This window comes from Rheinheimera oceanensis, assembly GCF_018831085.1.
In the GTDB taxonomy this organism is placed as follows: Bacteria; Pseudomonadota; Gammaproteobacteria; order Enterobacterales; family Alteromonadaceae; genus Alishewanella; species Alishewanella oceanensis.
This window is the reverse complement of record NZ_JAGPNM010000004.1, coordinates 173,015-230,685: the sequence shown is the minus strand read 5'-3', so window position 1 is coordinate 230,685 and position 57,671 is coordinate 173,015. Positions and strand designations below refer to the sequence as shown.

General features: G+C 47.9%; 53 protein-coding genes and 2 tRNA genes (2 of these 55 running past the window's edge). 17 read left to right on the top strand and 38 right to left on the bottom strand.

What is annotated here, in order from left to right:
* A protein-coding gene (locus tag J3B89_RS11205; RefSeq protein WP_215397654.1) for a potassium/proton antiporter crosses the window boundary here: on the top strand, positions 1-529 show its final stretch. 1,196 nt of this gene lie to the left of the window's left edge; 529 of the gene's 1,725 nt are visible here — the last part of the coding sequence; its start codon lies off the left edge, out of view; it ends in the stop codon at positions 527-529.
* Positions 530-534: 5 nt separating this feature from the next.
* On the opposite strand, the gene J3B89_RS11200 is transcribed toward J3B89_RS11205, so the two are convergent.
* Complete coding sequence (locus tag J3B89_RS11200; protein ID WP_215397653.1) at positions 535-801, bottom strand: hypothetical protein; 267 nt, start codon at positions 799-801, stop codon at positions 535-537.
* Positions 802-1,017: 216 nt separating this feature from the next.
* Complete coding sequence (locus J3B89_RS11195) at positions 1,018-1,716, bottom strand: hypothetical protein (RefSeq protein ID WP_215397652.1); 699 nt, start codon at positions 1,714-1,716, stop codon at positions 1,018-1,020.
* 205 nt (positions 1,717-1,921) lie between these two features.
* Here J3B89_RS11195 and J3B89_RS11190 point away from each other — a divergent pair, with 205 nt between their 5' ends.
* From J3B89_RS11190 to J3B89_RS11175, 4 genes are all read left to right on the top strand, one after another.
* Complete coding sequence (locus J3B89_RS11190; protein WP_215397651.1) at positions 1,922-2,059, top strand: hypothetical protein; 138 nt, start codon at positions 1,922-1,924, stop codon at positions 2,057-2,059.
* A gap of 14 nt (positions 2,060-2,073) precedes the next feature.
* A complete protein-coding gene (locus J3B89_RS11185; RefSeq protein ID WP_215397650.1) occupies positions 2,074-2,373 on the top strand; it encodes a DUF4236 domain-containing protein in 300 nt (99 codons plus the stop codon).
* A 227-nt stretch (positions 2,374-2,600) separates the two neighbouring features.
* Positions 2,601-3,242 carry a TonB-dependent receptor gene (locus J3B89_RS11180; RefSeq protein ID WP_215397649.1) on the top strand — a complete coding sequence of 214 codons (642 nt, stop codon included), beginning with the start codon at positions 2,601-2,603 and terminating at the stop codon, positions 3,240-3,242.
* A gap of 14 nt (positions 3,243-3,256) precedes the next feature.
* Positions 3,257-3,862: a DUF938 domain-containing protein gene (locus J3B89_RS11175; protein WP_215397648.1), complete on the top strand. Its 606-nt coding sequence runs from the start codon at positions 3,257-3,259 to the stop codon at positions 3,860-3,862.
* Here J3B89_RS11175 and J3B89_RS11170 read toward each other — a convergent pair.
* A complete protein-coding gene (locus J3B89_RS11170; RefSeq protein ID WP_215397647.1) occupies positions 3,833-5,029 on the bottom strand; it encodes a GNAT family N-acetyltransferase in 1,197 nt (398 codons plus the stop codon). The genes J3B89_RS11175 and J3B89_RS11170 overlap by 30 nt on opposite strands.
* 147 nt (positions 5,030-5,176) lie before the next feature.
* On the opposite strand from J3B89_RS11170, the gene yghU reads away from it, so the two are divergent.
* Complete coding sequence (gene yghU / locus J3B89_RS11165; protein ID WP_215397646.1) at positions 5,177-6,016, top strand: glutathione-dependent disulfide-bond oxidoreductase; 840 nt, start codon at positions 5,177-5,179, stop codon at positions 6,014-6,016.
* A gap of 57 nt (positions 6,017-6,073) precedes the next feature.
* On the opposite strand, the gene J3B89_RS11160 is transcribed toward yghU, so the two are convergent.
* The 12 genes from J3B89_RS11160 to zwf form a co-directional block, all read right to left on the bottom strand.
* Positions 6,074-6,895 carry a MipA/OmpV family protein gene (locus J3B89_RS11160; protein ID WP_215397645.1) on the bottom strand — a complete coding sequence of 274 codons (822 nt, stop codon included), beginning with the start codon at positions 6,893-6,895 and terminating at the stop codon, positions 6,074-6,076.
* Positions 6,896-6,963: 68 nt separating this feature from the next.
* The gene (locus J3B89_RS11155; RefSeq protein ID WP_349814213.1) at positions 6,964-8,310 is read right to left on the bottom strand and encodes a ribonuclease J; all 1,347 of its coding nucleotides are present in this window, start codon (positions 8,308-8,310) and stop codon (positions 6,964-6,966) included.
* Between the two features lie 149 nt (positions 8,311-8,459).
* On the bottom strand, positions 8,460-10,325 hold the full coding sequence (locus J3B89_RS11150; RefSeq protein ID WP_215397644.1) for a DUF885 domain-containing protein: 1,866 nt from the start codon (positions 10,323-10,325) through the stop codon (positions 8,460-8,462).
* A gap of 95 nt (positions 10,326-10,420) precedes the next feature.
* Entirely contained in the window at positions 10,421-12,115 is a 1,695-nt protein-coding gene (locus tag J3B89_RS11145) for an NAD-dependent malic enzyme (RefSeq protein WP_215397643.1), read from the bottom strand.
* 56 nt (positions 12,116-12,171) lie between these two features.
* Positions 12,172-13,017 carry an HDOD domain-containing protein gene (locus J3B89_RS11140; protein WP_215397642.1) on the bottom strand — a complete coding sequence of 282 codons (846 nt, stop codon included), beginning with the start codon at positions 13,015-13,017 and terminating at the stop codon, positions 12,172-12,174.
* A gap of 191 nt (positions 13,018-13,208) precedes the next feature.
* On the bottom strand, positions 13,209-13,676 hold the full coding sequence (locus J3B89_RS11135; protein WP_215397641.1) for a Dps family protein: 468 nt from the start codon (positions 13,674-13,676) through the stop codon (positions 13,209-13,211).
* A gap of 189 nt (positions 13,677-13,865) precedes the next feature.
* Positions 13,866-15,458 carry an ABC-F family ATPase gene (locus J3B89_RS11130; protein ID WP_215397640.1) on the bottom strand — a complete coding sequence of 531 codons (1,593 nt, stop codon included), beginning with the start codon at positions 15,456-15,458 and terminating at the stop codon, positions 13,866-13,868.
* 159 nt (positions 15,459-15,617) lie between these two features.
* Positions 15,618-16,265 carry a bifunctional 4-hydroxy-2-oxoglutarate aldolase/2-dehydro-3-deoxy-phosphogluconate aldolase gene (locus J3B89_RS11125; protein ID WP_215397639.1) on the bottom strand — a complete coding sequence of 216 codons (648 nt, stop codon included), beginning with the start codon at positions 16,263-16,265 and terminating at the stop codon, positions 15,618-15,620.
* A 1-nt stretch (position 16,266) separates the two neighbouring features.
* Positions 16,267-17,241: a glucokinase gene (locus J3B89_RS11120; protein ID WP_215397638.1), complete on the bottom strand. Its 975-nt coding sequence runs from the start codon at positions 17,239-17,241 to the stop codon at positions 16,267-16,269.
* The gene (edd, locus tag J3B89_RS11115; protein ID WP_215397637.1) at positions 17,234-19,066 is read right to left on the bottom strand and encodes a phosphogluconate dehydratase; all 1,833 of its coding nucleotides are present in this window, start codon (positions 19,064-19,066) and stop codon (positions 17,234-17,236) included. Before edd ends, J3B89_RS11120 begins: the two co-directional genes overlap by 8 nt.
* Before the next feature lie 9 nt (positions 19,067-19,075).
* Entirely contained in the window at positions 19,076-19,768 is a 693-nt protein-coding gene (pgl, locus tag J3B89_RS11110) for a 6-phosphogluconolactonase (RefSeq protein ID WP_215397636.1), read from the bottom strand.
* Positions 19,769-19,771: 3 nt separating this feature from the next.
* Positions 19,772-21,241 carry a glucose-6-phosphate dehydrogenase gene (zwf, locus tag J3B89_RS11105; RefSeq protein ID WP_215397635.1) on the bottom strand — a complete coding sequence of 490 codons (1,470 nt, stop codon included), beginning with the start codon at positions 21,239-21,241 and terminating at the stop codon, positions 19,772-19,774.
* Positions 21,242-21,495: 254 nt separating this feature from the next.
* On the opposite strand from zwf, the gene J3B89_RS11100 reads away from it, so the two are divergent.
* Entirely contained in the window at positions 21,496-22,353 is an 858-nt protein-coding gene (locus J3B89_RS11100; RefSeq protein WP_068238042.1) for a MurR/RpiR family transcriptional regulator, read from the top strand.
* Between the two features lie 134 nt (positions 22,354-22,487).
* Positions 22,488-23,924 carry a pyruvate kinase gene (gene pyk, locus J3B89_RS11095; RefSeq protein ID WP_215397634.1) on the top strand — a complete coding sequence of 479 codons (1,437 nt, stop codon included), beginning with the start codon at positions 22,488-22,490 and terminating at the stop codon, positions 23,922-23,924.
* Positions 23,925-23,985: 61 nt separating this feature from the next.
* Here the strand turns inward: pyk and J3B89_RS11090 are convergent, their stop codons facing one another.
* Positions 23,986-24,957, bottom strand: coding sequence for a DMT family transporter (locus J3B89_RS11090; protein WP_215397633.1), 972 nt, complete (start codon positions 24,955-24,957; stop codon positions 23,986-23,988).
* A 210-nt stretch (positions 24,958-25,167) separates the two neighbouring features.
* Here J3B89_RS11090 and J3B89_RS11085 point away from each other — a divergent pair, with 210 nt between their 5' ends.
* Positions 25,168-26,157, top strand: a complete 990-nt coding sequence (locus tag J3B89_RS11085) for a 6-phosphofructokinase (protein WP_215397632.1) — start codon at positions 25,168-25,170, stop codon at positions 26,155-26,157.
* A 20-nt stretch (positions 26,158-26,177) separates the two neighbouring features.
* On the opposite strand, the gene J3B89_RS11080 is transcribed toward J3B89_RS11085, so the two are convergent.
* The 4 genes from J3B89_RS11080 to J3B89_RS11065 form a co-directional block, all read right to left on the bottom strand.
* Positions 26,178-26,996, bottom strand: coding sequence for a LytR/AlgR family response regulator transcription factor (locus J3B89_RS11080; RefSeq protein WP_215397631.1), 819 nt, complete (start codon positions 26,994-26,996; stop codon positions 26,178-26,180).
* A complete protein-coding gene (locus J3B89_RS11075; protein ID WP_215397630.1) occupies positions 26,989-28,071 on the bottom strand; it encodes a sensor histidine kinase in 1,083 nt (360 codons plus the stop codon). The genes J3B89_RS11080 and J3B89_RS11075 overlap by 8 nt, the downstream gene beginning before the upstream one ends.
* Before the next feature lie 112 nt (positions 28,072-28,183).
* On the bottom strand, positions 28,184-28,582 hold the full coding sequence (locus J3B89_RS11070) for an acyl-CoA thioesterase (RefSeq protein WP_215397629.1): 399 nt from the start codon (positions 28,580-28,582) through the stop codon (positions 28,184-28,186).
* Between the two features lie 98 nt (positions 28,583-28,680).
* Positions 28,681-29,031, bottom strand: coding sequence for an HIT domain-containing protein (locus J3B89_RS11065; RefSeq protein WP_215397628.1), 351 nt, complete (start codon positions 29,029-29,031; stop codon positions 28,681-28,683).
* Between the two features lie 100 nt (positions 29,032-29,131).
* Between J3B89_RS11065 and J3B89_RS11060 the strand changes: the two genes are divergently transcribed.
* Positions 29,132-30,910 carry a M61 family metallopeptidase gene (locus tag J3B89_RS11060; RefSeq protein WP_215397627.1) on the top strand — a complete coding sequence of 593 codons (1,779 nt, stop codon included), beginning with the start codon at positions 29,132-29,134 and terminating at the stop codon, positions 30,908-30,910.
* On the opposite strand, the gene J3B89_RS11055 is transcribed toward J3B89_RS11060, so the two are convergent.
* The 3 genes from J3B89_RS11055 to J3B89_RS11045 form a co-directional block, all read right to left on the bottom strand.
* Complete coding sequence (locus tag J3B89_RS11055; RefSeq protein WP_215397626.1) at positions 30,907-31,719, bottom strand: M23 family metallopeptidase; 813 nt, start codon at positions 31,717-31,719, stop codon at positions 30,907-30,909. The two genes, J3B89_RS11060 and J3B89_RS11055, sit on opposite strands and share 4 nt — an antisense overlap.
* Positions 31,682-32,539 carry a 6-carboxytetrahydropterin synthase gene (locus J3B89_RS11050; protein WP_215397625.1) on the bottom strand — a complete coding sequence of 286 codons (858 nt, stop codon included), beginning with the start codon at positions 32,537-32,539 and terminating at the stop codon, positions 31,682-31,684. Before J3B89_RS11050 ends, J3B89_RS11055 begins: the two co-directional genes overlap by 38 nt.
* Before the next feature lie 83 nt (positions 32,540-32,622).
* Positions 32,623-32,880, bottom strand: coding sequence for a hypothetical protein (locus J3B89_RS11045; protein ID WP_092792933.1), 258 nt, complete (start codon positions 32,878-32,880; stop codon positions 32,623-32,625).
* A 145-nt stretch (positions 32,881-33,025) separates the two neighbouring features.
* On the opposite strand from J3B89_RS11045, the gene fabA reads away from it, so the two are divergent.
* Positions 33,026-33,538 (top strand): bifunctional 3-hydroxydecanoyl-ACP dehydratase/trans-2-decenoyl-ACP isomerase, encoded by a 513-nt coding sequence (gene fabA, locus J3B89_RS11040; RefSeq protein ID WP_215397624.1) that lies wholly within the window; start codon positions 33,026-33,028, stop codon positions 33,536-33,538.
* A gap of 82 nt (positions 33,539-33,620) precedes the next feature.
* Here fabA and rmf read toward each other — a convergent pair whose 3' ends face one another.
* The 5 genes from rmf to rlmKL all read right to left on the bottom strand — a co-directional run bounded on the left by rmf (position 33,621) and on the right by rlmKL (position 40,093).
* Positions 33,621-33,803, bottom strand: coding sequence for a ribosome modulation factor (rmf, locus tag J3B89_RS11035; RefSeq protein ID WP_068238104.1), 183 nt, complete (start codon positions 33,801-33,803; stop codon positions 33,621-33,623).
* Positions 33,804-34,071: 268 nt separating this feature from the next.
* On the bottom strand, positions 34,072-35,811 hold the full coding sequence (locus tag J3B89_RS11030; RefSeq protein WP_215397623.1) for a DUF3466 family protein: 1,740 nt from the start codon (positions 35,809-35,811) through the stop codon (positions 34,072-34,074).
* Positions 35,812-35,837: 26 nt separating this feature from the next.
* Positions 35,838-37,739: an ATP-binding cassette ATPase Uup gene (gene uup, locus J3B89_RS11025; RefSeq protein WP_215397622.1), complete on the bottom strand. Its 1,902-nt coding sequence runs from the start codon at positions 37,737-37,739 to the stop codon at positions 35,838-35,840.
* Entirely contained in the window at positions 37,739-37,975 is a 237-nt protein-coding gene (locus J3B89_RS11020; protein WP_215397621.1) for a glutaredoxin family protein, read from the bottom strand. The genes uup and J3B89_RS11020 overlap by 1 nt, the downstream gene beginning before the upstream one ends.
* A gap of 3 nt (positions 37,976-37,978) precedes the next feature.
* Entirely contained in the window at positions 37,979-40,093 is a 2,115-nt protein-coding gene (rlmKL, locus tag J3B89_RS11015; protein ID WP_215397620.1) for a bifunctional 23S rRNA (guanine(2069)-N(7))-methyltransferase RlmK/23S rRNA (guanine(2445)-N(2))-methyltransferase RlmL, read from the bottom strand.
* A 205-nt stretch (positions 40,094-40,298) separates the two neighbouring features.
* Here rlmKL and J3B89_RS11010 point away from each other — a divergent pair.
* Together J3B89_RS11010 and J3B89_RS11005 are read left to right on the top strand one after the other, a co-directional pair.
* Positions 40,299-40,375, top strand: a tRNA-Met gene (locus J3B89_RS11010).
* Between the two features lie 154 nt (positions 40,376-40,529).
* A tRNA-Met gene (locus J3B89_RS11005) sits at positions 40,530-40,606 on the top strand.
* A 296-nt stretch (positions 40,607-40,902) separates the two neighbouring features.
* Here the strand turns inward: J3B89_RS11005 and J3B89_RS11000 are convergent.
* The 8 genes from J3B89_RS11000 to J3B89_RS10965 are packed head-to-tail and all read right to left on the bottom strand — an operon-like array spanning position 40,903 to position 47,743.
* Entirely contained in the window at positions 40,903-42,429 is a 1,527-nt protein-coding gene (locus tag J3B89_RS11000) for a complex I subunit 5 family protein (RefSeq protein ID WP_215397619.1), read from the bottom strand.
* On the bottom strand, positions 42,422-43,930 hold the full coding sequence (locus J3B89_RS10995) for a complex I subunit 5 family protein (RefSeq protein WP_215397618.1): 1,509 nt from the start codon (positions 43,928-43,930) through the stop codon (positions 42,422-42,424). Before J3B89_RS10995 ends, J3B89_RS11000 begins: the two co-directional genes overlap by 8 nt.
* The gene (locus J3B89_RS10990; protein WP_215397617.1) at positions 43,927-45,345 is read right to left on the bottom strand and encodes a complex I subunit 5 family protein; all 1,419 of its coding nucleotides are present in this window, start codon (positions 45,343-45,345) and stop codon (positions 43,927-43,929) included. Before J3B89_RS10990 ends, J3B89_RS10995 begins: the two co-directional genes overlap by 4 nt.
* Positions 45,342-45,695: an NADH-quinone oxidoreductase subunit K gene (locus J3B89_RS10985; protein ID WP_215397616.1), complete on the bottom strand. Its 354-nt coding sequence runs from the start codon at positions 45,693-45,695 to the stop codon at positions 45,342-45,344. Before J3B89_RS10985 ends, J3B89_RS10990 begins: the two co-directional genes overlap by 4 nt.
* Positions 45,692-46,636, bottom strand: a complete 945-nt coding sequence (locus tag J3B89_RS10980) for a Na(+)/H(+) antiporter subunit B (protein WP_215397615.1) — start codon at positions 46,634-46,636, stop codon at positions 45,692-45,694. Before J3B89_RS10980 ends, J3B89_RS10985 begins: the two co-directional genes overlap by 4 nt.
* On the bottom strand, positions 46,633-46,956 hold the full coding sequence (locus J3B89_RS10975) for a cation:proton antiporter (protein ID WP_215397614.1): 324 nt from the start codon (positions 46,954-46,956) through the stop codon (positions 46,633-46,635). Before J3B89_RS10975 ends, J3B89_RS10980 begins: the two co-directional genes overlap by 4 nt.
* The gene (locus J3B89_RS10970) at positions 46,956-47,234 is read right to left on the bottom strand and encodes an MrpF/PhaF family protein (protein ID WP_215397613.1); all 279 of its coding nucleotides are present in this window, start codon (positions 47,232-47,234) and stop codon (positions 46,956-46,958) included. The genes J3B89_RS10975 and J3B89_RS10970 overlap by 1 nt, the downstream gene beginning before the upstream one ends.
* Entirely contained in the window at positions 47,231-47,743 is a 513-nt protein-coding gene (locus tag J3B89_RS10965) for a Na+/H+ antiporter subunit E (protein ID WP_215397612.1), read from the bottom strand. Before J3B89_RS10965 ends, J3B89_RS10970 begins: the two co-directional genes overlap by 4 nt.
* 143 nt (positions 47,744-47,886) lie before the next feature.
* Between J3B89_RS10965 and J3B89_RS10960 the strand changes: the two genes are divergently transcribed.
* Positions 47,887-49,356 (top strand): protein adenylyltransferase SelO, encoded by a 1,470-nt coding sequence (locus tag J3B89_RS10960; RefSeq protein WP_215397611.1) that lies wholly within the window; start codon positions 47,887-47,889, stop codon positions 49,354-49,356.
* An 85-nt stretch (positions 49,357-49,441) separates the two neighbouring features.
* The gene (locus tag J3B89_RS10955; RefSeq protein WP_215397610.1) at positions 49,442-49,966 is read left to right on the top strand and encodes a YgjV family protein; all 525 of its coding nucleotides are present in this window, start codon (positions 49,442-49,444) and stop codon (positions 49,964-49,966) included.
* A gap of 4 nt (positions 49,967-49,970) precedes the next feature.
* Here J3B89_RS10955 and J3B89_RS10950 read toward each other — a convergent pair whose 3' ends face one another.
* Complete coding sequence (locus J3B89_RS10950; protein ID WP_215397609.1) at positions 49,971-52,652, bottom strand: M14 family metallopeptidase; 2,682 nt, start codon at positions 52,650-52,652, stop codon at positions 49,971-49,973.
* A gap of 164 nt (positions 52,653-52,816) precedes the next feature.
* Here J3B89_RS10950 and J3B89_RS10945 point away from each other — a divergent pair, with 164 nt between their 5' ends.
* A complete protein-coding gene (locus tag J3B89_RS10945) occupies positions 52,817-53,635 on the top strand; it encodes a CLCA_X family protein (protein WP_215397608.1) in 819 nt (272 codons plus the stop codon).
* An 87-nt stretch (positions 53,636-53,722) separates the two neighbouring features.
* Here J3B89_RS10945 and J3B89_RS10940 read toward each other — a convergent pair whose 3' ends face one another.
* Positions 53,723-56,941: a TonB-dependent receptor gene (locus J3B89_RS10940; protein WP_215397607.1), complete on the bottom strand. Its 3,219-nt coding sequence runs from the start codon at positions 56,939-56,941 to the stop codon at positions 53,723-53,725.
* Between the two features lie 270 nt (positions 56,942-57,211).
* Here J3B89_RS10940 and J3B89_RS10935 point away from each other — a divergent pair, with 270 nt between their 5' ends.
* Positions 57,212-57,671 carry the 5' end (the start) of a family 20 glycosylhydrolase gene (locus tag J3B89_RS10935; protein ID WP_215397606.1) on the top strand. 2,723 nt of this gene lie beyond the right edge of the window, so 460 of the gene's 3,183 nt are visible here — the first part of the coding sequence; it begins with the start codon at positions 57,212-57,214; its stop codon lies beyond the right edge, outside the window.

Below are 57,671 nucleotides of genomic sequence, written 5' to 3'. Positions count from 1 at the left end.
TCAAGTGATGCCACTGGATGCAGTACCCAGTAATGACGTAATGGAAGTGCTGGCATTTAAAGTAACAGACAACTCGCCGGTACTCGCTTCAAGTTGGCCAGATTTACAGTTTAAACAACCAGTGCAATTTTTAGGTGTAGTGCGCAATGGCGAATGGATATTACCGGAGAAGAAGCCGGTATTTAATGCCAAAGACACCATAATGGTGCTAACCAAACTTAAACATGCCCGGCAAATAAGCGAAGTTCTGGCCAAAGATGCAGAGAAGTCAGTACTAAACCAAAGCAGCTTCTTTGGTGATTTTGTGCTTAATGGCAGCATCAGCCTTAGTGATTTAGATGCGTTTTACACGATAAACTTTGCAGATCAGGATCCGCAGCAAACCCTGGCTGGCTATATCACACAACGTTTTCACCGTCGGGTAGTTATTGGTGACCAGGTACAGCTGGATAAATTGTTATTAACCGTTCGCCAGGTTAATGACGCCGGCGAAGCAACTCAGGTGGGTATTAAACCCGTAGCTGATTAACGCAGTTAATCCTGAGCTTTGGCGTCATTTTGCAGCATGCGTTCCAGCTTGGTTTTCGACATAACATACATGGTTACGGTGTCTTTTAGCTCGGCATGCGCATTTAGTAGTGCGTTATGCTTTTTTTCCAGCTCATCAAAGTCTTTTTTCAGCTGCACATATTCAGCAAGGCCTTTAAAGATAGCTTTAGAGTAAGTAAGCTCGGCTGTCATACGCTGCGCTTTGGCTAAAATAGCCAGTTGTTCGTCATTAGGACGAATGGTAATTGCCATAGATAAACCTGAACAGAAATACAGAATGACAGCATTTTACAGCGTTGAGTTAAAATAGAAAGCTTATTGGAAGCATAATGAAGGTAATGAGAAGCGATGCACGGATTTTATGGTTTCAATAGGTGCTTTACCAACTATGGCTTTATATCCCATAATGTATATTATGTTAAATTGATAATTATAACCAATAAAGCATGCTAGCCTTTTACGTGGTTTCTATTTATCTGTGTTACTACCAACCTCATCCACTAATTGATAAGTTGGTGTATAAACCCCCTTCGTCTTAACTTCTGCATCAGGGTTTGCAAGCTGGTTTTCTGTTTTCAGCCTGCACCAGACAAAGTATAAGGTTTTATACCGCTGAAAGTCTGAACCAACAAACCAGATAAGTGATAGCGCCACGCCAAACATTGTTATAGCAAACAAAGCATGAAGCAAGCTTGGTTCTGCTATTAGCGGCACGATACCACTGAAGCCCAAAATGAATAAAATTATCGACGCCCAAAAAGAATAAAACGTTTGGCTCTTATCAAACCAGCCAAATTCAATGGCAATTTTGCCGTTTACTGGTTTGACGTACTTTGCAATGCGCTTTAACTGTCTACTGGTGAGAAAGTTTTTCAAATATAACTCCCGCAGCATGTCTGCATCTTCGATTGACGCTCGAATGCCAGATGCCAACACAAAAGCTTCTTCTTCAATGCGTTTATCAATATACTCCGCGACCTTTGAACCTACAGAAATATTGGCTTTAACTTCGGCAAGCCGTTTTAGATCACGTTTTAAATACAGTTCGTCGTGAGTATCAATGACGGCTCTGATAACTTTAATCAGCCCTGATACCAATGAAATGCTGATAACTACCGCAGCAATTAGCCAATGTGTGTTAACTAAGTCTGATGTTAGCTGTTCCAAACTAAATACCTGTTAATGTTGAAAACTGAGTTAAACACTTCAATTGCATACAGAAAAATCGACATTAGCACGTCCTTGGAGCTTGTGAGTTGTTGTTAATTCGCGTAGAACATAACTCGCAGTCAGCTAACAGCGCAAGTATTTAACATATTTTAAGCATTAACGGCAACCACCCTCACCTACTTGCTATGGTCTGGCGCTATAAGTGGACAGCAGAACAGTCAGCCAAGCAGCTGGGGAAAAGCTAAAAGACATCACCAGCGGCACAAAATACAAAATGTTGTTGCATACTGCTGATTATCTTAATAGGCTGGTTAAAGACTTCACTGAAGAAATACTTTAAACCGAAGGACTGTTATGTTTAAAAGAAGACGCAGTATCAAATTAGCTAAAGGTGTTAAGCTGAATCTTGGCAAATCTGGTATCTCAAGTATTTCTGTAGGTGGTAAAGGTCTGACTTTGAACGGCAGCCGAAAAGGACTTAAAGCCACCGCCAGCATTAAAGGCACTGGTTTATCATCAAGTTCATACTTGATAAAAAACTCTTCACAAAATACTAATTCAACTGATAGACCACAGCATGAACCTAGCAAATTTGAGCGTTGGCTACTGTTTATTGTTTTTTGTGTCTTTATTTATTGGCTTATCTGGTTGTAAAGGTGTTTTATTTTTTACAAGTTTATTAACCAAAGATGTCTCTAACTTCGTCAATGTCATCTTCGGATTGTTCTGTCATGGCAAATCTCTTATACAGATAAACTTCAGATCATCAGGCTTGTTGCTTAATGTTGATACTACAATACTTTATTGAATAATTTCACTTATTTGCTGCAAAGATGCTACTCTGTTTGCGTTTATTTCCCTTAGATCACAACAGAGGTTTTATGAAGTCAATTATTGCTGGCCTGGCACTTACTGCTTTAGGCTGCTCTGCTTTTACTACACAAGCCAATACGCCAAACACTGGCTGGAAGCAGGCAACGAAGTCTGATATTAACTGGAATTACATAGGTGCTGGTTATGCCAAAGCAACGATTAAAAATATAAGCCCTGACGACATTGATCTTGATGGTTATCAGCTAAACGCCCGTTATCTATTGTCTGATAACTTGTACCTACATGCTTCTTACTATGATGTATCAGGTGATATTGTCCTTGATGATATTGTGGGGCTTGAGCTGGAAGCGTCTGAATTAGTAGTAGGTTTGGGCCTGCGCCAGGCAGTGACTAAGAACATCGATTCTTTTATTGAAGCTGGCTATGTGCGCTCAGAAATGGGAGTGGTTAATTTTGAAAAACAAACGTTTAACGGTTTTCAGGCCAGTGCTGGTTTTCGTTATCTTGTGATCCACAATCTGGAACTGTCAGCAGCGCTGCGTTATAACGACAGCTCAGGCAGTGACAGCAGTACTTTTGGCGATATCTCGGCGCGTTATCGCGTTACGCCAATGATAGATTTATACATTAACTACCAGTTTGATAGTGATGCTTCTTTGCTGGGTACTGGTATCTCACTGAATTTCTAGCAGGTAGCTTAGCGATGCAAAGCGATCTGCCCTTCTCCCAGGCTTGTGAAAATAACAAAGCGCCTATTTTAGCGGTGCTGCAACAGGCGTTTGCCAATTGCAGTAAGGTGCTGGAAGTAGGCAGCGGTACCGGCCAGCATGCGGTGCATTTTGCTGGTGCTTTGCCACATTTGTGCTGGCAGGCGTCGGATCAGGCGATGTATTTGCCTGATTTAACCGAGAGGCTGCGCCGCGTAGCCTTGCCCAACCTGCCCTTGCCATTGCAACTGGACATCAGTACCGATGCATTGCCAGAGCAGCAGTTTGACGCACTATTTAGCGCCAATACGCTGCATATTATGCCGTGGCCTGTGGTTAAGCAGTTTTTCAGCCGCTTAACCGCTTTAACTACACAGCAAGCAACGCTTTGTATTTACGGCCCTTTTAACTATAACGGCCGCTTTACCAGTGATAGTAATAAAGCCTTTGATCTGTCACTTAAAAGCCGCGATCCGGCGATGGGTATCCGCGATGTAGCTGCGGTTGTTGCTTTGGCCGCTGCCGCCGGTTTTACCCTACAGCACGATCACAGTATGCCGGCAAATAACCGTTTACTGCAGTTTTTCCGAACTGGCGCTTAGCTTTTTATAGGGTAAAGCCTGCATTGCTGCCGCACTATAGGCTTTAAGGTGTTCAGTTTCCTGCTGAAAATATGCTGTTATCGCGCCACTTAACGGCGTGTCAGCAAACAGGTAACTGCCATTGCGCATTACCGGTTCAAAGCCGCGCTTAAGCTTATGCTCGCCCTGAGCGCCGGCATCAAAGTAGCTCAGGCCATACTTAATGCAATACTCAATACCCTGGTAATAACACAGTTCAAAATGCAAATGCTCGGCATCAACAAGTGTGCCCCAATATCGGCCGTACAGAGTATCTGCGCTTTTAAAACACAGAGCAGCGGCAATAATGTCTTGTTCTGTTTCACCGCTAAAAGCCGCAAATACTACTATGCTATCGGCCATGGTTTCAGCCAAAGCAATAAAGCTTTGCGGGCTGATATAGCCATGATGGCCGGAGCGTTTTAAGTAGGTCGCCTGATAGCAACGAATAACCGCCTGCCAGTGTGCAGCACTAAGCTCATTGCCATGCAGCGTTTTAATGCTAAAACCGTTGGTTTGGTTACGCTCATGACGGATCTGCTTGCGCTTACGGGCGTTAAGCTGCTGTAAGAAATCATCAAATTGGTTATAACCGCTGTTTTGCCATAAAAACTGCACGTCATGTCGCGCTAAAAAGCCCTGTTCTGTCAGCTTGTGTTGTAACTGTGCTGTGGTATATAGCCATTGCGCGCTGCAAAAGTCGTTAGCGGCTACTCGCTGCTTAATTGCTGCACAAACCAGTGGCATCAGGCTTTCAGCAAGATCAGCATTTAGCAGGCCAAGCCTGGGCCCTGTTGCCGGTGTAAAGGGAATAGCTGCTATCCATTTCGGATAATAAGCCAGTTTGTGCTGCCGGTACACTTCAGCAATTTGCCAGTCGAACAGGTATTCGCCATAGGAGTGGCTTTTAATATAGCCGGGTACTGCAGCCAGCAAAATGTTGTCCTGCCATAATGTCAAATGTTGGCTATACCAGCCGCTGTTATGCTTACTGGTGCGGTTGGCACTATCTACACTATCGCCCTGCTCCAGCGCCAGTAAAAAAGCATGCCGGCAAAAAGGGTAAGCGTGCGGTTTATCATTGATAAACAACGCATCCCACTGCTGTGCGGTTACCTGAGTTAATGAACTAAGCCATTTAAGCTGCATAACGATTAGTCGGTTTGGTTATCAGGTAGAATAAAGTGGTATGCATGTTGTCTATCAGCCCCTTGAGATGTTTTACCTGCGTAACTATATCTTGTGTAAGCCTGTTCGTTGTAAAACTATTTTACCCATCCAGCTTAAGGAGACATGATGAGCCAACAGTATACCCCACCCAAAGTCTGGCAGTGGAACGCAGAAAATGGCGGCCAGTTTGCCAGTATTAACCGCCCTGTTTCCGGTGCTACCCACGATAAAGCGTTGCCCAAAGGTAAACACCCTTTGCAACTATACTCACTGGCCACCCCAAACGGCGTTAAAGTAAACATTATGCTCGAAGAGCTGTTGGCCGCTGGCCACAGCGGCGCTGAATATGATGCCTGGCTTATCAGTATTAAAGATGGCGACCAGTTTGGCAGCGGTTTTGTTGGCGTAAATCCTAATTCAAAAATTCCGGCATTACTGGATACCACTAACGGTGTGCGGGTGTTTGAATCAGGCTCTATTTTGCTGTACCTGGCAGAGAAATTTGGTGCTTTTTTACCGAAAGACATCGCCAGGCGCACTGAGGTGCTGAACTGGCTATTCTGGCAAATGGGCAGTGCGCCTTTTGTCGGTGGCGGTTTTGGCCATTTTTATGCTTATGCACCAGAAAAATACGAGTACCCTATAAATCGCTATGCGATGGAAACCAAACGCCAGTTAGATGTACTGGACAAACAGCTGGCACAGCATGAATTTGTCGCGGGTAATGAATACAGCGTTGCTGACATGGCAATATGGCCCTGGTACGGCGGCATAGCACTAAACCGGGCTTATAATGCCGCAGAATTTTTAGATACCCAAAGCTATAAACACCTGATGCGCTGGGCAAAACAGATTGATGAGCGCCCTGCTGTTAAACGCGGTTATATTGTTAACCGTAACTTTGGCGATGGCCCGCTGTTGCCAGAGCGCCACAGCAGCGAAGATTTCGCTCAGTTTAATCTCTGATATCTCTGATCATAGGCTGATGGCCTGCTGAATACCGGCAGGCCGCTTAGGATCTGTTTAATCTGTTACTTTACGTGCCGATTCTGCCCAAATATAGGTAATACCAACACCAAACGACCAGCCTCCCGTTTGCACCAGCAGCGGGCTGTTAGCATTTTTAGCGCCTTGCGTCCATTCATAGCGGGCAAAACCGAAACCGCGCCATTTATCAGAAAACTTTTTACCAAAACTGGCCGAGCCTCTGAGGGCAATTAAACCGGCTTGCGCATCGTAAAATGGCCGCAGCGCAGTAACATCAGCTTCTGATACCTGATAAAAATAATCGTTTAATCTTTCATTGCCAAACAGTGCGCTTACGCCAAAAGAGTAAAACGTTTGTGCTGCGGTGATAAGATCGGCATTTAGCCCTGGTTCAAAGCTCACACCGCTGTATCGCAGGCTGTCGTCCAGATCAAACACCGCCCGCAGCGGAAAATCTGCCCGTACTCTGGCACCAAAAAAATCTTCGCTTAACGTCCAGCGCAGCCGTGGCCCGGCTTCTACTAAAATGCCTAAGTCGTCCATACCTTCACGTACGGTAATATCATCATCGGACGAGCCCAGCGAGCCGGCAAAGCCCATATCCAGCTCAAGAGAGTCGGTTTTAAATGCACGCAAGCCTACATTGTTACGGTCTGCGCGCAATATATCGCCGCGATAAATCAAATACGGCAATACAAAGTTGCGCCGAACCAGCTGATCTGAACCCGGATATGCCAACTGATTGACATTAATACCAATTAAACCGGCTTCCCACAGCGGTAACGCTGGTTGGTCAGCCAGCACCGGGCTGGCTAAAAGCATGCTATATATCAAAATAGGAGAAAACTTAACTGTCATTTATACCTCACGGCTTTTTTCTGGTAGCCCAGCTACGCTGGCTTTATTTAAGCTACTGTGCTCAATCTTTAACGTACCAGAGCAATACGCCCGGCTTTAGTAAACCCGGGCCATAAGCGTGGTACCGGTGCCAATACAAACAAATCGCCGTTTAATCCGGTAAGTTGTTGTGGCACACCTGCGGCTTTGGCAACATCAGCATTAGCGGCTAAATGCGCGGCTTCGCCATGCACTGGCACGGCAATTTGCGGCTGCACCCAACGGTAGAGCAAATCCAGCTCCCCCCTGTTTGGATGACCGGACACATGAATGGGCAGTCCGGTATCATGGCTTTGCAATGTTTGAATATTCCGGGCATTAAATTTTTCAACCAAACGACCAATCAGCATTTCATTACCGGGAATAATGATAGAGCTGAAAATCACCAGATCGCCCTGCTCCAGCAGCAACAGCGGATGATTATCATCAGCAAGGCGGCTAAGGGCTGCACGAGGTTCTCCCTGTGAACCGGTAGCAATAACCAGCACCTCTTCCTTTGGCAGATAACCAATATGGCCGGCGTCCACTACGGTTAACTCATCAGGCCAATAACCGGTAGCCCGGGCTGCCCCTACCATATTGTTCAGCGAACGGCCAAGCAGCGCCAGATAACGACCGGTTTTGGCGGCTATACGGGCCAGTGAAATCAGCCTGCCTACGTTAGAGCTAAACCCCGTTACCACTACCCGGCCTGATGCAGCTTTAATTACCTGTAACAAGGCATTATGGCAGTCAGTTTCAGACAGAGAAAATCCCTCACGCAAGGCGTTGGTAGAATCGCACACCATTGCTGTAATGTTGTGCTGCGCCAGGCGCTTAAATATCGCGCTTTTAAATGCGCGGCCGGTGATCGGGCTGGCGTCTATTTTCCAGTCAGCGGTATGAAATACAGTACCGGCAATGGTTTTGATCACCAAAGCATGGGGCTCAGGAATAGAATGGGTAATAGCCAGCCAGTGCAGACAAAACGGGCCTATATTTATAGTGGCACCGCTTAATACTTCAATAACCGGTACTTTGTCAGCTAAACCAAGCCCACTTAACTTACGCCGCAGAATTTCAGCGGTAAAGGGCGTGGTGTATACCGGGCAATTAAAACGCTGCCACAATTGTGGCAAAGCACCAATGTGATCTTCATGGGCGTGGGTAATAACAATGCCGCACAAATTTTCTTTTTGCTGGCTGATAAAGGTTGGATCGGCTGCCAGTACTTCGGCATTTTGCGGGTTGCCAGCATCACTATATTGCGGTGATAAAGGGTTGTTAAAGGTTACACCACAATCTACCATCAACCACTGGCCTGCATGGCCATACAGGTTAAGGTTCATGCCAATTTCACCGGTGCCACCCAGTGGTAGAAACCATAAATCAGCCACACCGGGTATTTGCGATCTAATAGCTATTTCCTCGTACCAGATAATTGTTTAAAGGGTACCAGATATTGCTACCGGTTATACAGATTGCTATGTGCTTAAATGTAAAAAGGCCGCATGATCGCGGCCTTGTCTTAAACTGCATGAATTTATTACACGGTTTTTGCTTTTACACTGGCTATCCAGTTATTAACCCGCTTTTCCAGTACGCTAAGTGGCAAGGCACCACCGCCAAGTACGGTATCGTGAAAAGCGCGGATATCAAATTTATCCCCAAGTTCTTTCTGTGCATTGCTACGCAGTTCAAGAATTTTGATCATGCCGATTTTATATGCTGTCGCCTGGCCGGGCCAAACAATATAACGACGTACTTCAGAGATCACCGCTCCCTGGGCGATCGGTGTTTTTTCCAGGAAGTAATCTATCGCCTGTTGCTCATTCCAACCTTTACTGTGCAGGCCGGTGTCTACCACTAAGCGCACTGCACGCCACATTTCAGTAATCAGGCGGCCAAAATCTGAATATGGGTTCTGATAGGCGCCCATCTCTTTCGCTAACAGCTCTGAATACAGTGCCCAGCCTTCTGAATAGGCTGTAAACCCGGCCTGAGTGCGGAATGTGGGTACTGTGGTTAACTCTTGTGCGATAGAAATCTGCATATGATGGCCCGGGTTGCCTTCGTGGTAAGCAATGGCTTCCATCTCATTTTTTGGCATAGAACGCATGTCTGATAAATGCGCATAGTAAATGCCTGGCCGGGCGCCATCCGGGGTGCCGGGGAAATAATGCTGTGCAGCGCCGGGCTGTTCACGAAATGGCTCTACCCGTTTCACTGTCAGCTCTGCTTTGGGTAAAATGCCGAAGTATTCTGGCAGTTTTTCATTAATGAACGCCAGATACTGTCTTGAATCTTCCAGATAACCTTCACGGCCTTCATCGGTATCCGGATAGTAGAACTGATCATCATCTTTGATAAACTTAAAGAACGCCTGTAAATCGCCCTGAAAGCCAACCTTGTCTTTAATTGCAATCATCTCTTTGGTTAAACGATCAACTTCATCCAGGCCAATCTGATGGATTTGATCTGCGGTTAAATCAGTAGTGGTAGCTGCTTTTAACCGGTAGTTATAAAAGGCGGTACCATTTGGTTGCTTACCTACGCCGGTAGCAATTTCATCAGTAAACTGAATATCCTTTTGTAACCATTGCTTAAGCGCAGTATATGCCGGTAAAAAATGCGTTTGCAGGGCCGTTTTTGTGTCGTCGGCTAATTGTTTAGCCTGCTCATCGGTAAGTTTATCGGCTGCAACCAATGCATCAATTTTGCCTTTAGCATCGGCCCACAGTGGTATGTCTTGCTCGGCTTCGGTAAATGGCGCACCGCTGATCAGATTATTAATTTGCTCTATAACGCCATCATAAGCAAAGCGTGGCGGGCGTACATCATGCTCTGCATTTGCCTGAGCCCGCTCCAGTAGTTGTGTCAGAGCACGACTGATACCTTCAATACGCTTGATGTAGGCTTGCATATCTTCTGCGGTATCAACTTTATGAAAGTTGATCATAATTTGCGGCAACATGGCGTGAATGCCATGCATCTGGGTAAACACATAGCCATTTTTACGAAAAGCTACGCCCTCTTTGGCCTGCTCATACTGATAAACCCAGATGTCATAAGAGGTTTGCGCTTCAAGATCAAGCTTGTTGTAATCGAAGCTGGTTTTAAGCTCTTCTACCGTTGCTGCCAGCCAGGCTAGCTGCTCATCTTCTGCAGCAATTGAGGTGTCGTCTACTTGATCGTACTTATCTTTGCGGCCAAGAAAAGTCATTTGCAGCGGACTTTGTTGCAGTTTTTGCTCGTATTTAACTTCAAACCACTGATTTAACCGCTCAGTTTCTGACTGCTGCTTTTGCTCTGCAACAACGTCAGGTGTAGAGCTGGATGTATTGTTTTGTGGTGCCGGGCCGCAGCCGGCAAGAATACCGGCCACAGCAAGGGCAATAACAGACTTATGCATTAGAGGGTTCCTTTATAGTTTTGGTTATACCAAAACACAGCCTACCCTCAAGCTAATAATTAGTCTAAAACTAATTGTAAGCAGCTTTGTCAGACTCAGGCACTTACCCGCTTATACTGGCGGTATTGCGGCAGCCAGAAATTGTCTTCAATTTTTTGCAGCAACATGGTGTCGTCCAGCTCAAGCGCAAGTCCCTGCTGCATTGCCACTTTGGCTACGTTAAACGCTATTTGCTTACTCAGCGCTGACAATTCGGTAAAAGCTGGCAGTAAAGCGCCCTCGCCGCTATTTGCTTTTGGCGACGCAGAAGCCAGTGTTTTGCTTGCTTCACGCAACATTTCATCACTGATAAGCCGGGCTTTACTGGCAATAACGCCAAGGCCGATACCAGGGAAAATGTAGCTGTTATTACATTGGGCTATCGGGTAAAGCCTGCCGTTATACGCCACAGGTGCAAAGGGGCTGCCGGTGGCGATAATAACGTCGCCTTCGGTCCAGTTAATCACCTGTTCTGGTGTGGCTTCTACCTGACGTGACGGGTTGCTAAGCGGGAAAATAATCGGCGTGGCGCAGCCTTTTTTCATCGCCCGTACTACCGGCTCGGTAAATAAACCAGCCTGGCCTGATACACCAATTAAAATACCAGGTTGGGCGCAGTTCATTACATCCAGCAAGCTTGGAAATTCACTGCTGTAGCTCCAATCTGTTATTGCTGTTGATGACTGCGCCAAAGCTTGCTGAAAATCACGCAAGCCAGGTGTGGTGTCAGTAAGTAAGCCAAAGCGGTCAACCATATAAATTTGGCTGCGCGCCTGTGCTTCGCTTATGCCTTCAGCTACCATCTGGCTGATCACCTGCTCAGCAATACCGCAACCTGCTGACCCTGCACCAACAAACACCACTTTTTGCTCAGACAATTTTGCATTTTTACTGCGGCACGCCGCCAGTAAAGTACCCACCGTCACTGCAGCGGTCCCCTGGATATCGTCGTTAAAGCAGCATATTTTGTCGCGGTAACGCTGTAATAAAGGCATGGCATTGGGTTGGGCAAAGTCTTCAAACTGAATAATGGCCTCTGGCCAGCGCCTTTTTACCGCCTGAATAAATAGGTCTACAAACTCATCATACTCTGCCTGGCCAACCCGCTTTTGCCGCAAGCCCATATACATTGGGTCGTTCAGCAGTTTTTCGTTGTTGGTGCCGACATCCAGCATTACCGGTAAGGCATAAGCCGGGCTGATACCACCGCAGGCGGTATACAACGATAACTTGCCGATAGAAATCCCCATACCGCCAATACCCTGATCGCCAAGGCCCAGCACCCGCTCGCCATCGGTGACAACAATTACTTTTACCTTACGCTTGGTGGCGTTGCGTAATACATCGTCCAGTTGATGGCGGTCCTGATAACTGATAAATAAACCACGGGCACTGCGGTAAATATCCGAAAATTGCTCGCAGGCATCACCGACAGTTGGCGTATAGATGATAGGGATCATCTCCTCCAGGTGTTGTTGTAACAGGCGGTAGAATAACGTTTCGTTATTGTCCTGAATCGCGCGCAGATAGATATGCTTGTTAATCGCAGTATCAAAACTCTTATATTGCATATAAGCGCGGCTTACCTGCTCTTCTATTGTTTCATAACGTGGTGGTAATAAACCGGCAAGGTTAAACGCCAGCCGTTCATCTGCAGTGAAAGCACTGCCTTTATTGAGTAACGGTGTTTCCAACAATGCTGAGCCTGAGTAGGCGGTATACAACGGAGATTTCTTGCTTGAACTGCTCATGAACGGCTTCCAGATAACTGTTCCGGCAAACCTGAGGTTATGCCGGACAGAAAATATTAATAAATAGTGCTGATCCTGGGGTTTAATACGGACAAAATAAACAGGCCTTCAGTGTTACAGAAGTCGATGGCGCGAATAATGTCTGGCTGAGTTAAGTTTAATAACTCCAGTACAAAAGGGTCAACAAGTTGCTTAGTGGAATACATCTCGGGATGTTGATTTGCCAATGCTAAACGCACGGCAAGATAAATAATCAGCTGGGCTTTGTTTTTTTGATCAAAGCGGGTGCTGTGTTGCAGTGCAACCGGCTCGACAATGCTGTCAGGTAAATGCCACAAATGCAGTAACTCTGCACCGCAATCTGCGTAAGTAAACCCCAGTGTAGTTTGCTGAAGCTGCCAGGGGCGTTGTTCTGCATTATATTCCTGGCAGCTGTATGCCTGACCGGCATCGTTCTGTAATACCGCCAGCTCGCCGATATTGTGCAGTAAACCTGCAACGTAAAAGCGATCTGTTGGTTTAACCTCGCAGCACTGCGCCAGATATTTGGCTATAAGCGCAGCATTAATGCTTTGCTCCCAGAACCGCTCAAGATCAATGGCTGAGGTGTCAACTTTACTACAGGCTGACGCAATGCCAATACTCAGCACCAGATTATATACCTGGGTTTTACCCAGCACTAATAACGCTTTACTGACACTTTCTACCTGATAAGGCAAACTGTAAATTGCGCTGTTAGCCAGTTTAAGCAATTTTGAAGTGAGTACCGGGTCGAGTAAAATGACATCCGCCACTTCATCCAGACCGGCGGTGTCAGAGTCCATCAGTTCTTTAACCCTCAGATAGCCTTCAGGCAGGGCAAATAGATCGGATACATTCTGGGCATACTGCAACGCTTTCATTGGGTGACTCTCCTCCAGCTGACACCGACGTACTACAGCCAGCTATAAGTGTTACTGCTGCCAGCGATTTTACAAGCTTTGGCCAGAAAATCTTAGTTTTTTTTACCAGGAGGATTAGTTTCTGTACCAGATAGTGCAGAAATCAGCCAAATAAGACACTGGCCCGATCAGCTCGGGCCAATGTACTTGCATCAGGCTACCAGACTACGCAACATCCAGGCAGTCTTTTCATGCACTGTCATACGCTGAGTCAGCAGATCAAGGGTTACCTCGTCAGAAGCTTCATCAGCCACCGGTACTATAGAACGTGCCGTTTTAGCAATAGCTTCCTGTCCTTTTACCAGATCTTTAATCATCTCTTCGGCAGATGGAATACCGTCAGCTTCTTTAATGCTGGTTAGCTTGGCGTATTCTTTGTAAGAGCCCGGGGCAAACTCACCAAGAGCCCGGATACGTTCAGCAATATCATCCACTGCCAGTGACAATTCGTTGTACTGTGTTTCAAACAACGTATGCAGCGTCTGAAACATTGGCCCGGTTACGTTCCAGTGGTAGTTGTGCGTTTTTAAGTAAAGAGTATAAGTATCGGCCAGCAGTACAGATAACCCACCGGCAATAGCTTTACGTTGTTCTTCGTTAATACCAATATTAATTTTCATAGCGCTTCCTCTTAAATGAGCACGGAGACTGCCTTAACATAGCATAAAAATGCTGGCTTACTTCACAAGCCTTGCCAATTAAAACAGTATCTTACCGGGCGTGAATGAATATACCTTTAAAAGACATGGGGATAAGTGACAAAAAAATCAAGGTATAAAAAAGCCGGTCAATATAACCGGCTTTTAGCATTACTGCGCAGCTTGCGCTGCCAGATATTCTTCATAGGTGCCGACGAAGTTACGAATGTCTTTGTCGGTAATTTCGATAATACGGCTGGCGAGGCTGGATACAAACTCGCGATCGTGGCTGACAAACAGCAAGGTGCCTTTGTAATGCTCCAATGCCAGATTAAGTGACTCGATAGATTCCATATCCAGGTGGTTTGTGGGCTCATCCATCACCAGTATATTTGGTCGTTGCAGCATTAATTTGCCAAACAACATGCGACCTTTTTCACCACCGGAAAGCACTTTAACCGATTTTTTTATCTCGTCTTGTGAAAACAGCAAACGCCCCAGAATACCACGTATTGCCTGCTCGTCATCTGATGGCTGCTTCCACTGGCTCATCCAGTCAAACAAAGTCATCGCTTCATTAAATTCGTGGGCATGATCTTGCGCATAGTAACCAATTTTGGCATTTTCAGACCATTTCACCATACCAGACTCTGGCGTTAAATCACCCACCAGACATTTAAGTAAGGTGGTTTTACCAATGCCGTTAGCACCTAAAATGGCAACTTTCTCGCCTACTTCAATGGTCAGGCCTAAGTTTTTCAGCAAAGACAGCTCGCCAAAACTCTTGTTCAGCCCCTCTACTTCTAATGCCAGCCGGTATAACTGCTTTTGTTGCTCAAAACGGATAAAAGGATTAACCCGGCTGGAGGCTTTAACTTCTTCCAGCTGAATTTTATCTATTTGCTTAGCGCGTGATGTTGCCTGCTTGGCTTTTGAAGCATTAGCAGAAAAACGGCTAACGAAGGTTTGCAGCTCAGCTATCTGGGCTTTCTTTTTTGCGTTATCTGATAATAAACGTTCGCGGGCCTGAGTGGCGGCAAACATGTACTCATCGTAATTACCCGGATACAAGCGCAGCTCGCCGTAGTCTAAATCGGCCATGTGGGTACAAACGCTGTTTAGAAAGTGGCGGTCGTGCGAAATAATAACCATGGTGCTGTTACGTTCGGCCAGAATGTTTTCCAGCCAGCGAATAGTATTGATGTCCAGGTTGTTGGTTGGTTCGTCCAGCAGCATAATTTCCGGATCGGCAAACAACACCTGTGCCAGTAATACCCGCAATTTAAAGCCCGGCGCTATTGCCGACATCGGGCCAAAATGTTGTTCAACCGGAATGCCCACACCAATTAACAGTTCTCCGGCGCGTGATTCCGCTGTGTAGCCATCCATTTCGCCAAAGGCAACTTCCAGATCGGCCACTTTCATACCGTCTTCTTCGCTCATTTCGGCACTGCTATAGATGCGATCACGTTCTTCCTTTACCGCCCACAGCTCAGCATGCCCCATAATAACGGTATCAATAACCGAATATTGTTCAAAAGCAAACTGATCCTGATGTAACTTGGCTACACGGTGGTTTGGTTCAACAAATACATTACCGGCGCTGGGCTCAAGCTCACGGCTTAAAATCTTCATAAATGTTGATTTACCGCAACCGTTAGCACCGATTAAACCATAGCGATTACCTTCACCAAACTTAATCGATATATTTTCAAACAACGGCTTAGCGCCAAATTGCATTGTAATGTTAGCAGTTGATATCACAGTGTGTTCCAGAACAAGTTAAGACAAATAGCCAAAAGCGGCTAAGGGTAACAGACGACTAAGAATAAAAGTGCGCCACTATACGCGTTTTTACCGTTAAACTCAAAAACAAACGCCCGGTATTTACCGGGCGTAAGTGAAGCCTTGCATAAATACTTCTTAGCGGCGGGCTTGTTCTACTGCTGCCTTACATAGCTGTGTAATACGCGGCCAGTCTTTAGCGGCTACCGCATCATCAGGTACTATCCAGGAGCCACCAACACATTTTACATTTGGCAGGGCCAGATACTCGAGGAAGTTTTTCTCGTTAATGCCACCGGTTGGGCAAAAGCGGATGTCAGCAAAAGGGCCGTGAATCGACTTTAATGTCTTGACACCACCAGCGGCTTCAGCCGGAAAAAACTTAAAGTGGCTGTAACCTAAACCGGTACCTTCCATTAGTTCAGAAATACTGGCAATGCCGGGGATCAGCGGAATTGCAGCGTCTTTACCGGCCTGCAGCAGTTCACGCGTTAAACCCGGACTAATGGCAAACTTAGCACCGGCTTCCACTACCTGTTGTAGTTGTGCTGCGGTAGTAACAGTACCTGCGCCAACAATAGCATCAGGCACTTCTGCCGCCAGTAAGCGAATGGCATCAAGCGCTACCGGTGTACGCAGAGTGACTTCAAGCACCTTAATACCACCGGCCAACAAGGCTTTTGCCATAGGCACAGCATCAGACAGATCTTTAATCACAATTACAGGTACAACAGGCCCCTGATCAAACAAAACGCCAGGTTGCAACTGCCAGTTTTCAAATGCCATATTAATTACTCGCCAAAAATTGTTTCAGGTACACTGCGGCGCCAACCAAACCTGGTTGCTCTGCAGTAACGACATAGGTGGCGATCTGGCGATTAAAAGCGCTAAACCGGCCTTTTGCTTCAAAACGGGCTCTGAACTCACTATCAGCAAGCAGAGGTAATAATTTCGGGGCTATACCACCGGCTATATAAACACCACCAAAGGTACTGAGTGTCAGCGACAGATCGCCGGCAACGCTGCCAAGGCTGGCAAAAAACTGCAGCACGGTATCACGGGCTAACGTACATTCGCCTGTCAGAGCGTGTTTGGCAATCTCAGACGCACTAAGTGGCTCGGCAACCTGTTGGCGATACAAAGCCAGTGCTTTATAAATGGCTTCCAGCCCGGGGCCGGATAACAATCGTTCAGGTGACACATGGCCATATTCTTTGGCCAGCATTTGCTGAATAAACCATTCCTGCTCGGTTTGAGCAGCCCAATCTACATGACCTCCCTCACCCGGCAACGCAATAAACTGATCATTTACCGGCAGCAAATGTGCAACACCCAGGCCGGTACCTGCACCAAGCACAGCCATAGGTTTGCCATGCTGAACTTCGCCGGGGCCTACTTTCACTTTTTGTGCCGCTGTTAACGCCGGTAAAGACATAGCAACAGCGGTAAAGTCGTTCATTACCTGCAGTGCTTCAAGGCCCAGTTGCTGTTGCATGGCTTTAACCGAAAAACGCCAGTGAAAATTGGTCATGCTGATCTGATCACTGGTTACCGGACAAGCTATAGCAATAGCCACATGCTTAATGTCAGTTAATTCTTGTTGCTGCTGATAATGTACTAATGCATCAGCTAAAGTGGCAAATTCTGCACAGGGGTAAACCGCAACCTTGTCCAGCGCCAGGCTGGCCAACTCAACCCGGCTAAAACGGGCGTTGGTGCCACCAATATCGGCTACAATAGCGTAGGCAGGCAACTTAACCATGCAGATGCTCCTCTGTAGTAAACAGGCTGCAAGCTCCCTGCTCAGCGCCGGTTAACTGGCCGCGCAGTGCGCCAAACATTTCCCGGCCCATGCCGTAGTAACTTTCTGCCATATCTGCAGTAGCAATGTCACGTGCAGCCAGCTCAGCATCAGATACCAGCACTTCTAGCCGGCCGGTATTGCCGTCTACCAACATCATATCGCCGGTTTTAATCCGGGCGATATTACCGCCATCAATGGCCTCAGGCGTAACATGAATAGCTGCTGGCACTTTACCTGATGCGCCTGACATACGGCCATCAGTTACCAATGCCACTTTAAAACCACGATCCTGTAACACACCCAGTGGCGGTGTCAGCTTATGCAGCTCTGGCATGCCGCAGGCTTTAGGCCCCTGAAACCGTACAACGACTACACAATCTTTGTTTAGCTCCCCGGCTTTAAATGCTGCATCCAGCTCGTGCTGGCTGGAAAATACCACCGCCGGGGCTTTAACAACTTCGGTGCCTTCACGCAGTGCTGAGGTTTTAATCACGCCTCGGCCAACATTGCCTGACAACACTTCAAGGCCTCCGTGAGCTTTAAAGGGTTTTTTCACCGTTGCCAGGACATCCGGGTCAAGTGATGTTTGTGGTGCATCAACCCAAACCAGTTTACCGTCCTGCATTACCGGTTGCTGGGTATAACGGCGTAAGCCTGGACCTGCAACAGTTTGCACATCTTCGTGTAATAAACCGGCATCCAGCAACTCACGGATCAGCAGCGCCATACCGCCGGCATGCTGGAAATGGTTAATATCAGCCTGGCCATTCGGATAAATACGGGTCAGCAGTGGTGTTGCCGCAGACAGCTCGGCAAAATCATCCCAGTTAACGATAAAACCGGCCGCACGAGCCATAGCAATTAAATGCATAGTGTGATTAGTTGAACCACCGGTAGCCAGTAAACCGACAATGCCGTTTACTATAGCTTTGGCATCGATCATTTTACCTACCGGCAGGTAATCTGTGCCTAAATCTGTTAACCGGGTAACCTGCCGGGCCGCGGCTTTAGTTAACTCGTCCCGCAATTCTGTACCCGGGTTAACAAAAGATGCACCGGGTAAGTGCAGGCCCATAATTTCCACGACTAACTGATTGGAATTAGCGGTGCCATAAAAAGTACAGGTACCGGCAGAGTGATAAGAGGCCGATTCAGCCGCAAGCAACTCTTCTTTACCCACTTTACCTTCAGCATATAACTGGCGTATACGGGCTTTTTCTTTATTCGGAATGCCGGAAGGCATAGGGCCGGCCGGTACAAATACAAATGGCAGATGGCCAAAACTCAGGGCGGCCATAAATAAACCCGGCACAATTTTATCGCAAATGCCCAGCATTAAACCGCCGTCAAACATATTGTGCGATAAGCCTACTGCCGCTGACATTGCAATAATGTCACGGCTTAGTAAGCTTAGCTCCATACCTGGCTGGCCCTGGGTTACACCATCGCACATTGCCGGCACACCACCGGCAAATTGCGCTACGCTACCTACATCTTTTACCGCTTGTTTAATAATTGCCGGATAGTGTTCATACGGCTGATGTGCTGACAGCATGTCATTATAAGATGATACGATACCAATGTTTGCTTTGGTGAGGCTACGTAAGTCGCCTTTTTCTTGCTGGTTACAGGCGGCAAACCCATGCGCGAGGTTGCCGCAGCTTAATACGCCCCGATGCGGACCCTTTAAGCGGGCTTTTTCCAGCCGCTGCAGATAAATATCGCGGCTGCGCGTACTGCGGGCAATAATTCTGTCCGTTACTTTCTGAATCACAGGATCCATGACTATCCCCTAGTTTTCGGTGTACATCACCGTAACTTGCGCTACAGGATGGTGTAAAAAGGCACGGATTGGCATGGCAAGCACATCCGGCTCGCCCATCGCCTTATTCAGTACCGCGAGTTTATTGCTGCCAACCAGATGCAAAAAGATATTACGGCTGTTCAGCAGCCGTGGCAGGCTTAAGGATACACGTTGATAAGGTGCGGTTTGTGGCTGCACCGCTAATACCGCCGGGGCGTTATTGGCCAGTCCATCTTTAATTTGCGCACTGCAGGGAAATAACGAGGCCGTGTGGCCATCTTCACCCATACCAAGTATAACGGCATCAAAAGTCGGTAACGGCGTAATACGCGGCAGCACCTGGGCTACGCCCTCAAAAGCCGATGCTACGTCGGCATACAGGCTGATAAAACGAGCTGCCTTAGCGTTATTTTGCAACAATGTGGCTTTAACCAAACGCTCGTTAGAATCTGGCTGATTGTCATCCAGCCAGCGATCATCTGCCAGTAGCACCGTAACTTTGTCCCAGGCTAAATCAACCTGGCTTAAGGTATTAAACAATGCCTGAGGCGTTTTCCCCCCCGACACCACTAAATATGCTGCACCGCGCTCGCGTATAGCCTGCTGTAAAATGCTGACTAAGCGGCTGGCAAAATCGTCATTCAGTGCACTGGTATTGCTAAATTGCTTCAGTTGCATCATGGCTTATTCTTCCCAGTTACGCTCATCACGGGCCAGCATAGAAATTGTTGCAACCGGTCCCCAACTGCCTGCCTGATAGGTTTTGGGCGGCTCGTTGCTGGTTTTCCACGCGTTTAGAATACCGTCTACCCATTTCCAGGCATGCTCAACCTCATCACGGCGCACAAACAAATACTGGTTACCCAGCATAGCTTCCAGTAACAACCGCTCATATGCATCGGCAATACGCTGCGATTTAAAGGTTTCGTCAAAGCTTAAATCAAGCTTACTTTCTTGCAGGCGCATATTTTCGCCAAGGCCAGGTATTTTATTCAGTACCTGAATTTCCACACCTTCGTCCGGCTGCAAACGAATGATCAGTTTATTAGCCGGTAACTGGTTATAAGTAGCATGAAAAATATTGTGCGGCTGCGGTTTAAAGCAAATCACCACTTCACTTAACTTAGATGCCATACGTTTACCGGTACGCAGGTAAAACGGCACACCAGCCCAACGCCAGTTATCAATATCAACCTTAATAGCAACAAAGGTTTCAGTTTTACTGTTTGGTCTGGCGCCTTCTTCCTCCAGATAGCCGGGCGCTGCTTTACCGGCAACAAAGCCACTACCGTACTGACCACGGACGGTTTTTTCCTGAATATTGCTGATATCAATGCGGCGCAGTGCTTTTAGCACTTTTAGTTTTTCGTCCCGAATACTGTCTGCATCCAAACGTGCCGGTGGCTCCATCGCAATTAATGTCAGTACCTGCAACAGGTGGTTTTGCACCATATCGCGCATTTGCCCTGCATCATCGTAATAGCTCCAGCGCCCTTCTACACCTACTTCCTCTGCAACCGTTATTTGCACATGATCAATGGAATTATGATCCCAGTTACCAGCAAAAATAGCATTAGCAAAACGTAGCGCTAGCAGGTTCAGTACCGTTTCCTTACCTAAATAATGGTCTATCCGGTAAATTTGGCTTTCTTTATAAAATTCAGCGACCTGATCATTAATCACTTTAGATGAAGCTAAATCATGACCAATGGGTTTTTCCAGTACCACACGTGCAGGCTCTTCAGCCAGCCCGGCTACCGCTAAGCCTTTACAGATAGAGCCGAATAATGAAGGTGGTGTGGCGAAGTAGCTAACCGGTACCCGCTTATTTATATCAGTCACTGCTGTGAGTTTTTTATAGTCTTGCTCATTTGCCAGATCCAGCTGCACATATACCAGCTTTTGCTGCAAACGCTGCCATATTTCATTGTCCAGCGGTTCTTTCAGGAACTTGTTCAGGTTGGTTAACACCAGCTCAGCATAAGCTTCTGTCGACATTTCATCACGGGCAACGCCGATAATGCGTGATTCCGGGCAAAGTAAATCAGCTTTTTCCAGCTGATACATTGCCGGTAACAGCTTGCGCCGTGCCAAATCACCTTTGGTGCCAAACAGAATTAAATCACACGCTGAATTTTGTGCTGTTGTCGTCATAGCTGACCCTTGATTTAGATGTAATTTTACAACACTTCGGCCATACTAGCGCAGCATAACAGGGTTGTAAACCAGATATCTTGTAATTAAATTACAGATTGCGTAATGTTTTGACTATTCTTATATAATAAGGCAGCCTTAGCAACGGATCTGTGGTTTTGTAGTAAATTTAGTACTATTTTGACCACCGCCCTGATGGGCTACACCCTGTATTACAACCTGTATCAGCCTAATTATAAGCCAGGAATTGCCGGATGAACGTGCTGGAAAAAATCGTCAATAGCGTAAACAGTTTTAGTAAATCAGAACGTAAAGTAGCCGATGTGATTCTGGCTAACCCTCAAACAACTATACATAGTAGTATAGCGGCATTAGCTAAAATGGCCGATGTGAGCGAACCTACAGTTAACCGCTTTTGTCGCAGACTGGACACCAAGGGTTTTCCTGATTTTAAGCTGCATTTAGCACAAAGCCTTGCTAATGGCACACCTTATGTTAACCGCCATGTAGAAGAAGAAGATGGGCCGGAAGCTTATACCGCTAAAATATTTGAATCTACTATGGCTGCGCTGGATACTGCAAGGCAACGTGTTGATATTAACACAATAAACCGTGCAGTTGATGTACTGACCCAGGCAAAGAAAATTTCTTTTTTTGGTTTGGGCGCTTCTGCTTCTGTAGCGCATGACGCACAAAATAAGTTCTTCCGTTTTAATGTGCCAGTGGTGTGTTTTGACGACATAGTGATGCAGCGGATGAGTGCTATAAACAGTGCTGAAGGTGATGTTGTAGTGTGCATCAGCCACACCGGCCGTACAAAAAACCTGTGTGATATTGCCGCCATAGCTCGTGAAAATGATGCTACTGTTATAGGTGTTACCGCTTACGACAGCCCGCTGGCAAAAGAATGTACGCTGGTATTGTCGCTGGACGTACCCGAGGATACCGACATGTATATGCCCATGGCGTCACGCGTAGCACAGTTAGTGCTTATTGATATTCTGGCTACTGGCTTTACACTGCGCCGCGGCAGTAAGTTTCGGGAAAACCTGAAAAAAGTGAAAGACAGCCTGCGCGGCTCCCGCTTTGACAAAAAAGATTTCAACAACTGATAAGCTGGTGCAGTTGTGTCGGCAACTGCACCAACCTGTAACTTTTCTTCATCGCTTTGCTGTATTCTGTAATTAAATTACATTAAACTAACAGCCAGATATTACACCCTCTTTGCAACAAGCAGGAAATAACCATGCACAGAAGAACTAAAATCGTCGCGACGCTAGGCCCCGCCACCAATACACAGCTTTCAATTGAAAAACTGATCAAGGCTGGTGCAACCGTATTCCGTCTGAACTTCTCGCATGGCAGTGCTGACGATCACCGTGAACGTGCCGCTATGGTACGAGGTGCCGCTGCAGCGTTGGGCGCACACGTTGCTATTTTAGGCGATTTACAAGGACCGAAAATCCGTGTCTCTACCTTTAAAAATGGTTCCGTAATACTGGAAGAAGGCATGCCGTATGTGCTGGACGCAGAGTTGCCAAAAGGCGAAGGTGACGAGCATCAGGTAGGTATCGACTACAAAGAGTTACCACAGGATGTAAAACCCGGCGATTTATTACTGCTGGACGATGGCCGCATTCAGTTAACAGTAGACCGTGTTGAAGGTGCCAGAGTTTATACTACCGTGACTGTTGGCGGTAAGTTAAGTAACAATAAAGGTATTAACCGCCAGGGCGGTGGTTTAACAGCCCCTGCCCTGACCGATAAAGACAAACGCGATATTATTACCGCAGCAGAAATTGATGTTGATTATCTGGCGGTATCTTTCCCACGTTGTGGCGATGACTTACGCTTAGCCCGTGATTTAGCGCTGGCAGCAGGCTCTGAAGCCCGCATTATGGCGAAAATTGAACGCGCTGAAGCGGTAGCAGATAATGAAACGCTGGATGACATTATCCGTGCTTCTGATGCTGTAATGGTTGCCCGTGGTGATTTAGGCGTTGAAATTGGTGATGCTGAGCTGGTTGGCCAGCAAAAGCGTATTATTGCCCGCTCGCGCCAGTTAAACAGGGTGGTGATCACTGCAACCCAGATGATGGAAAGCATGATTGAAAGCCCGATGCCAACCCGCGCCGAAGTAATGGACGTAGCCAATGCCGTGCTGGATGGTACAGATGCGGTTATGTTGTCGGCTGAAACGGCTGCCGGTAAATACCCAACTGAAACTGTACGGGCGATGGCCCGGGTATGCGACGGCGCGGAAAAACACCCCAGTGTGCAAATCTCCAAGCATCGTATGGATGTGACCTTTACCGAAATCAGCGAAACGATTGCACTGTCCGCAATGTATGCCGCCAACCACCTTGAAGGGATCAAAGCCATTATTACGCTGACAGAATCTGGCTATACCGCCAAGCTGATGTCACGTATTACTTCGCCACAACCTATTTACGCTTTGTCGCGCCATACCAAAACGCTGAACAAAATGGCGTTGTACCGTGGCGTTTATCCGGCGTTTTTTGACAGCACAGCCTTACAGGGACAATCGCTGGCAGATGCCGCTATTGAAGCGGTAAAAGCCAAAGCGGGTTTAAAAAGCGGCGACTTGGTTATTATGACACACGGTGATGTGATGGAAACTATTGGTGCCTCCAATACCTGCAGAATTGTGCAGGTAAAATAGTACACGCGCCACTAATACGAAGGGCTCATACGAGCCCTTTTTGCTGCTTGCTATTTACCTGCTAAAACACATCGCGTTGCAGCTTACGTATTTTGCGTGCACTATGGTATTGCATAAATTGCGGTGCCAGCGCGGTTAACGCAGATCCCACAACCACCAGCGTGGCACCAACCCAGGACCAAAGATTAAGTTGTTGCGCAGCCAAATAGGCCGGAAACAACCAGCCCACGATATTGGCAAACAAAATAGTAAAAAGCGGTGTTACAGCCAGTACCGCACTGACTTTAGATGCCTCCCAATGATGCAGCGCCTCAGCAAAAGCGCCATAGGCCACCACGGTATTTAAACAGCAAAATATAAGTAGCAGCCAATGCAAACCTGTCATAGTTAACAGCGGTGTGAAATCAGATACCGGCATAAACGCAATGGTACCCGCTACATACAGCAAACACATAATTTGCTTGGATGTGTAATGTACCAGTAATTGCTTTTGTGCCAAAGCATAGGCCGCCCAGGTTACTGCTGCAGCAATCACCAGCAACACGCCCAGTGTTTCGCTGCCCGCTTGTAAGATAAGCTGCACCAGGCGCTCATTAAAAAACAGCAGCAACCCCGCAACCAGAATAACCGCACCGGCTTTTTGCCACAGTAACAGACGCTCTTTAAATATAAAGACACCGCCTATCATCATTAAAAATGGTGCCAGTTGAATAACCACCTGCGCGGTCTCTGCACTGAGGTAGTTTAGCCCGCTTAAATACATGATGTAATTAGACAATAAGCCCAATATGGCAATTAGCATCAGTTTTGCTATGTTGGGGCTAAGGAGTATAGCCGCTTTAGGTAATTTGCCCCGCGCCCCCAGCCAGATACCAACGATAACTGCAGCCGCCAGAAAACGAATTGCCGTTATGGTGTTAGCTGTCAGCACATCGAGTACTATTTTCAGTGCTATAGGTAAAATTCCCCATAAAACGGCAGTGGTTAAGGCTAACAATAAGCCTACCAGGCTTTTACCTGTAATTTGATGCATGGGTGCTGATCCAGTGTAATAAACAAGTGGCAGGTGTTGCAGAGTATCTCTGCTGATAACGGTGCCATTTTCGCTTATTTTACCTGTAGCTGTCTTTAGCCCGATACTGTTATATCGACTAACACACTAACTATTGCGCCATATCAAACACGGCCCCTGCTTTAACCCCCTATACTGAGCAAGATATCAGTTTTTAAGCAGAGATGAAGAATGATTAAACGTGTTGGTGTATTAACCTCAGGCGGCGACGCGCCGGGCATGAATGCAGCTATCCGCGCTATTGTCCTCACCGGTGCGGCATACAATATTGATATTATTGGTTTTCGCCATGGGTTTAATGGTTTGCTCGATGATGACTATCAAACACTGTTGCCACAGCATGTACAGAATATTATTCAGCATGGCGGTACTGTCTTAAAAAGCGCCCGCTGCAAAGCATTACATACCCAGGAAGGCGCAAAACAAGCCGCAGAGGCTTTACAGCGTTTGCAACTGGATGCACTGGTAGTTATCGGTGGTGACGGCAGTTTTCGCGGTGCGCTGGCAATAGCAAACTATTATCAAGGCCAGATCATTGGCGTGCCAGGCACAATTGATAATGATGTAGACGGCACCGACTATACCATTGGCTTTGCTACCGCAATAGACACAGCGTTAGATGCAATAGATAAAATCCGCGACACCGCCGATGCATTTGAACGGATATTTCTGGTTGAGCTAATGGGCCGCCACTCTGGCTATATTACCTTGTCTGCGGGGATCGCCGCAGGAGCAGAACAGATTATTTGCCCGGAATTTGGCACCCTGCAGCCTGATGATTTAAAAACGCTGATAGCGCCTGTGCAACGCGCGCAATTATTACGAGGCAAAAGCAGTTACATTATTGTCGTTGCAGAAAACAGTTATCCGGGTGGTACCACCGCACTGGCAGAAGCGCTTAGCCGTGCTTTGGGCATTGAGTGCCGGGCTTGTATTCTTGGCCATATCCAGCGCGGGGGCTCTCCTGTGGGGGCAGACCGGATACTGGCAACGAAACTGGGGGCTTATGCCATAGAGCAACTTATGCAGGGGGCCCACTTAATGATGGCTGGTGAAATAAACCAGCAAGCTGTGCTATACCCGCTTGCACAAACCAGCGCAAAGAAAAAGCAGATAGACCCTTATCTGGTACGCTGGCAACAAACTATTGCCAGCGATTAAGCATACAGAACAGTTGCGGGCTACTGATTAAAAACCTGTTTTACCCTGTCTTTATAGCTACGGCTTACTTTGACAGCCTGGCCATTAGTCAGCATTAACTGATGCTCACCATTGGCCAGCATTTGTAATTTGGCAATGGTATGTACGTTTACAATAGCTGAGCGATGCACCCGAACAAACAGCTTGGGATCCAGCTCCTGCTCTAACTCTTTCATAGTCCGGCGTAAAATATGTGTTTGGCCATCACGCGTATGAATACACATATAATCGCCGGCAGCATCAACCCACTCGATAGCAGCTACTGGTACCCGGGTAATTTCGCCACTGTCTTTAATGCTGATAGCATCCGGGAAGCGGTCATTCACCACTGGCTGGGCATTATCCAGCCGCTGCAGTATATTGCCGGTGTCGTCTCCGGTTAGTTTTGCCACGGCTTCTGCCAACTGACCTTTATGTTTTTGCGTGTCCTGCGCCTGGTATATTCTCAGGACTTTTTCTATTGCCTGTTTTAAACGCTCAGGTTCAACCGGTTTTAAAACGTAGTCAAGGGCACTCACTTCAAAAGCGCTGTAAGCATAATGGTCATAGGCTGTGACAAAAATAATATAAGGTAACGCCGCATTTTGGGCCTGCAATTGTTTTAGCACCGCAAAGCCATCTATGCCCGGCATTTCAACGTCCATAAAAACCAGATCCGGTGTTAGCTGACTAATACTGTCAATAGCCTGTTGGCCATTGCTGCATTCAGCGATAACGTCCAGCTCAGGAAACTCCCGTAAGCGCACCATCATTCCCTTGCGGGCTAAAGGCTCATCATCAACTACTATTACCTTAAGCATGTTCCTGTTCCGTTTTTTCTAGTTGTAATGGAATTCTGATATTTACTTTTAAGCCCTGTGGCTGATTATGCGTTAAAACCAGAGCAAAGTTATTATCATACAGTGCGGATAAACGCTCTTTAGTGTTAACCAACCCAACCCCACTGTCACTGCTTTTGGGCAAACCATTGGTAATGGTCATACCCGGCCCGTTATCAGCTACTTCGAGCAATAAATCATGGCCAAACTTTTTCGCCGTAATGGCTATTTCACCGCCATTAATCTGGCTTGCTACCGCATACTTAATAGCATTTTCAATTAGCGGCTGCAAAATTAAACTGGGTACCAGCGCTTTCTCTGTTCCGGGTTCAAGGTCGAATATAACAGACAAACGCTCGGAGAAGCGCACCTTTTCAATCTCAAGATACAAACGGGCAGCATACACTTCTTGCTCAAGCGGTACCTTGTTGATGGGATCTTTGTACAATGAATAGCGCAAAAAGTCACTAAGTCTGGTCACCATTTTATTGGCAGTATCAGCTTCATTAATTAACACCAGTGTTGAAATGGCATTTAGGGTATTAAACAAAAAATGCGGGTTAAGCTGATAACGCAGCATTTTCAGCTGAGCTTCGTGCGCTTTGTTGGTTGCAGTCAGCGATTTCTGTTTTTCTTGTTGTAATGTTTGATAGTACTTAATACCAAAATACAAACCACTCCAGCTTAACATGACATAAAATGCCACCGGCGTGTCACGGATGTACTTCAGCCAGTCGTCTGGCCGTGCACCATGGCGATATATTTCCCAATAGTTAAAGTTACGCACTGCCGTCCATATTGCGGCGACAAAAAATGCCAGCAGCAATACCGTTATGATCATTTTCCAGGGCGTCCAATACCAGGCACGCTGATAAGCATAGCGCAGAGGTATGGTAATTAACCAACCAATATAGGAGTCCAGTGCAACAATTATCAGGTAAGCGTCACGCGTTTCCTGGATCAGAGAGCCAAGATAATTGACTATAGCAAAACCCAACCAGCCTAAGGTATGCAGGATCCAAAACTGGCGGGTCCGGTCTTCAAATAACTTATACAAAACAATAACCCGCAGGCCAATAAGGTAATTGCCTGATTATAACCAAATAGCAGCCAAAAACTCTGTTCACTGGCCGTGTTTGCATATGTATTAATCGCATTAACCTGATACTTTAGCCTAATACCGGTGTCGGTTTTCTGTCTGGCCCCAATGCCACGAAGGTAAAGTTGCCTGAAATCGCTTTATGTTGATCATCGTCGTACATATGTTCAACAAAAATATCGACATGTACACGAATGCTGGTACGACCAACATGTTCAACTCTGGCCACCAGTTCAATAATAGTGCCGGCAGGTATGGATTCTTTAAAATCAACCCGATCAGAGCTAACGGTAACCAAAGGCTTACGGCAAAAGCGCGTAGCGGCTATAAAAGCAGCTTCATCCATCCAGGCCAGCGCTTCGCCGCCAAATAAGGTGTTGTGGTGATTAGTCCGGCCGGGAAACACCGTTTTTGTGACCCGTGTTACCGCATGTTCCATCCGTTTGGCAATCAACGCTTCGTTACTCATAGCAATACCCGGTTATAACAGTGAAAGACGCGGCGATTCTATAAGACCCGCGCCCAATTGCAACAGTATCGCACACAAATACCTGGTTGCGGCTTTCGTTACCGGCTCAACATCGGGCCAAGTGCCCTGCCACCAACCAAATGCAAATGAATATGATAAACCTCCTGCCCGCCATGAGCGTTACAATTCATAATGAGCCGGTAGCCTTTGTCTGCAATACCATGCTCTGCAGCCAGTTTGCGTGCTACGGTAAACAGCCTGCCAAGTGCGGCTTCATGCTTGGGTTCAACATCATTCACAGTTGGAATAAGCTGATTAGGCACCAATAAAATATGCACCGGCGCACGCGGGCGGATATCGCGAAATGCAGTAACCAGATCATCCTGATACAAAATATCGGCCTGCGCCTCACGGCGGATAATTTTACTGAATACCGTTTCTGTTGCCATGTCATTTTCCTTATTTGGTTTTGGCGGCATAATAGCCAGCTTAATACGGCAGAACGCTGCAGGCAAAGGGTAAACCTTTAGCGGCTAAAAGAGTAACACTATGAAATCTGTAAAGTACCAGTTTGATATAACCGATGTCAGTGCCCATCTTATATCCGTAACACTCAGTTTCACTCCCAGCTCACCGGTACATGAACTGATGCTTCCCGCCTGGATCCCCGGCAGCTATATGATCCGTGATTTTGCCAGAAACATTGTTGCGATAAACGCTTGTGATAAATCAGGCACACTTGAACTGCAGCAACTGGATAAGCAACGCTGGCAAATACAATGTAACAACAGCCCGGTGACGGTTAGTTATCAGTTATATGCTTATGATTTATCAGTGAGAGCAGCTTACATTGATGATGAGGTAGCAGTGTTAAACCCGGCCTGCCTGTGTCTGAGTGTCAGTATGCAGGAAACCTTGCCACATTATGTCATCATCAGCAGGCCACAGTCACGCGTTACGAATGACTGGCGGGTCGCCACCGGTTTAACTCGTAGTCAAGGTACTGATTTTCTTAGCTTTGGCGAATACAGTGCAACAAATTATCAGATGCTGATTGATTGCCCTATCTTGTTGGGTAAATTTGCACTGACCGAGTTTGTTATTAATGGTATCAGCCATTATCTGGTGGTTACCGGCGATAATTTGACTGATCTTAGCCGTTTTACCGACGACTTGACACGAATTTGCCAGCAGCAGGTTAAGGTGTTTGGCAGTTTACCGACAGATTTAACCTGCTACTGGTTTCTGCTGTGGGTAACAGAGGATGGCTACGGCGGCCTGGAACATCTTAATTCTACTTTACTGCTGTGCAACCGTTTTGATTTGCCTGCACCGGAACATACTCAAGTAGACGAAAATTACCAGAATCTGTTAGCACTTTGCAGCCACGAGTACTTTCATACCTGGTGGGTTAAACGCTTAAAGCCTGTTGCATTTCAGCAGTATCAGCTGGTAGCCGAGCAGTACACCCGCCAACTTTGGTTATATGAAGGCTTTACCTCTTATTATGATGATTTAGCCTTGGTGCGGGCTGGCTTAATTGACGGCAAAACCTATATTAAGACACTGGAAAAAACCATCTCAAAAGTTATGCGTAACCCAAGCGATAATCAGCAAAGCCTTACAGACAGCAGCTTTACCGCCTGGACCAAATTTTACAAGCAAGATGAAAACGCCGTAAATGCCGTAGTAAGTTATTATGCCAAAGGCGCCTTACTGGCTTTATGTCTGGATGCCAGCCTGCGCAGTTGCAATAGCTCACTGGATGACGTTGTGCGCCAGTTGTGGCAACGATATCTGGTATCTGGTACGCCAGACAATGCGCTGCATAATGTTCTGACAGAGCTCGGCTTTGCTGAACTTGCCACGCAAACTGATAATTGGCTAACACAAGCTGCGTCACTGCCACTGGCAGAACTATTGCCGGCACTTGGCCTGACATTAACACTCCGGCCGATGCAGCATAGTGATGATTTCGGTGGTGAAGCCGGTGCTGAAAATATACCCTTTATTGGTGCCCAAACGAAACAGCTAAATGGCCTGTTACAGTTAACACAGGTTTATCTTGGCGGTAACGCACATCAGGCCGGTTTAATGAGCGGAGATCAGCTGTTAGCTCTGGATAACCGTAAAATCAGCGCCACCAGCCTGCCGCAGCTGCTAAAACGTTATCCTGCCGGTTGTACGTTAACGGTGCATTTCTACCGCAAAGATCGCCTGCTGCAAAGTCAACTGACATTAAATACTGCAGCACAACAGGTCGCAATGCTTACCGTAGCGGAACAACAGCTGTACGATAGCTGGCTACAACAGGTTTTGCCAGGTTAAGGCAGCTGCAAACCCGGTAGCAGTGCCGGGTCAAGCCGTTCCTGCTGCCAGTTAATCCGCCAGTCCAGGTGCGGGCCGGTTACTCTTCCGGTCGCCCCTACTTCGGCAATTTTCTGCCCTTGCTCAATATTATCGCCAACAGCAACATCAAAGCGGCTTAAATGCATAAAGGTAGAACTGATACCAAAACCATGATCAATGATCAGTGTTAAGCCGGAATAATATAAGTCTTGTGCTAACAATACCTTACCACTTAACGGCGCGACAACAGGTGCACCAACCGGCGCAGCAACATCAAGGCCATAGTGTGGATTTCGTGGCTCACCGTTAAATACCCGCTGGCTGCCATAAACACCGGAAATGCGACCTTTGGCCGGCATGATGGGTGTATCAAAAATAAACGGCAGGCCGGAAACTGTATTACGTACCGCGCGTACCTGTTGGTTGTCACGGCGGATACGCTCAGTTACTTCAGCTGGTGGCGTAACGTACTTTTGTGCCACACCATTAACATGCTGAATATCATACTGGCGCGCAGTAAAGGTTAACGGTTTAGTATGTTTTTCACCGTTGAGGTGCACGGTAAGCTGATGCTTAAGTGGCGCATCCCGGCCAATCCCAAACACAAAACGGCCATCGCTGCTTAATGGCAGTTCAATGTCATTAAAAAAAACCCTACTGCCCGGCTCAGCCTTACCACGCAGCAGGCTACCCTGGGCTAATTGCCCTTCCAGCTCTAAAGCGGGTTGGGCGAATAGTGCAAAGCTGACACTAGCTAACAGCGATAGCGCCTTTGCCCACGCCTTCATAAGCAACTACCTTATATTGTCTGGTGTTATCCAGTTGTTTTAACTCTGCTGCAATATACTCTGCCAGACATTCTACAGTGGTATCGCAGGGTACAATTTCGCAATGAGTTTTGGGTATGGTCAGCTCAAACCAGCCCTGTGCTGCCTGATAGCGGAAGCTATAGTCATCAGTACCGGCAGTAAGATGCTGTAAAGCAGCAGCGCTGCATAAATCTTCAGCAGAGCCCAGATAAATATCCTGCCAGCGTTCACACCAGTATTTATTTAACCGCGGCGTTAACATACCGTCGGTGTATATCTGAATGGTTGAGCGATGGCCGTGTGCAATACGCTGACAATTGCCATCATGCTTTTTTAAACCATGGCTGTAATGGTAATAAAAACTGTTGCTGGCTTCAGGGCGCAGAGTAAAAACCAGCTGTTGCACATTGTCCGGTAGCAAAGGTGTAATGTGCTGTTGCAAAAACTCAGTGATGCTGTGTTCATTAATTTCATCGCTGGAAACAGCTGCAATGGCCTGCGCCGGTGCCGCCATACTGATGCGGCCACGTGCTGACAGGAAGTTTATGCGCTGTAAACCGGCGCTGCTATCCATCGTCAGGGCCGAAGATAAGGCCGGTACAGCCAGCTTATGATCCACCAGTTGATCTATAGCGTGTTTGATCACTTTTTTGACTTTGGCAAAATCTAACACCATCGAGGTTTGATCCAGACCGCCGTGCAGCTCTACGTCAACAATATAGCTTTCACCCAACATACCGCGTTTGGCACACAGATAAGAAAAATCAATAACGGTAAGATCCCGTACAAACAAAATCATTAAAAGCTCTCTGGTTACTCAGGCATATTCTGTCGGCATTATACCGCTGAACACGCACCTGCAACACCGGCTATGCCAATAAATCACCGCTTATGCTCGGTTAACCAACTGTTTAAAATGCCCACCTGGCCACATTTATGTGCAGCATACATCAGCCGGATAGCATTGCTGAGTAAAACACTGTCGCTCCACTCGGTTTTTTGCTGAATTTCCTGGTAGCAACTTAAGGCTTCCGGTGTCAGATAACCACGTAGCTCTTTTTTGCCGGATTGTTTCTGCCGTTCACGATAGCGCAGCTGTTTTTCTGCATTGGTCAGCGCTTTTCCACTCGAATTTGTCATGATGTCACTCTTTGGCAATAACACTGTCATACTCTCAGGCAGTTAACTGCCTGACGCACAAAATTAAGACTTAATACAAATCGGACTTGTCTGGCGTACAAGTGTTCGCTAAAGTGGCCCGGTATTTTCAACGGATTAAACATACATGACTAAGAATAGCTTTACAAAAGAAGATTTGATCGCCTGTGCCAATGGTGAACTGTTTGGTGAAGGCAACAGCCAGCTACCCTCTGACAATATGCTGATGATGGACCGTATTATCCATATTTCAGAAGAAGGTGGCCTGTACGGTAAAGGCCAGATTATTGCTGAACTGGATATTACACCAGACCTGTGGTTTTTCGCCTGTCATTTTAAAGGCGACCCGGTAATGCCTGGTTGCCTGGGGCTTGATGCTATGTGGCAACTGGTGGGGTTCTTTTTGGGTTGGTGCGGCGGCCCGGGGAAAGGCCGCGCACTGGGCGTGGGTGAAGTAAAGTTTACCGGTCAGGTGCTGCCGACTGCAAAAAAAGTGACTTACACCATTAATATGAAGCGTGTAATCAAGCGCAAACTCTATATGGGCATTGGCGATGGTGTGGTAAGTGTGGATGGCCGTGACATTTATGCCGCTACCGATCTTAAAGTCGGTTTGTTTCAGGATACATCCAGTTTTTAACAGAGGCAGTATTATTAAATGCTAAAAGCCCCGCAAGTTATCCTGACGGGGCTTTTTTAATGCCTGGGCTTACCGGAAAAAATTACTGACCTTTATTAAACAGCCCAACATTGCGATCTTCGATGGCTTCGCGCCAGCCTCCTAACCATTGTGAGCGCGTATCTAAACCTTGATAAGGGCAAATTTCTTTTGATCGTCCGGTTACACCGGCACGATAACCTTGAGCATGAGCACGTTCCAGACGATCACGTTTTTGTCTTTTCATACGGCGGTCTTCCTCAACTATATGTGATAAAAAATAACCGCAAATCAGTTTGCGATTACCCTTTAATTGATAGTTGACAGCGATAAAAGGTTCAATCTGAAATAGACAGATTAAAAGCTTGACAAGGACTAACAAGCTGAAGTTATTTAAGATTTGATGACAGATTTATTTATATCGAATTACACTAAGCAGCCAGCCTTTATAACTATAAAACTGCTACAACCTTACAGACATTAAAAAAGCTGCCGAAGCAGCTTTTTTAATGTCATTACACTTTACGCCTGCGCCACCAAACTAAGGTTGCGCTTAACATTAACCAGCCAAAACCTGCAGTACCGCCTTTACGTTCATACTCTGTTTGTTCTGAAGAACAGTCTTCCGGCTCACCGTTGGCTACCGGTTGTAATTTAACTGTCACGGCTAGTTCTTCCTGTAAAGGGTTGCCTTGTGCATCAACAATGACTTCACCCAGAGAATCTTTACGCTCTTTCATTATCAGCGCGGTGGCCAGAATATCGCCATTGTTATTAATATCAGTTGCATCAACTACGGTATACGGCGAGTTACAGCCAATTAATGCATTTAAATCAGTAAAACTGTCAGCAGTGATGTCATAAATAAAACCATGACCTCTGCGGGTAGTCGTGCCCCCCAGAATCACTTCAGCCTGACCTACCACCTGATTGCTGTCATTAATAGCTTTTGGTAGTGTTGTTGAGCTGGAGAAGAAACCATCAACAAACCGGGTTTGGCCTGAGCTGTAGTCGTGGTAAAACATTTTGCTGCGCACAGCACTGTTAATAAACTTTCGTGCATAACCAACAATAATATCATTGTTATTAATGGCTATAGCATTACTGCCTATGCTTTGGGCGTTAATAAAATACCACTCTTTCGGATCAACAATAGGCAGTACCTGCCCGTCAACAAAAATACTGGCATGTGCCTGACGGTAAATTGCATCAACAGACGAATAGCGCTCGATGCGATCGGAGTCCGTATACATAGATAAACCAACGGCAATGCCATTGTCATTTACTGCATTAGCCTGGCTGTAATAGGTTACGGCATTATTACCTTCGCCTTCATAAGCAACACCGGTGTTCTTGTCACCTAAAAAACCCAGTACTTCAGGTTCTGCAATACTGCCATCAGCCTGTAACTGCCACACCATACCGCGTTCCTGGTAGCTACCGGCTATAGCCCGGTTATACAAACACAAATCTACCGGCGTTGAAGCGCCGGTACAGGCTTCCTCAATGGCTTCTTTGGTAGCGTCCGTCATACCGCTGCTGCCAAAACCAGCTATTAAACCATTATTACTGATAGAACGGGCAACAGTGTAACCACCGCCCAGTTCATCATAGGCGGGAGGTGTTGTTATAATTTCACCGTCGCGTACCACCATTCCAGCCCGATAAGGCAACTCAGGCACCCAGATGTCCTGCTCTTCAGGATCTGGTGTAGTGTCTGTAGGTTCTGCGGTAAAGCTTTCTAATGTAAAAGGCGAAGACGCAGTGCCTACTGCTACCCCAGAGTTATTTATGTCATACAAATACTCACTGTTGCTACGTTTTTGCGTTACATCACGTAGCGGCAGGTTTTCTAAAATGCCATCAATGCCGGTGGTATAAGCCAATGAGTAGCCAATTTGTTGATTGGCCGGATTAACACTCAGTAAAATACTCAGGATATTGGCGTCAATATTGCCGTTTATTGCATCGGCAATTTGTTCATCCGTGAGCACAGCAGTTACAGCAGTGTTTTCGAAATCGATAACATCCAGATCTAACGGAAAATTAAACGCACCTAAAGCATTACCGTTACCCGATGTATTGGTACTTAAGGCACCATTTGCAACGATACTTCCGGCATCGTTAATGGCCGAGGCATAGGTTGATTTAACTTCACTTACTTCACCAATCTCAACGACGTTATAAACGGCCGCTTGTACAGAACACAGACTTAACAGCGGCAATATCGCCAGACTGATGCGTGATAACTTCATTCGGAGCCCCTAAATATACTTCAATTTTATGCGTCTAATTCTTCCCAGCGTGCATACGCTTGCGCCAGCTTCGACTCGATCTGTTGCAGTTGGTTCAACGTGGTTTGCGTATGCTCTGTAGTTTGTTTAAAAAAGTCAGCGTCATTTACTTTGTGTTGTAAGGCCTCAAGCTCACTTTCCAGTTGTTCTAACAAAGCCGGCAGTTGTTCTAACTCACGTTGTTCTTTGTATGATAACTTCTTAGCACTGCCAACAGAAGCCTGTGGCGGTATTTCTTCTGTTACGCTCTGTGATGGTTTTGTCACTTTCTGTGTTGTAACTGCAGGTGCCTGCATACGTTGCTGATAAGCAATAACATCATCATAACCACCGGCAATTTCAATAATACGCCCCTCTCCGGCAAACAGCAGTGAACTGGTGACAGTGTTGTTTACAAACTCCCTGTCGTGGCTTACCAGCAATACGGTACCCTGATACTGCTGTAAAATATCTTCCAGCAGTTCCAGCGTTTCAACATCCAGATCGTTAGTCGGTTCATCCAGGATCAGCAGGTTACTTGGCCGGGCAAACAGTTTGGCTAGTAATAAGCGGTTTTTTTCACCTCCAGACAGCGCTTTTACCGGTGTACGGGCACGGGCTGGCGGAAACAAAAAATCTTGCAGATAACTCAGCACATGGCGGGTTTTACCGCTTTGGGTAATTTCCTGCTTACCTTCAGCTACGTTATCCTGTACCGTGGCATCTAAATCCAGCGCAATACGGTGCTGATCAAAATACGCCACCTCAATATTAGTGCCGCGCTTAATGTCGCCACTGTCATGTTTATAGTCGCCTAATAACAACTTAATCAGGGTTGATTTACCCACTCCGTTGGGGCCTACCAACGCAATGCGATCACCACGCATTACCAGCAAGTTTAATTTATCGATAACGGTTTTACCGTTAAAGCCGCAGCTGATGGCTTTGGTTTCAAATACCAGCTTGCCGGAGCGATCGGCCTGCTCGATATTAAAATCAACTTTGCCGAGACTCTCTACCCGCTCGGCCCGTTCACGGCGTAGTGCTTTAAGTGCCCGTACGCGGCCTTCATTGCGGGTACGGCGCGCTTTAATGCCCTGGCGGATCCACACTTCTTCTTCGGCCAGCTTTTTATCAAACAGCGCATTATGTTGCTGCTCATCTTCCAGCATTTTTTGTTTACGCGTCAGGTATTCCTGATAATTCCCCGGATGCGAGGTTAACTGGCCACGATCAAGGTCAATAATACGGGTGGCTAAAGCGCGGATAAAGGCCCTGTCGTGCGAGATAAAAATAATAGCACCGGAAAAATTCAGCAAAAACTGCTCCAGCCACTGAATAGCGGCCACATCCAAATGGTTAGTTGGCTCATCCAGCAACAGAATATCCGGCTTGGCAATCAGTGCCCGTGCCAGCGCAGCTTTACGTAACCAACCGCCGGATAAAGTGGCTAAGCTGGCGTCGGGGTTCATCTCAAACTGTTGGCATAAATCAGCAACGCGGGATTCCAACCCCCAACCATCGCGGGTATCCATTTCGCTTTGTAATTGTTCAAATAAGCGATAGTCTGCATCTGAAGCGCCGTCTAAATTTTCTGACAAGGTATAAAATTGCTGCGCTATCTGTGCCAGATCACCGGCGCCTTCTCGGATAAAGTCAGCAATTTTCACTTCCATTTTCGCCGGTGGGTCTTGCTCTAACCGGCTTAATACCACTCCGGTATTAATCACTATCTGGCCGTCATCCAGATTTTGCTGACCGGTCAGCAATTTTAGCAATGACGACTTACCTGCTCCGTTCCGGCCTACCAAACATACCCGTTCGCCACTGAATAAACTGAAATCGACATGATCCAGTATCGGGTGTGTGCCAAAAGCCAGACAGGCTTGCTGAAAACGTAATAATTCCACTACTGTACATCCTTAAGCCATGTTGCCAGCCGGTACGCATCAAAAGGCCAGCACAATTCGTTATCTCCCAGACACAATACCGGGATCATCAAACGGTAACGCGCAAAAGCCTGCGCATCATCTACAATATCAATAACCTGAAACCGGCCTTCAAGGCCAGCCTGCAATAACAACTGTTCAGCTTCATCACACAGATGGCAACCCCAGGTGCTGTATAAAGTAAATACCGGGCGCATAGGTTACCGGGTTAACTCAAAACACACGTGAATATTCGGGTTGCGCTTAAAATCTTCCGGCAAGGTTGCTGCCGAGATATCTTTTACCTGCCAGCCGGCATCCAAAAGTGCCTGGGCATCAATTTTAAAGCGGCGCTTATTATTAGAGAAAATCACTTTGCCACCCGGTGCCAGCCTTGCTGTTAGCATATTTAATAAGTTAACGTGATCGCGCTGCACATCCCAGCTGTCTTGCATCCGTTTCGAGTTAGAAAAGGTTGGCGGGTCCACAAAAATCAAATCGAACTGAGCGCGGCAGCGGCTTAGCCATTGCAAGCAATCAGCCTGTTCAAACTGATATTGTTTGCCGGTTAAACCGTTGATAGTGAAGTTGCGTTTAGCCCAGTCTAAATAAGTGTTCGACATATCTACTGTTGTTACACTTGCTGCACCGCCAATAGCGGCATGCACAGAAGCACTGCCGGTATAGGCAAACAGGTTTAGCACCGTTTTGCCTTTGGCCTGCTGCTGGATCATCCGCCGGGTAATGCGGTGGTCTAAAAATAAACCGGTATCAAGATAATCTCGCAGGTTTACTAAAAACTTAGCGCCGTACTCATTAACTTCTTTATACTGCCCGGCTTTGGCCAGCGCCTGATACTGCGACGTGCCCTTTTGCTTTTCGCGCACTTTTAAAATCATTTTATCGGAGCTGATACCCAACACCTGCGGCACCTGGTTAACCACATCAAATAAACGCTTTTGCGATACCTGCTCGTCTACAGTAGCCGGTGCGGCATATTCATGCACCACCACTTCGCCGTCGTACCAGTCTACCGCTACGTTATATTCCGGAATATCCGCATCATATAAACGGTAACAGCTTAAGCCTTCTTTTTTTGCCCACTTTTGCAACTGCTTGACGTTTTTCGCCAGGCGATTACCAAAAGAGCTGCTTTCATTAAAAAACAGCGCCGGCGCGTCAGAGCTTAGCGCGACCTGTTTTTCGGTTAAATCAAACAGGGTGAAATCACAATCAAGCGGGCCGTTAGTAAATTTATAGCTTTTGCTTTTCGATAAACGCAGCGCCCGCAGTAAATCGGTGTTGGACGTAATAATAGCTAAACGCCAGCCCTGATAATGCTGCTTTAACGCTAATGAAAACTTACTGTACAGCGGTATTAATGAGGGTAAATCGCCCAGCCGCTCGCCGTAAGGCGGGTTGGTAACAATAATACCAGCCTGATTGCTTACTGCTGTTTTTAATGCTGTAGCGTCGGCATAATCAAACTGCACATAAGCTGCAACACCGGCACGGGCAGCATTTTGCTTCGCTTTGGCTAGATTACGTTCATCAATGTCAGAACCCCAAAACTGCACTCTATTGGCTAAAACACGCTGCGCCGCTTTGGCTTCTTGTTTTAGTTGCTGCCAGATGGCATCACGGTGACCGGGCCAGCCTTCAAAGGCAAACTTTTCACGGTTTAAACCCGGTGCTTTATTCAGGGCCATTAACGCAGCCTCTACAACAATAGTGCCGCTACCGCAAAACGGGTCGAATAAGGGTTGCTCTGCCTGCCAGCCTGAACGCTTTAACAAAGCTGCTGCCAGATGCTCTTTAAGCGGGGCTTCGCCCTGTCCGGCGCGATAGCCGCGTTGGTGCAATGACGGGCCGGAAAAGTCCTGCAAAAAGTGAAAATGCGCTTTATCTAACCGCACCTGAAAGCGCACATCCGGGTCCATCCGGTCTACATCGGGCCGGTTGCCGGTTTCTTCGCGGAATTGATCAACAATAGCGTCTTTCAGACGGATAGCGCCAAACTGCGTATTATCAATTTTCGGGTGCTTACCAACACATTCCACTGCAAGCGTGTTGCGTAATGCCATATGCTGCAACCAGTCAATCTTACCGGCTACCTGATATAAATCACTGTCAGCTGTTACCGGTTCAGATTGTATCAGGCGCAAAACCCTGGTAGCCAGGCGCGACCATAAACATAATTGATATCCGACGCGTAAATCGGCACGAAAGCGTACCACGCCCATAGTCACTTTAATAACGTCGCCTTCATACTGCCGGATTTCATCCGCCAGCAGTTCTTCTACCCCTTTAGACGTTAACGCCCAGAATTCCAGCATGCTACCCAAACCCCTGTCAAAAATGGCCGTCAGTATAGCAGAATGTGGTATTTATCCGTTTGAGTTTTTGCAATAACGCCAAACTGCAGCAAAAAACGGCGCTTTGTTTAACAAAGCAGCAGTTAAACAACATCTTAAAAATAAAAGCAGATAAAGGCTTGCATGGCTTTGTTAAAAACACTAAGATGCGCCCCGCAATGACGGACGCGGGATGGAGCAGCCTGGTAGCTCGTCGGGCTCATAACCCGAAGGTCGTCGGTTCAAATCCGGCTCCCGCAACCAAATTGATTGTAAAAGTAGTTATAGTGAATCGCCCTCGGGCTCCTCTTTATAACCACAGGGCGAAGGTCTAAATCCGGCTCCCGCAACCAAATTAACGTTGAAACGGCATTGCAAACAAATACTTAACACACTCTGCTCGGTGTTAAGTTACGGACGCGGGATGGAGCAGCCTGGTAGCTCGTCGGGCTCATAACCCGAAGGTCGTCGGTTCAAATCCGGCTCCCGCAACCAACTTAAAGGCCGACTCATAAAGTCGGTTTTTTTGTGCCTGTTATTCGCCCTCGGGCTCCTCTTTATAACCGCGAGGCGAAGGTCTACAAATCCGGCTCCCGCAACCAACATCTAAGCCTACTTTAACGTAGGTTTTTTTGTGTCTGGAATTCGGGGAACCCGAAGGTCGTCGGTTCGCTCTTCACAAAGATCAGGGCTCCCGCAACTAACTTAAAGACCGACTCATAAAGTGTGCCTGTTATTCGCCCTCGGGCTCTTCTTTAATTCATTGATTGCGAAAACGAATAGCAACGACCTTATACGCCGCTTAATAGTATCATTACAAACAACAAGCAGCACAGTAACGCAGTGGTTGAAACCAGCGGGCGGTTGAGTGCGCGGTTTAACCTTCGCTCCAGCGGGCGTAATGTAATAGTTGGCCAGTGCCATTGCGGCTGGCTGACCGGTTGATATAAGCGCTTTAACTTTAACGAATAATACAGAGCCGGTGCGTTGCGATTGTAGTAGTGCTGCGGTAACTGCCAACCCAATTTATACCACAACCACCTTAGCAGCACTGCAAACAATACAGGGGCTATTAGCGCGCCACTTTGCGATAACGTTGGCAAGGGCAGTTGCCAGTATTGCAGCATAAACCATGGCAGTGCCCAAAGTGTGCCGACTAACAGTGTAAACAACGCCCAGCGCCCTGCTGTGTTATTGGCTGAGGCTTTGGTAACAGCTGAAGCCTTAACTGCACGCAGTTGTGCTGCCAGATGTAATAACAACAAGGCCGTAAGCACAGCTCCGCTGGTTAACAGTGAACTAAGCACGTCGATACTAAGCCAGCCGGGTAAACTGGCTGCTGTCAACTTAGCTTTCAGGGCGGTTTTCACCAAAGCACCACTGCTTAGCGGCAGCGCCATCATCGCCAGTGCGGCTAACCAGAATAACGCCTGGCGCCAGATGCGCCCTGCCGCTTCGCCAGCCATACCAGCGTATAAAAACAAACTGGCTTTTGCCATGCCGTGGTGTACTACATAGGCCAGCAATACCGGCAATGCTGCTACGCCGGTTAAGCTTAAAAGTGCAAACAGCATTAATAGATAACCCATTTGGCTAACAGAGGAATATGCCAGAATGACTTTGGGTTGAGTGTGTAATAAGCCGGCTAATACGCCGTAAAAAGCCGAGATCAGGCCGGTGATCAGTAACAGTGGCGCCCACTGCTGCATTAAGGTATCAGTGGCAGGTATAAACATCAGCATACCAAGTAAGCCGGCTTTAATCATTACGCCGGATAACAGCGCACTTGCCGGGGCTGGTGCCACAGGGTGAGCTTGTGGCAACCACCAGTGTAATGGCCAGAATCCGGCTTTTAAGCCCAGCCCCAGTAGCAGTAAGCTTAAGCTTAGTGGCTCCAGCGGCACGGCTTGCCAACTGTGCCAGTCATACTGCCCACCGGCAGCAGAAGCGCGCAGCAGTAAACCGCTGAACAGCAAAATTTCGCCCAGCACCGCCAGTTGCAGATACAGCCTGCCGGCGCGTCTGGCTTTAGCGGTATTATTGTGGATCACTAAGCCATAAGCCGCCAAACTCATCAGGCTAAAACCAAGATAAAAACTCACGGCGTCCAGTGCAGCTATCAGCAGCATATTGCCGGCAAAACACAATGCAAAAAACAGCCAATAGCGCCCCGCGCGTGCATCATGCCGCTGCGACAACAGGCTGAACGCACCAACCAGCAACCATAACACTAAACTGAAACACCACCAGGGCCGGGTAAACGCATCAGTTAATCCCAGACCGGCGCCAGGCCAGAGCCAGTTGCTAAGATCAATCATGGCGAAACTCCCGTTCAACAATCAACTGCGACCAACTTAGCGGGCTAAGCTCAGTGCTGGCAAACAGGCCCATCAGTAACAACAGTATGGCGGTAAAAATAGCGGGCAATAATAGCATCCAGTGTGTTTCAAACCGGTTTGATAACCGCTGCTCTGCTGGCCAGCGTCCGCTTTGTGGTAAAAACCACATGCGGTACACCACAGGTAAAAAATACGCTGCGTTAAGTAAACCCGATAACGCAAAAACCAGAATAAGCCAGTTCTGCCCCACTTCGGCCGCGCCTAACCCCAAATACCATTTGCTGATAAACCCGGCTGTAGGCGGTATACCTATCATACCCAAAGCACCCAGCGTAAAAGCCATAGCAGTTACAGGCATACGCCGCCCAACGCCGTTTAATTCACGGATTTTATGAATACCTAAGGTTTCGGCAAAATTACCGGCACAAAAAAACAGCGTGATTTTCATCACCCCCTGGTGTACCAGATGCACCAGGCCCCCTACCGCTGCCAGCGGCCCAAGCATAGCAACGCCCAACGTAATGTAAGACACCTGGCTGATGGTAGAATACGCCAGCCGTCGCTTAATATCCTGCTGCGCCAGCGCACGCCAGGAGCCATACAAAATAGTCGCGGCGGCCAACAGCATTAATGGCTGTGCCAGTTGCAGAGCCTGCATGCTCTCTACGCCAAAAACGTCGTACACCAGCCGGATAATGCCAAAAGCCCCGGCTTTAACTACAGCAACTGCATGCAATAAGGCGCTGACGGGCGCCGGTGCTACCATTGCCTGAGGTAACCAACCATGTAGCGGCAATAAAGCCGCTTTTACCCCCAATACCATGATCATTAATGCAAAGGCCAGCATTAGCAGCCCCTCATTACCACTGACAGCGGCAGCAACATAGCCGCCGGGAGTAAATAACGGGCTTTGTACCAGGGAATGTAGCAAAGCGACACCCAGCATCAGGATCACGCCACCACTTAAGGTATACGCCAGATACCGGCGCCCGGCTGCCAGCGATTCAGGCGTGCCACGATGTACCACCAGCGGAAAAGTTGCCAGCGTCAGCAGTTCATAAAACAACAAAAAAGTAACCAGATTACCCGCCAGCGCCAGGCCGACAGTGGCGCTGACACAAAGGCTGAAATAACCAAAAAAGCGTGAGCGCAGTGGCGATTGTTCAAGGTAGCCAATGGCATAAATGGTGGTAGCCAGCCACAACACGGAAGACAACACCACAAACAGCAGCGATAAAGCATCGCCCTGCAGCACTAAATCGGCACCGGGTAAAAACGGCAGGCTAAAATAAAACTGCTGCCCGGCTTTTACAGCCTGCCACATTAACAATACCAGCAGCAGCTTTACGCCTACGCCAAACAGGTTCAGGCTAATACGCAGTTTCACCTGAGTTTCTTTCAGCGTAAAAATAATAAGGCCAGGCAATAATGAACTAAGAATAATGGACAAGGGTAAATATTGTTGCCAAAACGGGCTCATAACCCCTCCTGCTTTAGCAATTGCAGTAAAGGTTCGCTGTAAAGTGCCATCGCCCACACAGCCAGCGCCGGCAATAACGCCAGCCATTGCGGCAAAATGCGCGGCGCAAAATCCGGCGCCACCGGATCAGCCCGATCAAACGCCAGTACTACAGCCCGGAATACATAAGCAGCAGAGAGCAAGGTAGCCAATACTATTGCCAATAACCAGAACAGCTGCCCGCCTTGTAACCATAAGCCTTGCAACAACGCCCACTTAGCCAGAAAGCCGCCACTTGGTGGTAAGCCAATTAAACTGCCACCGGCCACGGCAAAAGCAAACATCGCCAACGGCATGGTTTGGCTGGCACCTTTTAAGGTGTTTATCCGTTTACCACCTAAAGTTGCCGTTATCTCGCCTATTGCTAAAAAACAGGCCGCTTTGGCCAGTGCATGTGCCAATACAAATAACCAGAGTGCGGCAGCAAATAACGGCTGGTTAAAGCGTAGTAATAAGCCCAGCGCCAGCATGGCATAACCCAACTGCGCTACGGTGGAATATGCCACCATATTTTTAGCAAAAGGTGTGCGTAGCGCCGACACGCCACCAAGTAGCAAGGCGGCTAAACCACAACCGGCAAACCAAGGTGCTACAGCAGCAACCTGCGTTGCCCCGGCTAATTGCAGCCATAACAGACACAGAATAAACAGCGGGCCTTTTACCACCAGGGCTGATAACAAAGCACTAACCGGCGCCGGCGCTGCAGCATGTGCCGCCGGTAACCAGCCATGCAGTGGCCAAAGCGCTGCTTTTAACATTAAACCCAGTGTCATCAATAATAATGCAATGCTACTGGGTAAATCCGCTTGCCACCGCGCTGCCAAAACTGTGATATCCAGCACGCCGTAGGCGCCATACAATATTGCTACACCAAGCAAATAACACAGCGAGCCGAATAAAGATAACAGCAGATAATTCAACGCAGGTTTAATGGCTTTATCACCCGATAAGCTGACCAGCGCTACCGCCACTATGCCAAGCAACTCCAGACAAACATAAAGATTAAACAAATCCCGCGACAACCAGAGTGCTGTTAAGCCAAGCTGCAGCATGCAGCTAAGTGGCCAAAAACCGGCGCCCAGCTTATCGCGCCGGTGAGTTGCAAAGGCATATAACCCAACCAGTAACTGCAGCAGTGCTGTCAGCAGAATCAGCAGGCTGCTTAAGCTGTTGGCTTCAAGGCTGATAGCCAAACCTGACGGCCAGCCTGCCAGTAATACCTGCTGGTTGCCCTGCTCGCTTACCAGAAACAATAACTGCAGCGCTGCCAGGCTGCAGACAGAAGCTGTTAACAAGGCCAGTAACGGCGCAATTTTCGGCCAAAGCAACATAAATAAAGTGCCAAGCAACGGGAGTACCAGCAACACAACCATCATTGCTCAGGCTCCTGCCCATGTCTGAGCTGATCCGGCTTGCACTGAGCAGATTTAGCCTGATTTAACCGCGTTAACAGCGCCAGCGCAAAAGCTGTTGCACTAACAGCAACCACCAGACCGGTTAAGATCAGTGCATGTAATACCGGATCAGTTAAAGTCAGGGCGGCCTCCTCTGCCAGGCCACGATATGCCAGTACTACCATCAGCATAAAAATACCGGCGCCGATAATATTCAGTGCCAAAATACGCCGTAAAGTTTGCGGCCCGACAATAAAACCATACAGGCCAATACCAAACAAACCGGCGGCCGTACCGATATACAACAGCAGTTGCGAACTGAGATCCGTCATGCGCCCTCCCCGCAACCGTGTTCTGCACCGGTGCTGGCGGGCTCACCTGCTACCAGCAAGGTGAGTGTTAGCGCTATAGCCAGAGTGGCAAATAATTCAACCAGCAAAATAATGCCTGCAGCCAAATGCGGCGGCCAGCGTAACCAGACTACGTCAGTATTGCCGGGCGTTAGCAATATGGCCAGTAGTGCCATCAGCACAAAAACCAACACCCCCGACACAATCAGCAGCCGGATCCAAAAGTTGCTCCAGCTTAACCAGCTAAGTTGTTGATTAAGCCTTAGTACTACAGCTCCGGCGGCCAGCAAAGCACCCGCCTGAAACGCACCACCGGGTTGGCTGGCTCCGGCCCAAAGCAGATAGCCGGCCAGTAAAATCACCATAGGTGCCAGTAACCTGCTCCAACCCAGGCTAAGCGGCCAACTGGTTGCCGGTTTTACTTCAGGGGCTACCTGTCTGGCCCCGAGTAATGCCAGCAACAATACAACTAACTCCAGTAAGGTATCCCAACTGCGAAAATTCAGCAGTACCGCCGTTACCGGATGACTGACACCACTGTTGCCAATCCCGGCCTGCGTTACAGCAATCAGTTGGCTGGCGCTGGGCGGTAACTGTAACAAAGCTGCCAGTACGCCGCCGAGCATCAATAACACAAATACGGCTGGCCACAGCCGCTTTGGCCAGTTAAGTACATCAGGTTTAAGCTGTGGTTGCTGATGCGCCAAAGCAGAAAAACACAAAGCACCGGTCAGGCCGGCACCAATAGCCGCCTCAGCCAGAGCTAAATCAGGCGCGGCCAGCCTGGCCCAGGCCAGCGCCATCATCAGGCCAAAAGCAATATACAGTATTACCGCATGGGCTAGCTGACGGCTTAATATACTGGCTAGTGCCAGTGTCAGCAGTAACAGGCATAAGATGGCATCAAACAATAAAAGTCTCATGTTTTATCCTGCTGGACTCTATCCTGCTGGGCTTTAGCAAAACGGGCTAACAGCTGGCAAGATACCGAGCCCGACGCCAGCACCAGTAGCCAGATCAGCAACAGCAGCAGGTTCTGCCACAGATCACCGTAAAACATCAGACCGGCAACAATTGAGCCCAGACCTAGCGAGTCAGCTTTGGTAACTGCATGCAAACGACTGAAGCTATCGGGAAAACGCAGCATACCGATACTGCCGGCAATAAAGAAAAATAAGCCGGTAATTAGCAACAAACTACTAAGTACTGTACTTAAAACAGACAACTGCCCGGCACTATCCATTATGATTTATCCTCAGAAGATGGCTGTTGCTCTACTTTTTGCTGCTTTAAACGTTGTACCAGTGCCGCAGGCGCTGCGGCTGCCAACACAGCCAGTACCAGCGCTACATCGCGCAGGGCACTGATATCAAGTGCCTGCGCCAGCACTAAACACAATGCTACCCCGGTAGTACCGAATAATTGCACCGATAATAGCCGATCTAGCAAAGCCGGCCCCTTTACCACCCGCCATAACCCCAGCAACATAGTAATTAATAACGCCACGGCTAACGCTATCATGCTGTTTGCCCTTTTGCTGTTTCATCGCGAAGCAGCCAGGCCAGTTGTTGCTCCAGTGCGGCCACAGCTTTATGCCAGTCAGTGTTGCTATCAAGCACATGCAACAACAACACATCAGGCTGACCCACTTCAATATTTACCGCGCAGGTACCGGGTAACAGGCTTACCATGCTGGCCAGCAAACGCTGGCTGGCAGCCTGGGTCAGGCTTATGCTGTAGGGTTGCCACTGCGGCGCCCACCTTGGCGCCGGAGATAGTGCCCGCTTGGCAACATCCCAGGCACCCAGTACTAATTGCCGGCTAAAAAACAACAAAAAACCCGGTACCGCGTTAAACCGTACCGGCGGCAAGCTTAATTTAGCCAGATTGCACCACAACAGCAGTAATAAACACAGCGGCAGGAAAAACCACCAGCCACGCCCCCCGGTTAGCGCGGCCCAGCACAGCGCAAATATCCCGCTTATTGCGCTGTAACAGATAACAACCGCCCCGCTCTGAGACAATGACATGCGAACTCCTGAAAAAAATTACTGAAGTAATAGTATTGAATAATATAGAAAAGTTCAAAAAAACGGCCAGTACGGACGCTGTAGTGCTATGTCAACTTCGTGTACACTGTAGCGACAATCGTTATCAAAACGAAGTATTTGCTATGAACAGTTTTAGTATCCGCCACAGCCTGGCGGCCCTTGGGGCGCCATTTTCGCAACCCTGCAACCCTACACCGGTTTCAGCCCCGCAGTGGCTGGCGTTTAATACTGAACTGGCGGCAGAATTGCGCTTACCGCAGCAGTATTGGCATTCAGACGAAGGTCTGGCGGTATTTAGCGGCAATACCGTGCCGGATTGGGCCTGCCCGCTGGCACATGCTTATGCCGGCCATCAGTTTGGCAATTTTGTACCGCAATTGGGCGATGGCCGGGCGTTGCTACTGGCTGAAGTACTAACTGCAAACAACCAGCACTTTGATATACAGTTAAAAGGTGCCGGGCAAACACCGTTTTCGCGCCGTGGCGATGGCCGCGCACCACTGGGGCCGGTATTACGCGAATATTTAGTCAGTGAAGCTATGTATGCGCTGGGTGTGCCTACTACCCGCGCCCTGGCAGCAGTATTAACCGGCGATTGGGTACAACGCGAAACCGCAGAGCCCGGTGCAGTGCTTACCCGGGTGGCCAGCAGCCATATCCGCATTGGCAGTTTTCAGTATCTGGCTGCCAGAGGCGATCATGCCCGGTTAAAAACCTTTGCCGACTACGTTATTAACCGGCACTACCCGGCATGTGCCAGCGAGGCCAACCCTTATCTGGCATTACTGGCCGCGGTGGTAGCAGCACAGGCAAAACTAATTGCCAAATGGATGAGCCTGGGTTTTATTCATGGTGTAATGAATACCGATAATATGAGCATTGCCGGTGAAACCATAGATTACGGCCCCTGTGCTTTTATGGACAGCTTTAACCCGGCACAGGTATATAGCTTTATTGATACACAAGGCCGTTACGCCTGGGGCAACCAGCCACGTATTGCCAGTTGGAACCTGACGCGTTTTGCTGAAAGCCTGCTACCGCTGCTGAGCGTTCAACCAGAGCAGGCTGTAGAGCTGGCGACAGCAGTATTGCAAGGCTTTAACGGCCAGAACGAAGCCGAATTTTTGCAGCTGATGTCAGCCAAAATCGGTATTGTAAACCCCGTAGCCACTGATGAACTGTTGATCCGCGATCTGCTTAACCTGATGAGCGCGAACACCGCCGATTTCAGCCAGTGCTTTCGCTTGCTCAGCCGCTCGGTAAGCAACAGTAGCGCTGGTGCAGCAGAGTTATTTGCAGATAAACAAGGCTGGGCTAACTGGGCCGCGAGGTGGCAGCAACGCCTTGCAGAACAAAGCATTGACCTGATCCAGATAAGCCAGCAAATGGACAATACCAACCCGGCTGTTATCGCACGTAACCACTTAGTTGCTGCAGCTATTGCGCAGGCAACAGAGCAGGCAGATTTAACCCTGTTTAACCGCCTGCATCAGGCGCTGGCAACACCTTACAGCTTATCAGACGATAATGCTGACTTTGCCCTGCCGCCAAAGCCACAGCAGCTTGTGAAAAATACTTTTTGCGGCACCTGATTATAACTTATGCCATCTGCAACAAGCCGATGGCGGCTGGATCCGGTACTATAGCCATCTTGATCAGTAACCCAGAGCCGCTTCCTTGCCAGACATAACCATCAGTTTTGCCTTGTCTCAATGTTTAGCCGCTATGGCCTTTATCAGTGGTATTGTGGCTTTTCAGCGTTATGACAGGGCCAGCATGCTTAAATTCTGGTTTGTCTCCGCACTGCTTAATGCCAGCCATTTTGCCGTATTAGGTCAGTACGAGGCGGCATGCTTTGTTAGCTTAACCGCAGTACGTTTCCTGGTGGCAGCCGTTAACCCGCGTCAACGCTGGATGTATTGTTTTCTGGCATTATCAACACTGTTAATTTTATATAGTTATACCAGCCCGGTTAACCTGTTGCCCTATCTGGCTGCCGTTGTGGGCACTATCGGCAGTTTTCAGAACAATGTGATACTGGTACGGGCACTGATGGCGATAGGCGCTACAGCCTGGATCATCCATAACCTGCTGGTTGGCTCACCGGTAGCCGTATTAATGGAGCTGGCATTTTTAAGCAGTAATCTGGTGGGTTATATCAGAAGCCGCAGGCAACATTTACCTGCGGCGGATAATAAATAACGTTTTACCGCACAGCACCACTATGTGCCGGAGCCAGCAGTACCGCATTAGCCAGCGCAATATGCAAACCGTTAACATAAGCACGGTAGTTTGGTTCCTGAGTAAAGCTTATCACCATACCGTCACCCTGTGGTGCCCACATTAATAAAGGTTTATGTGCAATTTGCTGCTGATTGTCCTGCCAGACAAAACCACTGGCTTTAACCGTATCTGCAGCGGCAAATTTCAGCAGGTTACGGCCGTGATTTATTGCCAGCGGCTGATAAATTTCATTACCAACATACACCGTATTCACGCTGGCCGGTAAGCCGGCAGTTAACCAGTGCGACTGATCAACTTCAGCTTTTGCCAGAAACCCCGGCACCCAGTCCGGCCTGGCTTGTTTTGCTTTAAGCATTTGCTGGTACTGCTCGGCATTTAGTACCGTACCGGCAACCTGATCTTTAGCATTGTTATCAACAGTTGTATCATCACCGGCTTTGTATTCCCGTTTGCTGGCAAGCATTGGCGATTCCCCGCTTAAAACAAAGTTAGTTGCGTTGCCTAACGTAATGAATACGCCGCCGCGCTCTGTCCAGTGGCGGATATTACTGTAACCAGCCTCACCCAAAGCTTGCTGATAACTGCCCCCCGCCGCCGCGGGCAATACCAACACCTGATACCGGCTTAAGTCGGCATGCTTTAACTGTGCAGGCCGGATAGCCGTTACCGGTTGGCCCAATTCACGCTCCAGCACAAAACGGGCACTACCGGCACTTAAACTGCTGGCTGGCTCATCCCACAACATGGCCACTTTTACCGGTTGCAACCGTACCATATTGGCAGAGCCGGCATTTGGGCCTGCAGTATGCCAGCTGCTGTCTACTCCTTGCAGTATTGCGCCACTTTGCCTGACAAGCTTTTCAAGCGTTTGATTAAGCTCAGCATTATTATCTGCTCTGGCAATAATTAAACTACCGGATGGGTAACGCGTACCATTCTGGTGGGTAAAAGGCAAGTCGCTGCTACGCATTACTACACCGGCCTTGAGTGCTTCTGCGGCAAAACGGGCAGCATCCATACCATCCCAGGCAACAACAAAGCCGTATGTTGCATCAGGGCGGCTAATGTTACCTGGCAAAATCCGCTGTTCGGTTACGGTAACACCTTCTACTTTTACGCTGGCACGGCATTCGTTCATGTCCAGATTAAACATCAGGGGCAATGACCAGGCGGTTACGTCGTATATCTGATCCGGTAAGTTATTTGCCCTTAATGCTTCCTGCTGTTTAATAAACGGCTGATCCATTGGTACGTCGGTATCCAGCAAAGTGCGCAGTAAATGGTAAGTGCTCTGGGCGCTGTCAATAACATAAGCGCCGCTTTGGTAATCTTTGCCACAGGCACTGAATGCTTTTGTCGCCCGGGTAACCTTTATACCCTGCTCTGTCAGCAATGCCGTTAACCGCTGATGCCCGGCTTTATCGCGCAGGGCCGGAAAAATATAGCTGCGGGTTTTGGCTTTACTGCCCTGTGCCACAGCATCTTTACGGTACTGATAAAACCGCTGCAACAAAGGTTTGGCGCGCTGGCTGGCGGTTTCAAGCGTGGCCATAAAAGCCACAAAGTTACGCTGGATACCATCAGCAAAGGTGACTACTGTGCCGTCACTACGGCGGTAATGGTGGCCCCGTGCTGAAGCCATTTCATAGGTCATGGCAATACTGCCCTGATACAGCGGCCAGCTGGCGCCGTAGCCGGGGTAAAACGCATCAAAAATCTCACGGGTAAAATAGTGATAACCAAAACGGTCAAACCATTTGGCGTTGTTTTGCCCCACCCAGTCTAATACTTCACGCTGTGCCTGCTGAATATGCGGGTTATAAGGCTCGGCTTCCGGGCTGAAGTAATACGTCATATCGCCGCCCATTTCATGCGAATCCACGTACAACAGCGGATAAACATGCTGCAAGGCTTTAACCCGGCCACGGTTTTCCGGTTGGGTTAAACTTATCCAGTCACGGTTCATATCAAACAAATAATGATTGCTGCGTCCGTTAGGCCAGGGCTCATTTTGCTCGGCCGATAAACGATCATCAGAATGTTCCATACCGGCAGTCGCGTAATAGCGGCTGACAAAACGATGATGGCCATCCGGGTTTTGCAGCGGGTCAATATATACCAGCGTGTTAGAAAGAATATTGCGGGTAAACTCACTTTGGTCGGCCAGTAGATGCCAGGCCAGCGCCATAGACGATTCAGCCGGGCTTAACTCATTACCATGCAGCGTATTGGCAATCCATACCGAGGCCGGTTGTTGCTCAATCAGGGCTTTAGCATCCGCTTCGCCGGTATTAACCGGATCTGCCAGTTTGCGCATATTTTGCTCAAGCTGCTCTAAACGGGCAATATTTTGCTCAGAGCCGATAACCACATAAAACAGTTGCCGTCCCTGCCAGCTTTCTCCGTAAGGTACCAGCTTCAACTGCTGCGGATATTGCGCAGCCAGAGCGGTAAAATACTGCAGTATTGCTGCCGGCTCTGAAATGCGGCTCCCCAGCTTATAGCCCAGTACCTGTTCGGTACCGGGCACGCTGTTACTATATTGGCTACCGGGAAACTCGGGTAACGCTGAGGCAGTAAAACTGGTGCTTAAAGCGGAAAAAATGGCACTGATTATAAATGTGCTATGGATCTGACTGCGCATGTTGCTCCCATGATTTTTGTATTTTGTTATAACGGCAAACTACCCTGACGGCGCTGGCTTGGCAATGTGCTGACAATGCTGCTGCGACTAAATACCGGTTTTTACCGCCGGTTTATGTTAAGCCGCCAGTTTCGCTATTGCAGGATTATCGCTATTATCCGCACATGACAACGTCTATCCCACGCATACAGCGCCAGTATTATCGCAATGGCCCGCCACACCGCGGCGGTGCTGATGTTAGCTTTGCCGATCTGGTAAAAATTTTTGCTTTTAACAGCATTCATATTGGCCGTTGGGTAACAGCGGCTGAGCAGCAACTGGCAGCAAATTTATTTTTTGATGCCTTTTGTGACTTGCAGCAACTACTGCAGGTACCACCGCAGGTAATATCACTAAATGGCAGCTTAGCGCTGACCTTCGGTATTGGTGGTCAGCCCGGAGTATGTGCGCATTATCAGCCTCAGGGGCGTATTCTGGCTCTTGCTAAAAATGCTGGTGGCGGTAGTCTGGCACATGAGTGGTTTCATGCTTTTGATCACTATATCGCTGGCAAAATGTTTGGCGATAATGCTACGCGTAACCAGTTTTCCAGCCGGTGCTGGCTACAGCATAAAACTATAATTCCGCATTATTTCAATGCGTTACTGGATGATGCTTATAAAAAACTGTTTTTATCTGCTGATGGTAAAGGGAGTAGTGATTTTTTTAATCATTGTCGAAGCTTAGACGCTGCACAAAACCGTTTATATCTGGCAATGCCGGAAGAAATGGCTGCCAGAACCTTTGAAAAAATGCTGCAGAGGCAAAACCTGAAAAACAGTTTTCTGGTATCAGGTACGCTAAAAAGTAAAGCAGCTGAGCTGGGGGTATATCCGGATGATACCTTATGTTCTGAAGTTGGCGCTTTATGGTTAGAGTATTTCCGGCTGTTAGGACAAGGTTTGCGCTACAAAGCCAATGGCAATAGCCGGGAGGACGGGTGATTATTAGCTTAGCCCTGCAGCGGGCTAAGGCCGGGAGAAGCATTAATAACCACCCGTGGTTAACTTAGTTGCTGAACCTGCTAAGCATCAGAACACTGCCCGGACACTTAGCGCATAACGCCGGTCAGTGGTAAAGCTTAAAGCATCGGTTCTGTCGCCGGCCTGATTCATCTGATACTGGGTTTTAGTTTCAGTTTTCAGCAAGTTACTGCCTTCAATACCAATTTTCCAGTTATCATTAATGGTGTAGTACAAACTGGCATCCATCATGCCTGATGCTTTCGCATAGGCAGGAACGTATTCTTCAGACTCCCGCAGGGTTAACAGATATTCAGAGCGCCAGGTATAAGCCAGCCTGAATGAAATATCGTTGTATTCATACATGCCGACAATGTTCAGGTTTTGATCTGAGTATCCTTGCAATGGCAAACCACCAAATACGCGGAAGGTATTACGGTTATCAGCTATACGGTTACCGTTCTCATCAAAACCCAGAGTACCTTCAGCCACGTTGTTAGGGTCTTCCAGGCCACTTTGATCAATATAGGTAAAATTAAGCTGCAAGCCTAAACCACTCCATGCACCGGGCAGCATGTCGTAGAACTGCGAGTAGGAAAACTCAACGCCGCGGATATTACCGGAGCCGGTATTGGCCGGGCCATAAGCGGATACGTCGTAATCCTCGCCGTTGTATGTAATGTTCATATCAAACTGGCGGTTGCGGATAATATTATCCAGTTTTTTATGGAAAAGCCCTACAGTCACGTAGCCAGCCGGCGCAAAATACCATTCTGTCGTTAAGTCCAGATTGATTGACTCTTCCGGCTCCAGATACGGGTTGCCCGCTAATGCCGTAACTTCGATATCATCCAGCCCTACCACAGGGTTATTAACTTCGTCCTGATCCTGCCCCGGAGTTTGCAGGCGGCGGGTGTAATCCAGATCTAACAGGCTGATATTGCGGGCATCGACCAGGCTTGGATAATACAACCCCTTTGATGCCCCAAAACGCACGACTACATCGTCGGTAATACCAAAGTTCAGGTTTAAGCTCGGCAATACGGTGTCGTAATCCGTGCCTTTTACCGTACTCAGCTGAGACTCACCGGACGCAAGGTCGTAATAACGTCTGTACTCGGCTTGTTGCATCACATTGTTAAGCGACGTGCCCGGCTCCCCCCGTTTACTGGTCAAAGGCTGCACAAAGGCACCGGTAGATTCAAGCTCGTAGCTAACATAGCGCAAACCAATATTGCCTTTTACCGGGATCTCCAAACCATCAAACTCGAAATCACCACGCACATAAAGTTCTGTGCGCTTTTCATTCGATGAACTGATGTTATGCGCAGCAAATGGCCCCTCAATGCGGTTAGGCTTGTCGGCATAAGGCACATAGGTACCGGTACAAACACCATTATTGGCTGCGCTCAATGTTGCGTTGTGCCAGCCTTCCTGACAGCCCTGACGTAATGAATTGGCATAGTTTCTTACCAGATCCATTCTCGGGAATAAAAAGTTATTAACATTACCTATCAGCACATTACCATTGTAATAATCTGAAAAATCAACCCGCTCAAACAGCTCAGGCCGGTTTACCGCAGCGGCTGCATTACGGTCATTCATATCCCAGGGGGTACCAATAGCAGACCAGCCTTCATATGCCGTATCACGCACTGTTAAGTCTTTATCGGTGTAGTAAGCCCCGGTTTTAATACCTGTGAAAAAGCCATCCAGTTCATAACTGAGATCAAATTTAAAGCTGTTGGCTTTGGCTGTATTGTGTTCTTCCTGCTCCATACCGCTGCCCAAAAACAAATTCGGCACCGGTCCGTTCCAATCCTCGTTTGGTGACCAGCCCGGCGTCAGAATGTTATCGCTGAGAAACTCAATAGTCGGGCGGGAACCGCGCATATCAAGAAAGTATGGTGATACCACATGCACATGATTACCCCGGGTCTGGCCCGACATGCTGTAATTATGTACCACCTTTTCAGAATCTATCCGCTGATAATCAAAACTCAGCGCCAGGCGATCTGTAGGTTTTAACTTAAGGTTAAAGGAGGTGTCTTTAACGGTATTTTCGTTGTAGTTCCAGCGGCTGCGGTAAAAAAATGGTGTTTCAGGGCTTACACCAAGCGCAACCCCCGAAGTGACATAGCCGTTTTCTACCGTTAACGGATGACCGTTTGCCGCATCGTCCCGCCAGTTTTGCGACGACCCCATAAAACTTCTGAAGCCTTGTGCGGCCTGGCCAATTTGCCGCTCATTCCACTCTAAAGAGGCCTTAGAATTAATATGCTCTAAGGTTGCAACGATAGTGTCGTCGGTATTTGCCCACTGCAGCGATGTGGTAAAACCGGTACGCTTGCGATCATTGTCAGCTGTGCTCATATGAATAGCAACCGGCACATGCCAAACGCTGCCAGCAGGCTGCCCTGGTAACGCCGGGCCATCAACCGGCGAATCAGGATCTACCCCGGTAATGCCACCCCATTCGTCCAGCGTAGGAATAAAGGCGTCACCACGGGAATGGAAATTACCTAAACCAATACCGTCACCACGCGATTTATATTCTGATTTAGAACCGGCGATAAGAAAGCCAAACTTACCTGCTTTTGTTTCCCAGTTATCAGAAAACAGCGCAGAGAAAGACGGTGTAACCTCTTCCCGGAAATCACCATAATTTGCTTTGGCGTTAACAGAGAACAAGCGGTCATCTGAATCGAAGGGCTTGCGGGTAACCAGATTAACTGTACCGGCAATTCCGCCTGAGATCAGATCGGCAGTCTGGTTTTTCACCACCTCTACCGATCCGAGCAACTCGGCCGGGAAATCCTCATAACTCAAACCTCCCCATGGGTTAGCACTAAATGCTCCGCGGCCGTTTACCTCAGAACGCACCCGATCCAAGCCACGAACCAAAACACCGGTACCTTCATCAGCGTAGTGTTTTGGATCATCAGAAGAGGCGAAACGCTCTATGGTTACACCAGGTACGCGTTGTAAAGCTTCAGTAACTGATTTGTCCGGCAATGCACCTATATCAGTGGCAGTGATAACGTCTTTCACGGTATCGGCGAAACGTTTCAGGTTCTGCGCGTTATTAAGGCTGCCCCGGATACCTTTTACTTCAATAACCTCTACCGGTTCGTTTGTTTCTGCAGCAATGACACCGCTGTCATTTTCCGGCAAAGCCTGTGCCGCAAGCCAGCATGGGCTCAGCCCCAGCAATGCGGCGGTGATTGCCAGGCTTAACCGGTTTTTTTTGCTACTATACTTGTAATTATCGCTCAGTAATTCAGACATAGTTTAAGTCTCTTCTGTTCTTGTTGTAATCCATGCAACCTGTCAACCGCGTTAGCGCCGACAAAGCCGTGATGCACCTGCCCTGCTCTTCCTGTTTAAAGCCGCCATTACTACCAAATATGTCAGGCTATGATGTTACTTTGTACCACGAAGATTAAAAAGTAAACACAATTCGACGAAAAAACTGTCTTATATAGCATTGAATTCTAGACAAGCACTTCTTTATTGCTTATTAATATGTTACCAAGTAACAATGAAGTGATCTGTGTTATGCGTTTAATCTGTTGCTATGTCCTGCTGTTGCTAAGCACTGTACCGTTGCATGCGGCAGTAGCAGTGTTGCCGTATCCCGCCGCTATCGAGCAAACTGAAGGTTACTTTGATCTAAGGCCGGGGCTTACAATAAAAATATCGCCTGATAATCCACAGCTACAGGCCGCAGCCGCTCGTTTTACTGCCCGTTTAAGCCAAAGAGCAGGTTTTGACATTCCGCTTTCGGCATCCCGGCAGCTGTTATTAAACCTTACCGGCCAACCCGTTGCTGCCGGTGCCGTTCCTCAGCCGGATATGCCAGAGCAATACCATCTGCGTATTACTGACACTGAGATCACCCTCAGTGCCGCAGCAGAAACCGGTATTCTGCGAGGCCTGGAAACACTGCTGCAACTGGCTGACAACGGTAAAATTGCCGCCGCTACCATTGATGACCAGCCGCGCTTTAGCTGGCGTG

Coding starts and splice junctions, on each gene's coding strand:
- J3B89_RS11150 (WP_215397644.1), bottom strand. CDS start 10,325: ATGCATAAGTCTGTTATTGCCCTTGCTGTGGCCGGTATTCTTGCCGGC.
- J3B89_RS11200 (WP_215397653.1), bottom strand. CDS start 801: ATGGCAATTACCATTCGTCCTAATGACGAACAACTGGCTATTTTAGCC.
- J3B89_RS11030 (WP_215397623.1), bottom strand. CDS start 35,811: ATGAAGTTATCACGCATCAGTCTGGCGATATTGCCGCTGTTAAGTCTG.
- J3B89_RS11000 (WP_215397619.1), bottom strand. CDS start 42,429: ATGATTGATCTTAGCAACTGGCTCTGGCCTGGCGCCGGTCTGGGATTA.
- J3B89_RS10940 (WP_215397607.1), bottom strand. CDS start 56,941: ATGTCTGAATTACTGAGCGATAATTACAAGTATAGTAGCAAAAAAAAC.
- J3B89_RS10945 (WP_215397608.1), top strand. CDS start 52,817: ATGACAACGTCTATCCCACGCATACAGCGCCAGTATTATCGCAATGGC.
- J3B89_RS11090 (WP_215397633.1), bottom strand. CDS start 24,957: ATGCATCAAATTACAGGTAAAAGCCTGGTAGGCTTATTGTTAGCCTTA.
- J3B89_RS10965 (WP_215397612.1), bottom strand. CDS start 47,743: ATGTCATTGTCTCAGAGCGGGGCGGTTGTTATCTGTTACAGCGCAATA.
- J3B89_RS11055 (WP_215397626.1), bottom strand. CDS start 31,719: ATGAAGGCGTGGGCAAAGGCGCTATCGCTGTTAGCTAGTGTCAGCTTT.
- J3B89_RS11135 (WP_215397641.1), bottom strand. CDS start 13,676: ATGAAAATTAATATTGGTATTAACGAAGAACAACGTAAAGCTATTGCC.
- J3B89_RS11070 (WP_215397629.1), bottom strand. CDS start 28,582: ATGAGTAACGAAGCGTTGATTGCCAAACGGATGGAACATGCGGTAACA.
- J3B89_RS10985 (WP_215397616.1), bottom strand. CDS start 45,695: ATGACGGATCTCAGTTCGCAACTGCTGTTGTATATCGGTACGGCCGCC.
- J3B89_RS11085 (WP_215397632.1), top strand. CDS start 25,168: ATGATTAAACGTGTTGGTGTATTAACCTCAGGCGGCGACGCGCCGGGC.
- rlmKL (WP_215397620.1), bottom strand. CDS start 40,093: ATGCTGGAATTCTGGGCGTTAACGTCTAAAGGGGTAGAAGAACTGCTG.
- J3B89_RS11160 (WP_215397645.1), bottom strand. CDS start 6,895: ATGACAGTTAAGTTTTCTCCTATTTTGATATATAGCATGCTTTTAGCC.
- J3B89_RS10990 (WP_215397617.1), bottom strand. CDS start 45,345: ATGATGGTTGTGTTGCTGGTACTCCCGTTGCTTGGCACTTTATTTATG.
- J3B89_RS11050 (WP_215397625.1), bottom strand. CDS start 32,539: ATGATTTTGTTTGTACGGGATCTTACCGTTATTGATTTTTCTTATCTG.
- J3B89_RS11060 (WP_215397627.1), top strand. CDS start 29,132: ATGAAATCTGTAAAGTACCAGTTTGATATAACCGATGTCAGTGCCCAT.
- J3B89_RS10970 (WP_215397613.1), bottom strand. CDS start 47,234: ATGATAGCGTTAGCCGTGGCGTTATTAATTACTATGTTGCTGGGGTTA.
- J3B89_RS11145 (WP_215397643.1), bottom strand. CDS start 12,115: ATGAGCAGTTCAAGCAAGAAATCTCCGTTGTATACCGCCTACTCAGGC.
- rmf (WP_068238104.1), bottom strand. CDS start 33,803: ATGAAAAGACAAAAACGTGATCGTCTGGAACGTGCTCATGCTCAAGGT.
- J3B89_RS11180 (WP_215397649.1), top strand. CDS start 2,601: ATGAAGTCAATTATTGCTGGCCTGGCACTTACTGCTTTAGGCTGCTCT.
- J3B89_RS11080 (WP_215397631.1), bottom strand. CDS start 26,996: ATGCTTAAGGTAATAGTAGTTGATGATGAGCCTTTAGCCCGCAAGGGA.
- J3B89_RS10995 (WP_215397618.1), bottom strand. CDS start 43,930: ATGAGCCCGTTTTGGCAACAATATTTACCCTTGTCCATTATTCTTAGT.
- J3B89_RS11020 (WP_215397621.1), bottom strand. CDS start 37,975: ATGCGCCCGGTATTTACTTTATACAGCACCTGGGGTTGCCATCTGTGT.
- zwf (WP_215397635.1), bottom strand. CDS start 21,241: ATGACGACAACAGCACAAAATTCAGCGTGTGATTTAATTCTGTTTGGC.
- J3B89_RS11120 (WP_215397638.1), bottom strand. CDS start 17,241: ATGGTTAAGTTGCCTGCCTACGCTATTGTAGCCGATATTGGTGGCACC.
- J3B89_RS11185 (WP_215397650.1), top strand. CDS start 2,074: ATGTTTAAAAGAAGACGCAGTATCAAATTAGCTAAAGGTGTTAAGCTG.
- edd (WP_215397637.1), bottom strand. CDS start 19,066: ATGGATCCTGTGATTCAGAAAGTAACGGACAGAATTATTGCCCGCAGT.
- fabA (WP_215397624.1), top strand. CDS start 33,026: ATGACTAAGAATAGCTTTACAAAAGAAGATTTGATCGCCTGTGCCAAT.
- J3B89_RS10960 (WP_215397611.1), top strand. CDS start 47,887: ATGAACAGTTTTAGTATCCGCCACAGCCTGGCGGCCCTTGGGGCGCCA.
- J3B89_RS10980 (WP_215397615.1), bottom strand. CDS start 46,636: ATGAGACTTTTATTGTTTGATGCCATCTTATGCCTGTTACTGCTGACA.
- pyk (WP_215397634.1), top strand. CDS start 22,488: ATGCACAGAAGAACTAAAATCGTCGCGACGCTAGGCCCCGCCACCAAT.
- J3B89_RS11065 (WP_215397628.1), bottom strand. CDS start 29,031: ATGGCAACAGAAACGGTATTCAGTAAAATTATCCGCCGTGAGGCGCAG.
- J3B89_RS11175 (WP_215397648.1), top strand. CDS start 3,257: ATGCAAAGCGATCTGCCCTTCTCCCAGGCTTGTGAAAATAACAAAGCG.
- pgl (WP_215397636.1), bottom strand. CDS start 19,768: ATGATGCAACTGAAGCAATTTAGCAATACCAGTGCACTGAATGACGAT.
- yghU (WP_215397646.1), top strand. CDS start 5,177: ATGAGCCAACAGTATACCCCACCCAAAGTCTGGCAGTGGAACGCAGAA.
- J3B89_RS11170 (WP_215397647.1), bottom strand. CDS start 5,029: ATGCAGCTTAAATGGCTTAGTTCATTAACTCAGGTAACCGCACAGCAG.
- J3B89_RS11125 (WP_215397639.1), bottom strand. CDS start 16,265: ATGGCATTTGAAAACTGGCAGTTGCAACCTGGCGTTTTGTTTGATCAG.
- J3B89_RS11140 (WP_215397642.1), bottom strand. CDS start 13,017: ATGAAAGCGTTGCAGTATGCCCAGAATGTATCCGATCTATTTGCCCTG.
- J3B89_RS11045 (WP_092792933.1), bottom strand. CDS start 32,880: ATGACAAATTCGAGTGGAAAAGCGCTGACCAATGCAGAAAAACAGCTG.
- J3B89_RS10975 (WP_215397614.1), bottom strand. CDS start 46,956: ATGGATAGTGCCGGGCAGTTGTCTGTTTTAAGTACAGTACTTAGTAGT.
- J3B89_RS10950 (WP_215397609.1), bottom strand. CDS start 52,652: ATGCGCAGTCAGATCCATAGCACATTTATAATCAGTGCCATTTTTTCC.
- J3B89_RS11100 (WP_068238042.1), top strand. CDS start 21,496: ATGAACGTGCTGGAAAAAATCGTCAATAGCGTAAACAGTTTTAGTAAA.